This is a genomic window from Pseudomonas sp. 382, from assembly GCF_002759075.1.
Lineage (GTDB): Bacteria > Pseudomonadota > Gammaproteobacteria > Pseudomonadales > Pseudomonadaceae > Aquipseudomonas > Aquipseudomonas vlassakiae.
In genome coordinates, this window is sequence record NZ_PEMX01000026.1 from 1 (window position 1) to 53,501 (window position 53,501).

The 53,501-nt window shown below is 62.6% G+C and carries 64 protein-coding genes and 1 pseudogene (1 of these 65 running past the window's edge); 29 read left to right on the forward strand and 36 right to left on the reverse strand.

Translation table 11 applies throughout. The features are described 5' to 3' along the window. The 3 genes from CQW31_RS22775 to CQW31_RS22785 all read left to right on the forward strand — a co-directional run. Positions 1–635 (forward strand): IS3 family transposase (locus CQW31_RS22775; RefSeq protein WP_143524246.1); only part of this gene is annotated, 635 nt, incomplete at its 5' end. 126 nt (positions 636–761) lie between these two features. Beyond that, the gene (locus tag CQW31_RS22780) at positions 762–1,277 is read left to right on the forward strand and encodes a DUF6586 family protein (RefSeq protein ID WP_054883488.1); all 516 of its coding nucleotides are present in this window, start codon (positions 762–764) and stop codon (positions 1,275–1,277) included. Positions 1,278–1,327: 50 nt separating this feature from the next. Further along, the gene (locus CQW31_RS22785) at positions 1,328–1,561 is read left to right on the forward strand and encodes a hypothetical protein (RefSeq protein ID WP_054883489.1); all 234 of its coding nucleotides are present in this window, start codon (positions 1,328–1,330) and stop codon (positions 1,559–1,561) included. 39 nt (positions 1,562–1,600) lie between these two features. On the opposite strand, the gene sulA is transcribed toward CQW31_RS22785, so the two are convergent. Continuing rightward, a complete protein-coding gene (gene sulA, locus CQW31_RS22790) occupies positions 1,601–2,077 on the reverse strand; it encodes an SOS-induced cell division inhibitor SulA (protein WP_099815448.1) in 477 nt (158 codons plus the stop codon). Between the two features lie 13 nt (positions 2,078–2,090). Then, positions 2,091–2,699, reverse strand: a complete 609-nt coding sequence (lexA, locus tag CQW31_RS22795) for a transcriptional repressor LexA (protein WP_099815449.1) — start codon at positions 2,697–2,699, stop codon at positions 2,091–2,093. A 212-nt stretch (positions 2,700–2,911) separates the two neighbouring features. On the opposite strand from lexA, the gene CQW31_RS22800 reads away from it, so the two are divergent. Genes CQW31_RS22800 through nagZ form a run of 3 tightly spaced genes read left to right on the forward strand, consistent with a single transcriptional unit; the run spans position 2,912 to position 5,202 of the window. After that, positions 2,912–3,619 carry a TetR/AcrR family transcriptional regulator gene (locus CQW31_RS22800; RefSeq protein ID WP_054883492.1) on the forward strand — a complete coding sequence of 236 codons (708 nt, stop codon included), beginning with the start codon at positions 2,912–2,914 and terminating at the stop codon, positions 3,617–3,619. A gap of 40 nt (positions 3,620–3,659) precedes the next feature. Continuing rightward, positions 3,660–4,184 (forward strand): L,D-transpeptidase, encoded by a 525-nt coding sequence (locus CQW31_RS22805; RefSeq protein ID WP_054883493.1) that lies wholly within the window; start codon positions 3,660–3,662, stop codon positions 4,182–4,184. 19 nt (positions 4,185–4,203) lie between these two features. Then, positions 4,204–5,202, forward strand: coding sequence for a beta-N-acetylhexosaminidase (nagZ, locus tag CQW31_RS22810; RefSeq protein WP_178075585.1), 999 nt, complete (start codon positions 4,204–4,206; stop codon positions 5,200–5,202). A 110-nt stretch (positions 5,203–5,312) separates the two neighbouring features. Here the strand turns inward: nagZ and CQW31_RS22815 are convergent, their stop codons facing one another. From CQW31_RS22815 to mfd, 3 genes are read right to left on the reverse strand one after another with little or no spacing between them, the layout of a single operon-like run. Beyond that, complete coding sequence (locus CQW31_RS22815; RefSeq protein WP_099815451.1) at positions 5,313–8,621, reverse strand: DEAD/DEAH box helicase; 3,309 nt, start codon at positions 8,619–8,621, stop codon at positions 5,313–5,315. 4 nt (positions 8,622–8,625) lie between these two features. After that, entirely contained in the window at positions 8,626–9,198 is a 573-nt protein-coding gene (locus CQW31_RS22820) for a CsiV family protein (RefSeq protein ID WP_054883495.1), read from the reverse strand. 9 nt (positions 9,199–9,207) lie between these two features. Beyond that, entirely contained in the window at positions 9,208–12,657 is a 3,450-nt protein-coding gene (mfd, locus tag CQW31_RS22825) for a transcription-repair coupling factor (protein ID WP_099815452.1), read from the reverse strand. A gap of 168 nt (positions 12,658–12,825) precedes the next feature. Here mfd and CQW31_RS22830 point away from each other — a divergent pair, with 168 nt between their 5' ends. The 3 genes from CQW31_RS22830 to sthA all read left to right on the forward strand — a co-directional run bounded on the left by CQW31_RS22830 (position 12,826) and on the right by sthA (position 17,082). After that, entirely contained in the window at positions 12,826–14,289 is a 1,464-nt protein-coding gene (locus CQW31_RS22830) for a glyceraldehyde-3-phosphate dehydrogenase (protein ID WP_099815453.1), read from the forward strand. Between the two features lie 224 nt (positions 14,290–14,513). After that, on the forward strand, positions 14,514–15,485 hold the full coding sequence (locus CQW31_RS22835; protein WP_099815454.1) for an FAD:protein FMN transferase: 972 nt from the start codon (positions 14,514–14,516) through the stop codon (positions 15,483–15,485). Positions 15,486–15,687: 202 nt separating this feature from the next. Beyond that, positions 15,688–17,082, forward strand: a complete 1,395-nt coding sequence (sthA, locus tag CQW31_RS22840; RefSeq protein WP_054883499.1) for a Si-specific NAD(P)(+) transhydrogenase — start codon at positions 15,688–15,690, stop codon at positions 17,080–17,082. Positions 17,083–17,130: 48 nt separating this feature from the next. On the opposite strand, the gene CQW31_RS22845 is transcribed toward sthA, so the two are convergent. Together CQW31_RS22845 and CQW31_RS22850 are read right to left on the reverse strand one after the other, a co-directional pair. Further along, complete coding sequence (locus tag CQW31_RS22845) at positions 17,131–17,847, reverse strand: glycerophosphodiester phosphodiesterase (RefSeq protein WP_099815455.1); 717 nt, start codon at positions 17,845–17,847, stop codon at positions 17,131–17,133. A gap of 30 nt (positions 17,848–17,877) precedes the next feature. Next, a complete protein-coding gene (locus CQW31_RS22850; protein ID WP_099815456.1) occupies positions 17,878–18,462 on the reverse strand; it encodes a PilZ domain-containing protein in 585 nt (194 codons plus the stop codon). 93 nt (positions 18,463–18,555) lie between these two features. On the opposite strand from CQW31_RS22850, the gene CQW31_RS22855 reads away from it, so the two are divergent. Genes CQW31_RS22855 through CQW31_RS22865 form a run of 3 tightly spaced genes read left to right on the forward strand, consistent with a single transcriptional unit; the run spans position 18,556 to position 21,798 of the window. Further along, positions 18,556–19,806, forward strand: a complete 1,251-nt coding sequence (locus CQW31_RS22855; protein ID WP_054883502.1) for a lipoprotein-releasing ABC transporter permease subunit — start codon at positions 18,556–18,558, stop codon at positions 19,804–19,806. A 7-nt stretch (positions 19,807–19,813) separates the two neighbouring features. Beyond that, entirely contained in the window at positions 19,814–20,497 is a 684-nt protein-coding gene (gene lolD / locus CQW31_RS22860; RefSeq protein ID WP_176506135.1) for a lipoprotein-releasing ABC transporter ATP-binding protein LolD, read from the forward strand. A 59-nt stretch (positions 20,498–20,556) separates the two neighbouring features. Beyond that, positions 20,557–21,798 (forward strand): lipoprotein-releasing ABC transporter permease subunit, encoded by a 1,242-nt coding sequence (locus CQW31_RS22865; RefSeq protein ID WP_054883504.1) that lies wholly within the window; start codon positions 20,557–20,559, stop codon positions 21,796–21,798. 39 nt (positions 21,799–21,837) lie between these two features. Here CQW31_RS22865 and CQW31_RS22870 read toward each other — a convergent pair whose 3' ends face one another. Both CQW31_RS22870 and cinR read right to left on the reverse strand, forming a co-directional pair. Further along, entirely contained in the window at positions 21,838–23,181 is a 1,344-nt protein-coding gene (locus CQW31_RS22870; protein WP_178075583.1) for a heavy metal sensor histidine kinase, read from the reverse strand. After that, positions 23,181–23,861, reverse strand: coding sequence for a two-component system response regulator CinR (gene cinR / locus CQW31_RS22875; protein ID WP_054883505.1), 681 nt, complete (start codon positions 23,859–23,861; stop codon positions 23,181–23,183). The genes CQW31_RS22870 and cinR overlap by 1 nt, the downstream gene beginning before the upstream one ends. Before the next feature lie 247 nt (positions 23,862–24,108). Between cinR and CQW31_RS22880 the strand changes: the two genes are divergently transcribed. Next, positions 24,109–24,636: a plastocyanin/azurin family copper-binding protein gene (locus tag CQW31_RS22880; RefSeq protein WP_099815457.1), complete on the forward strand. Its 528-nt coding sequence runs from the start codon at positions 24,109–24,111 to the stop codon at positions 24,634–24,636. 68 nt (positions 24,637–24,704) lie between these two features. Beyond that, a complete protein-coding gene (gene queF, locus CQW31_RS22885) occupies positions 24,705–25,535 on the forward strand; it encodes an NADPH-dependent 7-cyano-7-deazaguanine reductase QueF (RefSeq protein ID WP_054883507.1) in 831 nt (276 codons plus the stop codon). A gap of 39 nt (positions 25,536–25,574) precedes the next feature. Here the strand turns inward: queF and CQW31_RS22890 are convergent, their stop codons facing one another. Both CQW31_RS22890 and CQW31_RS22895 read right to left on the reverse strand, forming a co-directional pair. Further along, positions 25,575–25,838, reverse strand: a complete 264-nt coding sequence (locus tag CQW31_RS22890) for a DUF4404 family protein (protein WP_054883508.1) — start codon at positions 25,836–25,838, stop codon at positions 25,575–25,577. Between the two features lie 123 nt (positions 25,839–25,961). After that, positions 25,962–26,525 carry a phosphonoacetaldehyde phosphonohydrolase-related protein gene (locus tag CQW31_RS22895; protein WP_099815458.1) on the reverse strand — a complete coding sequence of 188 codons (564 nt, stop codon included), beginning with the start codon at positions 26,523–26,525 and terminating at the stop codon, positions 25,962–25,964. Between the two features lie 189 nt (positions 26,526–26,714). Between CQW31_RS22895 and CQW31_RS22900 the strand changes: the two genes are divergently transcribed. Continuing rightward, positions 26,715–27,422 (forward strand): VacJ family lipoprotein, encoded by a 708-nt coding sequence (locus CQW31_RS22900; protein ID WP_054883510.1) that lies wholly within the window; start codon positions 26,715–26,717, stop codon positions 27,420–27,422. A 52-nt stretch (positions 27,423–27,474) separates the two neighbouring features. Here the strand turns inward: CQW31_RS22900 and CQW31_RS22905 are convergent, their stop codons facing one another. Then, positions 27,475–27,774, reverse strand: a complete 300-nt coding sequence (locus CQW31_RS22905; protein ID WP_054883511.1) for a PilZ domain-containing protein — start codon at positions 27,772–27,774, stop codon at positions 27,475–27,477. Between the two features lie 270 nt (positions 27,775–28,044). On the opposite strand from CQW31_RS22905, the gene rssB reads away from it, so the two are divergent. Both rssB and rssC read left to right on the forward strand, forming a co-directional pair. Further along, positions 28,045–29,229 carry a two-component system response regulator RssB gene (rssB, locus tag CQW31_RS22910; RefSeq protein ID WP_099815509.1) on the forward strand — a complete coding sequence of 395 codons (1,185 nt, stop codon included), beginning with the start codon at positions 28,045–28,047 and terminating at the stop codon, positions 29,227–29,229. After that, entirely contained in the window at positions 29,226–29,708 is a 483-nt protein-coding gene (rssC, locus tag CQW31_RS22915) for an anti-sigma factor antagonist RssC (protein ID WP_027919583.1), read from the forward strand. Before rssB ends, rssC begins: the two co-directional genes overlap by 4 nt. Positions 29,709–29,847: 139 nt before the next feature. Here the strand turns inward: rssC and CQW31_RS22920 are convergent, their stop codons facing one another. The 3 genes from CQW31_RS22920 to dusA form a co-directional block, all read right to left on the reverse strand. Beyond that, positions 29,848–31,689: an alkaline phosphatase D family protein gene (locus CQW31_RS22920; RefSeq protein WP_099815459.1), complete on the reverse strand. Its 1,842-nt coding sequence runs from the start codon at positions 31,687–31,689 to the stop codon at positions 29,848–29,850. A gap of 96 nt (positions 31,690–31,785) precedes the next feature. Beyond that, entirely contained in the window at positions 31,786–32,712 is a 927-nt protein-coding gene (gene tal, locus CQW31_RS22925) for a transaldolase (RefSeq protein ID WP_054883513.1), read from the reverse strand. Positions 32,713–32,881: 169 nt separating this feature from the next. Next, positions 32,882–33,892 (reverse strand): tRNA dihydrouridine(20/20a) synthase DusA, encoded by a 1,011-nt coding sequence (dusA, locus tag CQW31_RS22930; protein ID WP_099815460.1) that lies wholly within the window; start codon positions 33,890–33,892, stop codon positions 32,882–32,884. 99 nt (positions 33,893–33,991) lie between these two features. Between dusA and CQW31_RS22935 the strand changes: the two genes are divergently transcribed. Then, positions 33,992–35,134 (forward strand): site-specific integrase, encoded by a 1,143-nt coding sequence (locus CQW31_RS22935; RefSeq protein ID WP_099815461.1) that lies wholly within the window; start codon positions 33,992–33,994, stop codon positions 35,132–35,134. Here CQW31_RS22935 and CQW31_RS22940 read toward each other — a convergent pair. From CQW31_RS22940 to CQW31_RS23035, 21 genes and pseudogenes are all read right to left on the reverse strand, one after another. Then, a complete protein-coding gene (locus tag CQW31_RS22940) occupies positions 35,103–35,381 on the reverse strand; it encodes a pyocin activator PrtN family protein (RefSeq protein WP_099815462.1) in 279 nt (92 codons plus the stop codon). The two genes, CQW31_RS22935 and CQW31_RS22940, sit on opposite strands and share 32 nt — an antisense overlap. A gap of 37 nt (positions 35,382–35,418) precedes the next feature. Beyond that, complete coding sequence (locus tag CQW31_RS22945; RefSeq protein WP_099815463.1) at positions 35,419–35,895, reverse strand: hypothetical protein; 477 nt, start codon at positions 35,893–35,895, stop codon at positions 35,419–35,421. Positions 35,896–35,946: 51 nt separating this feature from the next. Further along, the gene (locus CQW31_RS22950) at positions 35,947–36,165 is read right to left on the reverse strand and encodes a hypothetical protein (protein WP_099815464.1); all 219 of its coding nucleotides are present in this window, start codon (positions 36,163–36,165) and stop codon (positions 35,947–35,949) included. Between the two features lie 43 nt (positions 36,166–36,208). Further along, positions 36,209–36,628: a DUF2591 domain-containing protein gene (locus CQW31_RS22955; RefSeq protein WP_099815465.1), complete on the reverse strand. Its 420-nt coding sequence runs from the start codon at positions 36,626–36,628 to the stop codon at positions 36,209–36,211. Continuing rightward, the gene (locus CQW31_RS22960) at positions 36,625–36,936 is read right to left on the reverse strand and encodes a DUF551 domain-containing protein (RefSeq protein WP_099815466.1); all 312 of its coding nucleotides are present in this window, start codon (positions 36,934–36,936) and stop codon (positions 36,625–36,627) included. Before CQW31_RS22960 ends, CQW31_RS22955 begins: the two co-directional genes overlap by 4 nt. Beyond that, positions 36,933–37,154 (reverse strand): hypothetical protein, encoded by a 222-nt coding sequence (locus tag CQW31_RS22965; protein ID WP_099815467.1) that lies wholly within the window; start codon positions 37,152–37,154, stop codon positions 36,933–36,935. Before CQW31_RS22965 ends, CQW31_RS22960 begins: the two co-directional genes overlap by 4 nt. Next, positions 37,151–37,780 carry a hypothetical protein gene (locus tag CQW31_RS22970; protein ID WP_096010127.1) on the reverse strand — a complete coding sequence of 210 codons (630 nt, stop codon included), beginning with the start codon at positions 37,778–37,780 and terminating at the stop codon, positions 37,151–37,153. Before CQW31_RS22970 ends, CQW31_RS22965 begins: the two co-directional genes overlap by 4 nt. Before the next feature lie 84 nt (positions 37,781–37,864). After that, positions 37,865–38,470, reverse strand: a complete 606-nt coding sequence (locus tag CQW31_RS22975) for a hypothetical protein (RefSeq protein ID WP_176506147.1) — start codon at positions 38,468–38,470, stop codon at positions 37,865–37,867. A 109-nt stretch (positions 38,471–38,579) separates the two neighbouring features. Then, the gene (locus tag CQW31_RS22980; protein WP_099815469.1) at positions 38,580–39,215 is read right to left on the reverse strand and encodes a hypothetical protein; all 636 of its coding nucleotides are present in this window, start codon (positions 39,213–39,215) and stop codon (positions 38,580–38,582) included. 40 nt (positions 39,216–39,255) lie between these two features. Beyond that, a pseudogene (locus CQW31_RS22985) lies at positions 39,256–41,049 on the reverse strand (DNA cytosine methyltransferase). A gap of 91 nt (positions 41,050–41,140) precedes the next feature. Then, positions 41,141–42,139, reverse strand: coding sequence for a DNA translocase FtsK (locus CQW31_RS31975; protein ID WP_099815470.1), 999 nt, complete (start codon positions 42,137–42,139; stop codon positions 41,141–41,143). Positions 42,140–42,148: 9 nt separating this feature from the next. Beyond that, complete coding sequence (locus tag CQW31_RS22995) at positions 42,149–42,349, reverse strand: hypothetical protein (RefSeq protein ID WP_099815471.1); 201 nt, start codon at positions 42,347–42,349, stop codon at positions 42,149–42,151. After that, positions 42,349–43,998 (reverse strand): YqaJ viral recombinase family protein, encoded by a 1,650-nt coding sequence (locus CQW31_RS23000; protein ID WP_099815472.1) that lies wholly within the window; start codon positions 43,996–43,998, stop codon positions 42,349–42,351. Before CQW31_RS23000 ends, CQW31_RS22995 begins: the two co-directional genes overlap by 1 nt. Further along, on the reverse strand, positions 43,985–44,746 hold the full coding sequence (locus tag CQW31_RS23005) for a recombinase RecT (RefSeq protein WP_099815473.1): 762 nt from the start codon (positions 44,744–44,746) through the stop codon (positions 43,985–43,987). The genes CQW31_RS23000 and CQW31_RS23005 overlap by 14 nt, the downstream gene beginning before the upstream one ends. Positions 44,747–44,868: 122 nt before the next feature. Beyond that, positions 44,869–45,219: a hypothetical protein gene (locus CQW31_RS23010; protein WP_143524248.1), complete on the reverse strand. Its 351-nt coding sequence runs from the start codon at positions 45,217–45,219 to the stop codon at positions 44,869–44,871. After that, a complete protein-coding gene (locus CQW31_RS31375; RefSeq protein WP_176506149.1) occupies positions 45,216–45,365 on the reverse strand; it encodes a hypothetical protein in 150 nt (49 codons plus the stop codon). The genes CQW31_RS23010 and CQW31_RS31375 overlap by 4 nt, the downstream gene beginning before the upstream one ends. Then, positions 45,362–45,565 carry a hypothetical protein gene (locus tag CQW31_RS23015; protein WP_099815475.1) on the reverse strand — a complete coding sequence of 68 codons (204 nt, stop codon included), beginning with the start codon at positions 45,563–45,565 and terminating at the stop codon, positions 45,362–45,364. The genes CQW31_RS31375 and CQW31_RS23015 overlap by 4 nt, the downstream gene beginning before the upstream one ends. Further along, positions 45,562–45,981 (reverse strand): hypothetical protein, encoded by a 420-nt coding sequence (locus CQW31_RS23020; RefSeq protein WP_099815476.1) that lies wholly within the window; start codon positions 45,979–45,981, stop codon positions 45,562–45,564. The genes CQW31_RS23015 and CQW31_RS23020 overlap by 4 nt, the downstream gene beginning before the upstream one ends. Before the next feature lie 189 nt (positions 45,982–46,170). Then, positions 46,171–46,503, reverse strand: coding sequence for a hypothetical protein (locus CQW31_RS23025; RefSeq protein WP_099815477.1), 333 nt, complete (start codon positions 46,501–46,503; stop codon positions 46,171–46,173). 386 nt (positions 46,504–46,889) lie between these two features. Beyond that, the gene (locus CQW31_RS23030; RefSeq protein ID WP_143524249.1) at positions 46,890–47,228 is read right to left on the reverse strand and encodes a Rap1a/Tai family immunity protein; all 339 of its coding nucleotides are present in this window, start codon (positions 47,226–47,228) and stop codon (positions 46,890–46,892) included. An 8-nt stretch (positions 47,229–47,236) separates the two neighbouring features. Then, positions 47,237–48,013 carry a LexA family transcriptional regulator gene (locus CQW31_RS23035; protein WP_236192323.1) on the reverse strand — a complete coding sequence of 259 codons (777 nt, stop codon included), beginning with the start codon at positions 48,011–48,013 and terminating at the stop codon, positions 47,237–47,239. On the opposite strand from CQW31_RS23035, the gene CQW31_RS23040 reads away from it, so the two are divergent. The 11 genes from CQW31_RS23040 to CQW31_RS23085 form a co-directional block, all read left to right on the forward strand. Further along, positions 47,992–48,231: a helix-turn-helix transcriptional regulator gene (locus CQW31_RS23040; RefSeq protein ID WP_099815480.1), complete on the forward strand. Its 240-nt coding sequence runs from the start codon at positions 47,992–47,994 to the stop codon at positions 48,229–48,231. The genes CQW31_RS23035 and CQW31_RS23040 overlap by 22 nt on opposite strands. A 2-nt stretch (positions 48,232–48,233) precedes the next feature. Then, positions 48,234–48,545, forward strand: a complete 312-nt coding sequence (locus tag CQW31_RS23045) for a CII family transcriptional regulator (RefSeq protein WP_099815481.1) — start codon at positions 48,234–48,236, stop codon at positions 48,543–48,545. Positions 48,546–48,548: 3 nt separating this feature from the next. Continuing rightward, entirely contained in the window at positions 48,549–49,532 is a 984-nt protein-coding gene (locus CQW31_RS30990; protein WP_143524250.1) for a DnaT-like ssDNA-binding domain-containing protein, read from the forward strand. Continuing rightward, positions 49,522–50,046, forward strand: coding sequence for a hypothetical protein (locus CQW31_RS23050; RefSeq protein ID WP_236192324.1), 525 nt, complete (start codon positions 49,522–49,524; stop codon positions 50,044–50,046). The genes CQW31_RS30990 and CQW31_RS23050 overlap by 11 nt, the downstream gene beginning before the upstream one ends. Continuing rightward, positions 50,039–50,416, forward strand: coding sequence for a hypothetical protein (locus tag CQW31_RS23055; RefSeq protein ID WP_099815482.1), 378 nt, complete (start codon positions 50,039–50,041; stop codon positions 50,414–50,416). Before CQW31_RS23050 ends, CQW31_RS23055 begins: the two co-directional genes overlap by 8 nt. Then, positions 50,409–50,849, forward strand: a complete 441-nt coding sequence (locus CQW31_RS23060) for a RusA family crossover junction endodeoxyribonuclease (protein ID WP_099815483.1) — start codon at positions 50,409–50,411, stop codon at positions 50,847–50,849. Before CQW31_RS23055 ends, CQW31_RS23060 begins: the two co-directional genes overlap by 8 nt. 64 nt (positions 50,850–50,913) lie before the next feature. Next, a complete protein-coding gene (locus CQW31_RS23065; RefSeq protein WP_099815484.1) occupies positions 50,914–51,522 on the forward strand; it encodes a hypothetical protein in 609 nt (202 codons plus the stop codon). Positions 51,523–51,559: 37 nt separating this feature from the next. Further along, the gene (locus tag CQW31_RS23070) at positions 51,560–52,228 is read left to right on the forward strand and encodes a HEPN domain-containing protein (protein WP_099815485.1); all 669 of its coding nucleotides are present in this window, start codon (positions 51,560–51,562) and stop codon (positions 52,226–52,228) included. Between the two features lie 146 nt (positions 52,229–52,374). After that, positions 52,375–52,773: a hypothetical protein gene (locus tag CQW31_RS23075; RefSeq protein ID WP_099815486.1), complete on the forward strand. Its 399-nt coding sequence runs from the start codon at positions 52,375–52,377 to the stop codon at positions 52,771–52,773. Between the two features lie 175 nt (positions 52,774–52,948). Next, positions 52,949–53,236 carry a holin gene (locus CQW31_RS23080; RefSeq protein WP_099815487.1) on the forward strand — a complete coding sequence of 96 codons (288 nt, stop codon included), beginning with the start codon at positions 52,949–52,951 and terminating at the stop codon, positions 53,234–53,236. Continuing rightward, on the forward strand, positions 53,223–53,501 hold the 5' portion of the coding sequence (locus CQW31_RS23085) for a glycoside hydrolase family protein (RefSeq protein WP_099815488.1). The gene runs 234 nt beyond the window's last position; only the first 279 of its 513 coding nucleotides appear in the window; the start codon lies at positions 53,223–53,225; its stop codon lies beyond the right edge, outside the window. Before CQW31_RS23080 ends, CQW31_RS23085 begins: the two co-directional genes overlap by 14 nt.

Consider the following 53,501-nt stretch of genomic DNA (forward strand, 5'->3'; position numbering starts at 1 on the left):
AGGACAAGCTGGTGAACAAGAAGGTCGTTGAACGACTGATGGCTGAGCAAGGGTTGAAGTCAGTGGTACGGCCTAAGAAATACCGTTCCTATCGTGGTGTTGTCGGCAAGGTGGCGGCGAATTTGCTGGAGCGAAATTTTGTTGCCCAACGGCCTAATCAGAAGTGGGTGACCGACGTGACTGAATTCAAGGTGGCGCAACAGAAGCTCTATCTCTCGCCGGTGATGGATTTGTACAACGGTGAAATCGTGGCGTACGAAACGGCCAAACGTCCTTGCTACAGCCTGGTTGGGAACATGCTCGACAAGGCCCTCGACTGCTTGGGAGAGAAGCCGAAGCTTGTGCTGCATTCAGATCAGGGATGGCATTACCAGCAGGCTCAGTATCGTCACAAGCTCCGTGGGCGAGGCGTGAAACAGAGCATGTCGCGCAAGGGCAATTGCCTGGACAACGCGGCCATGGAAAGCTTCTTCGGTACGCTCAAGTCTGAATTTTTCTACCTGAAGCGCTTTGAGAGTGTCGATGAGTTGAAAGCGGGCCTGGACGAGTACATCCGCTACTACAACCATGACCGCATCAAACTGAAGCTCAATGGCCTGAGCCCTGTTGAGTACAGGGCTCAGGCTGCAGCATAGAACTGTCCAACTTTTAGGGGGCAGTCCATACCTGTGGGAGCGGGCTTGCCCGCGAAGGGGCGCAAAGCGGCCTCAATCATTTATGATGCAGCTATCCGCCTCGCAGCCTTACGGAGGGCACTGAAAATGGCCCAGGAACTCTACACCCGCACCAACCAGAAACTGTTCTTCGCAGGGCTGGCCCTCGAATCCATGGCCAAGGCCGAACAAAGCCAGGCCATGAACGCCCAAGGCCTGGTCCAGGCCGAACGTGAATCAGCGCTGTTTCACCTGTACGGCGCACTGTTGGGGCTGTGCCATGAAATCGGTGGATTCTACCGTCTGCCCGTAGTGGCTTCGGTCGAGCAGGCGCTCGCCGATGATGCATTGAACACCATCGCCATCCCTGAAGTGGCCGAAATGCTCGAACTGGTTCGCCAGCGGGAAACCTGGTTGGCGCAATTGGTCAGTGCTTATGCCGATTTGTTCCGACCACCGGTCGCGAAAAAAACAGCAAAAACCGACGTCACCCAGCCGTTGATTCAGGCCGTCAACCTCGATGAGCCCGAGCACCCTGCGTTGTCTAGGGAAGAGTTGGAAAGTTGGCGGAACAATCTCAAAGGCTTGGTGAGACGTTTCCGCGACGCGTTGAGTGAGTGCTGATAGCTGCAACGGCTGGTACACTACCGGCCTTTCGTGGAGAACTGCCCTATATGTCTACGTCGTTTCTGGAAATTGTCGAGTTGCCTGATGGCCGTATCGAGCTGCGTCGCGCCGAGGATGAAGGCTCCCTGGTAACCCTGGATTTCTCGGAAGACGCCAAGGCGTTCCTGCAGGGCCAGCATGTCGAGGTCGCCAAGGCAATGCTGAGTGTTGGCGTGCAGATGGCAGGCCGCTTGGTAGAGGGTGAGCTGGAGCGCGACGAAGGGCCGCGTGTACTGCACTAAAGCGCCCGCTTGCACTGCTTCATAGGCAAAGCCTGAACATCAGCCGAGGCGGATGTTCAGGCTTTGTGCGTTTCCGACACTGGCAGCGCGTAGCAGTTGTTGGCGAGCGGTAGCGTTGACGCTGCCAAGCCAGCTGACCACGGTGTGGCTGCGGCCCAGGCGCAACGCTTCGCAGGCCAGCTGCAGTGCGCTCTGATTGCCACGGGCATGCAGCAGCAGGATCCGTTCGCGGTTAAGCCCGGCATCGCGCAGCCAGGCCTGGGTGAGGCTGGCCGGTGGGGCGATCAGCGTCAGCCAGCGCGCTTCCTCCTCCTCGCTAAGCTCGCGCAATACCGGCGCCAACAGGCTCTGGCAGTGTTCGGGGGCGCCACGCAGTGACAGTTCGCTGAACAGCTCCGGATGGCTGCTCTTGCGTGCCTGCTCGCTGGCCTTCAGGCCTGGCAGTACCGGCTGGGCGAGGAACGCTTCGAACAGCGGAAGCTGGACCTGCTGATGTGCTTGGATGGACTGCTGCATGACGCCTCCTGAATCAGCGGCGAATGACGCCGACACTCAAACCCTCGATCACCAGTTCCTGCTCTTTCAGGTCGACTTCGATAGGGGCGAACTCGGGGTTTTCGGCGATGAGCCAGACCTTGCTGCCTTCGCGCTTGAAGCGCTTGACGGTCACTTCGTCGCCGATACGGGCGACGACGATCTGGCCATTACGGGCCTCGCGGCAGGTGTGCACCGCCAGCAGATCGCCGTCGAAGATGCCGATGTCCTTCATGCTCATGCCGTGCACACGCAATAAATAGTCGGCAGGGGGGTGGAAGAAGGTCGGGTTGATGTTGCAGGATTGCTCGATGTGCTGCTCGGCGAGGATAGGAGCGCCAGCAGCGACTCGGCCAATGATCGGCAAGCCGTTTTCTTCGGCCTTGGCTTCAAAGCCCGGTATACGGATGCCACGGGAAGCGCCCGGGGTCATTTCGATTGCGCCTTTGCGGGCGAGGGCCTTGAGGTGCTCCTCGGCGGCATTCGGCGACTTGAAGCCCAGCTCCTGAGCGATTTCCGCACGCGTGGGTGGGAAGCCGTTGTCTTCGAGGCAGCGTTTGATGAAGGCCAGAATCTCGGCTTGGCGTGGCGTCAGTTTCAACATGGCGGGCGCTCTGTCTTTTTATACAGTGCCTGGGATTATATACAGTGCTGGGTTCGCTGCAAGCACAAAGCTGCAGGAAATACGCAGGATGACGCTTGCAGCCTGCAGTCTGGCGCCTTTAAATGGCGACCGCCCAGTCACCGAGCCTTGACATCGGCAGGGCTGAAACGTATGTTTCAAACACCTGTTTGTCTCTGTCTGGCGGAGTAGTGATGGCCCAATCTGAAACCGTTGAACGCATCCTCGATGCTGCCGAGCAGCTGTTCGCGGAACGAGGCTTCGCGGAAACCTCATTGCGGCTGATTACCAGCAAGGCCGGGGTCAACCTCGCAGCGGTCAATTATCATTTCGGCTCGAAGAAGGCCCTGATCCAGGCCGTCTTTTCGCGTTTCCTCGGGCCGTTCTGCGCCAGCCTCGAACGTGAGCTGGAGCGGCGACAGGCCAAGCCCGAGCAGAAGCCCAGCCTTGAAGAGCTGCTGGAAATGCTGGTAGAGCAGGCATTGGTCGTGCAGCCACGCAGCAACAACGACCTGTCGATCTTCATGCGCCTGCTGGGCCTGGCGTTCAGTCAGAGCCAGGGCCATTTGCGGCGCTATCTCGAGGACATGTACGGCAAGGTGTTCCGCCGCTACATGCTGTTGGTAAACGAAGCTGCACCGCGCATCCCACCGCTGGAATTGTTCTGGCGCGTACACTTCATGCTCGGTGCCGCGGCGTTCAGCATGTCCGGGATCAAGGCGCTGCGCGCCATTGCCGAGACCGATTTCGGTATCAACACGTCGATCGAGCAAGTCATGCGCCTGATGGTGCCATTCCTGGCCGCTGGCATGCGTGCCGACAGCGGTGTCACCGACAGCGCCATGGCCAGCGCCCAGTTGCGCCCGCGCAGCAAGTCCGGCAGCGCTACTGCCAAGGCTTGAAGGCTGGGCGGGGCAGGGCGCTTCGGCTAAGCTAGCGCCCATGCCTGACCTCGATTTCCTGCACATCGCTCTCGCCGACCAGCGCCTCTACGGCTTTGCCCAAGGCCGGTTGCGCGTGCGCATCGTGGTTTCCACCGCCCGCAATGGGGCAGGTGAGCGCAACGGCTCGGGCTGCACACCACGCGGGCTACACCAGGTGCGTGCACGTATCGGCGCAGGCTTGCCAGTCAATGCCGTGCTGCAAGGCCGGCGCTGGACGGGCGAGGTCTGGTCGCCGACGCTGCACGCGCAGCATCCCGGGCGGGACTGGGTCCTGACCCGCATCTTCTGGCTCAGTGGCTGCGAGCCGGGCGTCAACCGCCTGGGTAGTGTCGACACCTTTCGCCGCCACATCTATCTGCACGGCACGCCAGACACGGAACCCTTGGGCGTGCCGCTGTCCCATGGCTGCATACGCTTGCGCAACATCGACATGCTTGGCCTTTTCGAGCGCGTCCCGGCACATTGCCCGGTGCGCATCGACGAGGCCGCTTGCCCTGAGTGGGCTTCACTGACTCTGCAATGAAGGATTGCCTATGACCAGCCTGCAAGGCTCCCTGATGGTGGATATCGCCGGTAAATGGCTGACTGCCGAAGATCGCCAGCTTCTACGCCAGCCGGAAGTGGCCGGCCTGATCATCTTCGCCCGCAACATCGACAGCCCACGCCAGGTGCGTGAGCTGTGCGCATCGATTCGCGCCATCCGTCCCGACCTGATCCTTGCGGTCGACCAGGAAGGCGGCCGCGTGCAGCGCCTGCGCCAGGGCTTCGTACGCCTGCCGGCGATGCGCGCCATCGCCGACAATGCCAATGCCGAGTACCTGGCCGAGCAGTGCGGCTGGCTGATGGCCACCGAGGTGCTCGCGGTCGGCCTGGACCTCAGCTTCGCTCCGGTGCTCGACCTCGACCACCAGCGCAGCGCGGTGGTTGGCAGCCGTGCCTTCGAAGGCAACCCTGAGCGTGCCACACAGCTGGCTGGCGCATTCATTCGCGGCATGAATGCGGCGGGCATGGCAGCTTGCGGCAAGCATTTCCCAGGGCATGGCTGGGCCGAGGCGGATTCGCATGTAGCGATTCCTACCGACGAGCGCAGCCTCGAACAGCTGCGCCAGGCGGACCTGGTGCCGTTCTCCCGCCTTAGCGGGCAACTGGCAGCGGTGATGCCGGCGCATGTGATCTACCCGCAGGTCGACAACCAGCCTGCCGGGTTCTCGCGCCGCTGGCTGCAGGACATCTTGCGCGGCGAGCTGGGCTTCGACGGGGTGATCTTCAGTGACGATCTTTCGATGGCTGGTGCGCATGTGGTGGGTGATGCCGCCAATCGCATCGAGGCGGCGCTGAGCGCCGGTTGCGACATGGGCCTGGTGTGCAACGACCGGGCGGCGGCGGAGCTGGCGTTGACCGCAGCGCAGCGCTTGAAGGTCAAGCCGTCGGCGCGTATTGCGCAGATGCGCGGGCGTGGCTTTGCCCGTACCGATTATCGCCAGCAGCCGCGTTGGCTGGAGGCCCTGGGGGCCTTGAAAGACGCACAGCTGGTCGATTGACTGTACCGGCCTCTTCGCAGGACAAGCCCGCTCCCACAGGATTTCACCCACCTCAAGAACGGTACACTACCTAGGGGAGCGGGCGTGTCCCGCGAAGAGGCCGGTACAGGTTATCGGGTTCGCTTGCCAGGTAGCGGGGCAAACAGCGCGTCGATCTCGTCATCGCCAAGTCGCCATTGCCCTGCCTGCCCTCCATCGAGCAGGCTCGCCGCCAGCGCTGCCTTCTCCTGCTGCAGCGCCTGGATCTTTTCTTCCACCGTCCCCCGGGTAATCAGCTTGAACACGAACACCGGCTTGTCCTGGCCGATCCGGTAGGCACGGTCGGTCGCCTGGTTCTCGCTGGCCGGGTTCCACCACGGGTCGAAGTGGATTACGGTGTCCGCAGCGGTGAGGTTCAGCCCCACCCCTCCGGCCTTGAGGCTTATCAGGAACACTTCGCTGTCGCCCTGCTGGAACTGCTGCACCGGGGTGCGTCGGTCGCGGGTGTCGCCGGTGAGCAGGCTATAGCGGATCTTGCGCTTTTCCAGCTCCTGCTCGATCAGCGCCAGCATCGAGGTGAACTGCGAGAACAGCAGGACACGGCGACCCTCGCTGAGCAGCTCTTCGAGCATCTCCAGTAGCGCGCCGAGCTTGCCCTTGTCGGCCTGGTTGCCTTTGGTCTCGACCCCTTTGACCAGGCGCAGGTCGCAGCACACCTGGCGCAGCTTGAGCAGGGCGTCGAGGATCACGATCTGGCTGCGCGCCGCGCCATTGCGGGCAATTTCGTCGCGGACCTTCTTGTCCATGGCCACGCGCACCGCCTCGTAGGTGTCGCGCTGGGCGTCACTGAGTTCGACCCAGTGGACCATTTCGGTTTTCGCCGGCAGCTCGGTGGCCACCTGTTCCTTGGTGCGGCGCAGCAGGAACGGGCGCACCCGGCTGACCAGGTGGGCCAGGCGCTCGGCGTCGCCGTGGCGCTCGATAGGGGTGCGGTAATCCTGGTTGAAGCGTTTCACGTCTCCCAGCCAGCCGGGCATGAGGAAGTGGAAGATCGACCACAGCTCGCCCAGGTTGTTCTCCATTGGCGTGCCGGTCAGGCACAGGCGCTGGTTGGCCTGCAGTTCGCCGACGGCCTGGGCGGCTTTGCTGGTGCTGCTCTTGATGTTCTGTGCCTCGTCCAGCACCAGCACATGCCAGGCTTGCGCGCGCAGGTGTTCCAGGTCGCGAGGCAGCAGGGCGTAGGTGCTCAGTACCAGGTCGTATTCGTGCAGCTTGGCGAAATGCTTGCTGCGGCCGGGGCCATGCAGGGCCAGCACGCGCAGGCCGGGAGCGAAGCGTTGCGCTTCATCGAGCCAGTTGGGTACCAGGCTGGTTGGCATCACCGCCAGGGCCGGGGCGGTCAGGCGCCCGGACTGTTTTTCCAGCAGCAGATGAGCCAGGGCCTGCAGGGTCTTGCCCAGGCCCATGTCGTCGCCAAGGATGCCGCCGGTGCCCATTTCGCGCAGGGCCTGCAGCCAGTTCAGGCCTTGCTGCTGGTAAGGCCGCAGGGTGGCGTTGAGCCCGCTCGGCACTTCGACCTGCAGCTCGCGGGCGTCGCGCAGGCGCCGGCCAAGGTCGCGCACATGGGCGCCACCTTCCCAGTGCAGTGGCAGGTGTTCGATGTCATTCAGCCGCGCGGCGTCGGCACGGTCCATGCGCAGGGTAGGGCCGACCGCGTCCTCGTGCAGGTACAGTTCGCCGAGCGTGCCCATCACTGCCTTGATGCGGCCATAGGGAAGCGCAACGCGCAGCGCCGGGCTATCCAGGCGGCCGCGATTGAGGTCGATCAACAAATGCTCATCGTCGCTGCGCCGCGCCAGTTCGCTGGGGCGCAGCAGTTCGGGGTTGCTGCGCAACAGTTGCAGCACGATCGGCAGCAGGCTGTGACGCTGGCCTTCGACCACGATACCCAGCTCCAGGTCGAACCATTCATGCCCCGGCGCTTCCTCGATAGTGGCGTACCAGTCGTCCACGTCCTGCAGGTTGAAGGCGAAGTCACGGTGGATTTCGATGTCCCAGCCAGCCTCGCGCAAGCGTGGCAGGCCATCGCGGGCAAAGCGCAGCCAGGCCTCGTCGTCGGGCAGCTGGAGCATCTCGCCAGCACTGTCGGGCAGGGCCTTGCTCTGCCGGGTGGCGGGTTTGAAGCCGAAGTCGCGCAGCACCTTGCGCTGTGCCTGCTCGGCCTGGGGCTGGCGGCGGATGCGCTGACAGGTGGCGTCGACCAGGCGGGTCAACGGCTTGTCGTCATTGCCACTGGCGCGCAGGCCGTCGTAGTCGAACGCGAGTGCGGCGCGGTGCTGCATCTGCCGTTGCATACGCCCGGTCTTGGGCGTGTAGGCGCTGAATTCGAGGCTGCCGAGGGTCAGGTGGGGCCTGGGCTGCAGGTCATCGATGAGCTGTTCGTCCAGCGTGGTCGGCGTAGGAAGCTGGTGGTTCAAGGCATTGAGCTTGTGGCTGAGAGGCACGACGAGGTGTTCCGGAACGTCAGGAGCGATGGTCAGTTGCAGGGCAATGTGAGGGTCGAGGCTGTGCTCGAGCTTGCCTGCTTCACTGCTCGAAAAATCGAAGTAGTAAAGCGGCAGTAGTGCAATCACGCAGTTCAGCGGTGTTTCGCCGTGATACCAGATGCCGCGATAATGGCCGTTATCCAGTCGCACCCAGCGGAACTCGGCGGCAAGCGCCGGGCCCTCGCGCAGCAGCGGTTTGTTCTCGTCACAGAGCATGCGCCCGGTATCCAGTGCACGCTGGAACAGTTCGCCGCCTTCGCGGCCTGTGAGCTGGTAGCCGCGATCCTGGCTACCGGCCTGGTTCAGTGCCGAGAGCAGGCGCAGGATGCGGATGTCTTCCTCTTTGACGAAACGCGGTGGTTCGTAGAGGAATTCATACAGTGACTGCACGCGGCTGTAACGCAAGCCCTCCTCTTCGCGCATGCCTTTGCGTACCCGCAGGGCGCAGCCAGGTTCCTCGGTCAGCCTGAGCTGGTAGCAAACCATGCGTCCACGTTTATCTTGCGCTTCGGCGGTTTCCGGGGCGGGTTGCTCAAGGCCTTTCAGCCAGCGCTGCAGGTTGGCTGGCAGTGCGTCGCCAGCGTGTTTTGCCGCTGCCTGCGGCTCGCTCAAGGTGAGCAATACGGCGGCGCAGTGCTTGCAGTTCTGCCCCACTGGGCAACTGCACTGGCCGCGTACGTGGCAGCGGCCAGCCAGGGCGGTGAGGGTGATCTTCAGCCGATAGCGGCTGCCTTCGCTGCCACGACAGGTGGCTTCGATGATCGGGCCGCTGCAGTGTTCGACCTCTACCCGGTCTTCCCGGGCGTAACGCTCGCCGCGCTGCAGGACCGGGCCGGTGAACGACTGGGTCCAGTTCGGGTATTCGCGCAGCAGCTGGAGAGCGTCGCGGCTCATTGCATCACTGCTCCATCATCTCCGGGTCCATCACCGGCATCTTCGGCGTGCCCGGGGGCGTGACCTTCAGCAGCAGGGCCAGGTGGCCGCCATCGAGGAACGTCAGTTGGCCGCCTTTCATGTTGCTGTTGCTCTGCTTGAACTGCTCGCTTTGCAGTACGTTGCCGTTGCTGTCCAGCTGGTTGACCCAGAAGTTGGCCTCCACGCCGATGAAGCGGCCGGCGGTGATGCCCAGGTTGCCCTCGATGGGGAAGTGGCCGAACTGCTCGGCGCCGGCGCTCAGGGCGATGCGGCTGGTGTCGCTGCTGACCGGCTGTTGCCAGGCCTTGTGCAGCAACACGGTGTAGTCGGCAGTGGCTTGCAGGCGGGTGGCCTCATCCTGCAGCGCCAGTGGGCGTTCGGCGCCCTTGTCCAGGCGCGGGGCGCCGGCGCTCCAGTCTTCCGGGGCGAACGGGCTGGTGAAGGCGGGCACGCTGTTCTGCCGCACCAGAATCATTTCCACCTGATACATCCCTTCGGCAAAGGCGGCCGGCGCGAACAGCGCGAACAGCAGGGTCAGGCAACGGATGGCACGCATGGATCTTCCTTAGGCAGGCTGTGGGGTCAGGCGCTCGAACAGCGCCTCCAAGGTGTTGAAGCGTTCTTCGGGGCGTTCCATCGGTACCAGGAAACGGAACTGCGTCGCGCCTTCGAACTTGTAGCGTTTGGGCTGGCTCTGGATCAGCTTGATCAGGGTCAGCGGGTCGACCGGGGTCTCGGCCTCGAATTCGAGCTTGCCGCCATTGGGGCCGGCGTCGACTTTCTTGATGCCGAGGGTTTCCGCCTGCAGCTTGAGCTGGGTCAGGCGCATGAGGTTCTTGGTCGGCTCGGGAAGCAGGCCGAAGCGGTCGATCATCTCAACCTGCAAGTCCTTCAAGCCCTCTTCGTCGGCCGCCGAGGCGATGCGCTTGTAGAGGATCAGGCGGGCGTGCACGTCGGGCAAATAGTCCTCGGGGATCAGCGCCGGCAGGCGCAGGTTGATCTCCGGGCCGCCGCCCAGCGGCTGCTCGAGGTTTGGCTGGGTGCCTTTGCGGATGGCCTTGACCGCACGTTCGAGCATTTCCATGTACAGGGTGAAGCCCACGGCCTGGATCTGCCCGCTCTGGCCTTCGCCAAGCAACTCGCCGGCACCGCGGATTTCCAGGTCGTTGGTGGCTAGCACGAAGCCGGCACCGAGGTCCTGGGTGTTGGCGATGGCTTCCAGGCGCTTTTCGGCGTCGGCGCTGATCTTCTGGCGCTGCGGCGTCAGCAGGTAGGCGTAGGCCTGGTGGTGGCTACGACCAACCCGTCCACGCAGCTGGTGCAGCTGGGCCAGGCCGAACTTGTCGGCGCGCTCGATGACGATGGTGTTGGCACTGGGCACGTCGATACCGGTCTCGATGATGGTCGAGGCGATCAGCACGTTGAAGCGCTTGTGGTAGAAGTCGCTCATCACCTGTTCCAGTTCGCGCTCGCGCATCTGCCCGTGGCCGATGCCGATACGCGCTTCCGGGACCAGCTCGGCCAGTTCGGCGGCGCACTTTTCGATGGTTTTCACATCGTTGTGCAGGTAGTACACCTGGCCACCGCGCAGCAGTTCACGCAGCAGCGCCTCTTTGACCGTGCTCTTGTTCTGCTCCATGACGAAGGTACGCACCGACAGGCGCCGCGCCGGCGGGGTGGCGATGATCGACAGGTCGCGCATGCCCGCCACCGCCATGTTCAGCGTACGCGGGATCGGTGTGGCGGTCAGGGTGAGGATGTCCACTTCGCTGCGCAGGGCCTTGAGCTGCTCTTTCTGGCGTACGCCGAAGCGGTGTTCCTCGTCGATGATGGCCAGGCCCAGGTCCTTGAAGCGCACGTCATCCTGCAGCAGCTTGTGGGTGCCGATGAGGATGTCGATCTTGCCTTCGGCGAGGTCGGCGGCCGCTGCGGCCACTTCCTTGGCCGACTTGAAACGGCTCATCACTTCGACCTTCACCGGCCATTCGGCAAAGCGGTCGCGGAAGCTGTTGTAGTGCTGCTGGGCGAGCAGGGTGGTGGGCACCAGCACCGCCACCTGGCGGCCACTGTGCACGGCAATGAAGGCGGCGCGCATGGCCACTTCGGTCTTGCCGAAGCCGACGTCGCCACACACCAGGCGGTCCATCGGCTTGGGCGCCAGCATGTCGAGCCGCACCGCCTCGATCGCTGCTTGCTGGTCAGGGGTTTCCTCGAACGGGAAGCCTGCGCTGAAAGTGGCGTAGTCAGCGGCGGGGTCAGCGAAGGCATAGCCCTTGCGCGCCGCGCGGCGGGCATAGATGTCGAGCAGCTCGGCCGCCACGTCGCGGACCTGTTCGGCGGCCTTGCGCTTGGCTTTCTGCCAGGCCTCGGAACCCAGCCGGTGCAGCGGCGCCAGGGCGTCATCGCTGCCGGTGTAGCGGGCGATCAGGTGCAGGTTGGCCACCGGCACATACAGCTTGGCGCCCTCGGCGTATTCCAGGGTGAGGAATTCGGCGGCCTGGCCGTCGATCTCCAGGGTGGCCAGGCCCAGGTAGCGGCCCACGCCATGGTCGATATGCACCACCGGCGCGCCTTCGCGCAGTTCGGTGAGGTTCTTGATCACCGCGTCGTTGGCAGCCTCGCCGCGTTTTTCACGGCGCCGACGCTGCATCACGCGCTGGCCGAACAGCGGGCTCTCGGCAACCAGGGCGACGGCCGGGTCGTCCAGCAGCAAGCCGTCGTCGAGCGGGGCGATGGTGATCGCCAGGCGTTCGCCGCCGGTAATGAAGTCGGCCCAGCTGTCGACCGTCTGTGGGCGCAGCTTGAGGCGTTCGAGCAGTTCCAGCAGTACCTCGCGGCGGCCCGCCGATTCGGCGGTGAACAGCACGCGGCCGCTGAACTGATCGAGGAACTCGGCCAGCGCCGCCAGCGGCTGGTTGGCCTTGGCTTCGATGGCAAGGTTGGGCAGGCTGCGCGCAGGGAAGCGCTCGCGGCCGACACCGGTTTCGATGTCGTCGGGGCTGACCACCACCCGTGGCCACTGCTTGAGTTGGGCGAAGCAGTCTTCCACCGGCAGGAACAGCTCGGCTGGCGGCAGCAGCGGGCGGGTCAGGTCGCCGCGGCGTTCTTCATAGCGCCCGCGCACGTCGCTCCAGAAGTGCTCGGCAGCCTGCTCGACGCCTGGCAGCGAGAACACCTGGGTGTCGGCGGGGAGGTAGTCGAACAGGGTCGAGGTTTCTTCGAAGAACAGCGGCAGGTAGTACTCGATGCCGGCGGGGATGATGCCGCTGGCCAGGTCCTGGAAGATCGCGCTGCGGCGGAAGTCGACATCGAAACGCTCACGGAAACGCGCCTTGAAGCGGGTCACCTCTTCCTTCTGCATGGGGAACTCGCGCGCCGGCAGCAGGCGGATCGAGTCGACCTTGTCGATCGAGCGCTGGGTTTCCGGGTCGAAGGTGCGCAGGGTCTCGATCTCGTCATCGAACAGGTCGATGCGATAAGGCAGCTTGCTACCCATCGGGAACAAGTCGATCAGCGCGCCACGCACGGCGAACTCACCATGCTCGTAGACCGTGTCTACGCAGCGGTAGCCGGTGGCCTCAAGGCGCGTGCGCATCTGCTCGACGTCAACGGTCTGGCCCACGTCGAGCACCAGGCTGCTGCCCAGCAGGAAGCGCGTGGGGGCCAGGCGGTGCAGGGCGGTGGTGATCGGCACCACCAGAATGCCGTGGCTCAGTTCGGGCAACCGGTAGAGGCTGGCGATACGCTGGGAAATGATGTCCTGGTGCGGCGAGAACAGGTCGTAGGGCAGGGTTTCCCAATCGGGGAACGGCAGCACCGGCAGGTCCGGGGCAAAGAAGCGAAGTTCCTGTTCCAGACGATCGGCTGCCTGGCTGTCGGCGGTCAGCAGCAGGGTGAAGCGACCCGCGCTGCTGGCGGCCTCGGCGATGGCCAGGCTGAGGGCGGCCCCGGGCAGGTTGCCCCAGGTTTGTTTGCCGGCCGTGGCCGACATTTGCGGAAGGCGCAGAACTGACACGGGAGATTGCACTCCAAGCGTTGCGGCAAAGAGATCGATTGTACCGGTGACGGTGCCTGCTGTCAGGCTTCACAGGCCATGAACAGCAGGCTTTGCCATCGGCGACAGGCGCTCATTGCCGGTTACGCGCTGGGGCGTCATAATGTAGCCCCTTTTTTCTGTCCCTACATGTGGAAGGTTCCCGTGACTCAGAAGCCCGACCAGTGTCTTGGTGAGTGGATCGATCGTGAAGCGCTGGCTGAAGCGATGATCCCGCTTATCGGTCAGCTCTACCGCAACAACAATGTGGTGAGCTCGATTTATGGCCGCAGCCTGATCAACCGTTCGGTTATCTCGATCCTCAAAGCCCACCGCTTTGCGCGTCACCGTCAGACCGACGAGACCGAACTGTCCGTACACGAGACATTCCCCCTGCTCAAGGCCATGAGCGAGCTGAAACTGGGCGCCGCTTCGGTCGACCTGGGCAAGCTGGCCAACAAGTTCAAGCAGGAGGGCAACGGCCGCACTGCCGAGCAGTTCGTCCGTGAAGAGCTGGCCGACGTGGTTGGCCAACAGAACGCTTCGGCCCGCAAGGGTACCGACGTCGTCCTGTACGGCTTCGGTCGCATCGGCCGCCTGCTGGCGCGCATCCTGATCGAGAAGACCGGTGGCGGCGACGGCCTGCGTCTGCGTGCCATTGTCGTGCGCAAAGGCGCCGAGAACGACCTGGTCAAGCGTGCCAGCCTGCTGCGCCGTGACTCGGTGCATGGCCCGTTCGATGGCACCATCACCATCGATGAAGCCAACAACACCATCACTGCCAACGGCAACCTGATCCAGATCATCTACGCCAAGAGCCCGAGCGAAGTCGACTACACCCAGTACGGCATCAACAATGCGCTGATCGTCGACAACACCGGTGTATGGCGTGACGCCGATGGCCTGGGCCAGCACCTGGCCTGCCCGGGCGCTGCCCGCGTGATCCTCACTGCGCCGGGCAAGGGCGCGCTGAAGAACATCGTGCATGGCATCAACCACGGCGACATCACTGCCGATGACAAGATCATCTCGGCAGCTTCGTGCACCACCAACGCCATCGTGCCGGTGCTCAAGGCCATCAATGACCAGTACGGCATCGTCAACGGCCACGTCGAAACCGTTCACTCGTTCACCAACGACCAGAACCTGATCGACAACTTCCACAAGGGCAGCCGCCGTGGCCGTGCCGCGCCGCTGAACATGGTCATCACCGAAACCGGCGCCGCCACCGCTGCCGCCAAGGCGCTGCCAGTGCTGAAGGGCAAGCTGACCGGCAACGCCATCCGCGTTCCGACGCCGAACGTTTCGATGGCCATTCTCAACCTGAACCTTGAGAAGCCGACCACCCGCGACGAAATCAACGAGTACCTGCGCCAGACCGCCATGCACTCGGAACTGCACAAGCAGATCGACTACGTCAGCTCGCAAGAAGTGGTTTCGACCGACTTCGTCGGATCGCGCCACGCCGGTGTGGTGGATGCCGAGGCGACCATCGCCAACGACAACCGCGTTGTCCTGTACGTCTGGTACGACAACGAATTCGGTTACAGCTGCCAGGTCGTTCGCGTGATGGAAGAGATGTCGGGTGTGAACCCGCCAGCGTTTCCACGCTGATTCGCTTGTAAGCGCATGAAAAAACGGGAACCTTCGGGTTCCCGTTTTTTTTGCCTGGCATTTGTTGTTGCCTGTGCCGGCCTCTTCGCGGGCTTGCCCGCTCCCACAGGGATATCACTGCTTTCAAGGCTTGTGATATCCCTGTGGGAGCGGGCAAGCCCGCGAAGAGGTAGGTACAGACAATCGAGATCTCGATATTGCGTGCACTTCTCTCAATCCTGTTGATGCTCCTCACCGCCTGCAACCAAGGCCCGACCCTGGAACGCCTGGGCGGCCCGACCATGGGCAGCAGCTACAGCATCCAGTACGTCCGCGAACCCGGCGGCCCGGCACCGGCCCAGGTCCAGGCGGCGGTCGAGACCATCCTCAACGACATCGACCAGCATTACTCGACCTACCGCGGCGACTCCACCGTCAGCCAGTTCAACCTGCTGCCCGCCAACCAGTGCATGGCTTTGCCGCCCGACATGCTTGAGCTGGCCGCATTCGGCCAGCACCTGGCCGAACAGAGTGATGGCGCTTTCGACCTCACCGTCGAGCCATTGCTCGACCTCTGGGGGTTCGGCCCGCAAGCCCGCCAGGAGCAGGTGCCCGATCCGCTGGCCCTGGCCCAGGCCCGCCAGCGCGTCGGTTACCACCACCTGCGCATCGACGGCCAGGCACTGTGCAAGGACGCTGCGGTGCAACTGGATTTCAACAGCATCGCTGCTGGCCACGCCGTCGACCTGATCGCCGAGCGCCTGCGCGCCATGGGCGTGGCCAGTTTCATCGCCGAAGCCACCGGTGAGCTCAAGGCCGTGGGCCGCAAGCCCGACGGCAGCCCCTGGCGCATCGCCCTTGAATTGCCGCGCGAAGACCGGCAGATCGCCCGCCAGATCATCCCGGTCAATGGCCTGGGGGTGTCGACCTCGGGTGACTATCGCCACTATTTCGAGGAGAATGGCCGGCGCTATTCACACACGTTCGACGCACGCCTGGGGCGCCCGGTCGACCACGACCTGGCCGCGGTCACCGTGCTCGATGCCTCGGCGCTGCAGGCCGATGGCTATTCGACCCTGTTGCTGATCCTGGGGCCAGAGCGCGGCTGGGATTTTGCCCTGGCCCATGATCTGGCTGCGGTTTTGGTGACTCGGGCAGACGGTGGCTTCGTCTCCCGAGCGACCCCTGCATTCGAGCAGGCGGTGAAAGGCGATTGAAAGCGTTGCCAGGGATGATCGCCGCCAGGGATCGGTGAATGACATGTAGTGCAGGCAAAATTGGCCTACGACGCGACCAAGGGTTAATGTGCGCGGCGTTCACGCTTGATTAGACTGCACCCGAATTTTCTCATGACGCCCCGGCGGCATGATCGAGCCCCGCGGGTAACCGTAACCCCGGGCCAGTTCTGAAGGAGTACGCATGGCTGTCTACAACTACGACGTAGTGGTGCTGGGTTCCGGCCCGGCCGGTGAAGGCGCGGCAATGAACGCCGCCAAAGCGGGGCGCAAGGTGGCAATGGTCGACAGCCGCCGTCAGGTCGGCGGCAACTGCACCCACCTGGGCACCATCCCGTCCAAGGCGCTGCGTCACTCGGTGCGGCAGATCATGCAGTTCAACACCAACCCGATGTTCCGTGCCATCGGTGAGCCGCGCTGGTTCTCGTTCCCGGACGTACTCAAGAGCGCCGAGAAGGTCATTGCCAAGCAGGTTGCGTCGCGTACCGGCTACTATGCCCGTAATCGCGTTGATCTGTTCTTCGGTACTGGCAGCTTCGCCGACGAGCAGACCGTCGAAGTGGTGTGCCCGAATGGCGTGGTCGAGAAGCTCAACGCCAAGCACATCATCATTGCCACCGGCTCGCGCCCGTACCGCCCGGCCGACATCGACTTCCACCACCCGCGTGTCTATGACAGCGACACCATCCTCAGCCTGAGCCACACCCCGCGCAAGCTGATCGTCTACGGCGCCGGCGTGATCGGTTGCGAGTACGCCTCGATCTTCAGCGGCCTGGGCGTGCTGGTCGAGCTGGTCGACAACCGCGGTCAGCTGCTGAGCTTCCTCGATTCGGAAATTTCCCAGGCGCTGAGCTACCACTTCAGCAACAACAACATCACCGTGCGCCACAACGAGGAGTACGAGCGGGTCGAGGGCCTGGACAACGGCGTCATCCTGCACCTGAAGTCGGGCAAGAAGATCAAGGCCGACGCCTTGCTGTGGTGCAACGGCCGTACCGGCAACACCGACAAGCTGGGCCTGGAAAACATCGGCATCAAGGTCAACAGCCGTGGCCAGATCGAGGTCGACGAGGCCTACCGCACCAGCGTGCCGAACGTCTATGGCGCCGGTGATGTGATCGGCTGGCCAAGCCTGGCCAGTGCTGCCCATGACCAGGGCCGTTCGGCTTCTGGCAGCATCGTCGATAACGGCAGCTGGCGCTTCGTCAATGACGTGCCGACCGGCATCTATACCATCCCGGAGATCAGCTCGATCGGCAAGAACGAGCAGGAGCTGACCCAGGCCAAGGTGCCATACGAAGTGGGCAAGGCGTTCTTCAAGAGCATGGCGCGCGCGCAGATCGCCGGCGAGCCGCAAGGCATGCTGAAGATCCTGTTCCACCGCGAAACCCTGGAAATCCTCGGCGTGCACTGCTTCGGCTACCAGGCTTCGGAAATCGTTCACATCGGCCAGGCGATCATGAACCAGCCAGGCGAGCAGAACAATCTGAAGTACTTCGTCAACACCACGTTCAACTACCCGACCATGGCCGAAGCCTATCGGGTAGCTGCCTACGACGGCCTGAACCGGCTTTTTTAAGCGGCTCCGGCCGGTGGCCTGAGCCGGTCGGGGAGACCGATTTCAGCCCTACCCGAGGGTGGTCTTGGCCAAACCGGGAAAGTCTGTAATCAGGCTGTCCACGCCAAAATCAGCGAGCCGGCGCATCAGTGCCGGTTCGTTGACCGTCCACACCGACACATGCAAGCCCTGACCCTGTGCCTTGAGCAGGCGCTCTGGGGTGCACAGCGTCCAGTTCAACGCCAGCAGCTCGCAGCCATAATTCTGCGCGACCTTCAACGGGTCGAGCCAGGCGTACTCGGCTACCAGCCCGCGTTTCACATCCGGTACCAGCTCCTGGGCCGCGCCCAGTACTTCCCGTGAGCTCGAGGTGATGGTCACCTTGTCCAGCAGGCCGTATTGCTGCGCCAGTTCGCGGATCGCCAGCACGGTTGTGGCGGCGCGGGTGCGCGAGGCGCTCTTGACCTCCAGCTGCCAGTGCTCGAACGGACACTTCTCGAACAGTTCCTCAAGTTTCGGGATGGGGCAGGGCTGCACGTGGCCCGGGCCGCCCTTGCGCGCATCGATCCTGACCAGCTCGGCAGCCGGGTGCTCGACCACCTTGCCGCGCCGGCCGGTGGTGCGCTTGAGGGTAGGGTCGTGGATGACCATCAGTTCGTTGTCGGCCGACAGGTGCAGGTCCAGTTCGCAGCGGGTCACGCCGTGTGACAGGCACTGCTGAAAACTCTTCAGGGTATTTTCGGGGGCTTCGCCCTTGGCGCCGCGGTGGCCATAGATCAGGGTCACGTTCGTTCCTTCAAATCAGGGGGATAGGGCTCAGGAGGCGGGGCCGTCTTGTTCCAGTTGCTGGCGCCGTTGCTGCTGTTGGCGTTGCAGGATGTAGCGGGCCAGCAGTTGCCGTTGGGCATCGGTCATGTCGGTGAATTCCGTGCCCACCTCGAAATCGCCGTCCGGGCGCCGGTCGCAGTGGGTGACCTTGCCGCGCAGCAGCAGGCCGTGGGCGCGTGGCATCAGCACCATCTTCACTTTCACCCGGGTGCCGGGGGCGATCTGCCGCGGTTGCGCGAACTCGATGCCCCCTTCGGAGATGATCACCCGTTGTGGTTGGCCGATTTCGCCGAGCAGGGTTTGCGCGACAACGGCGCTGAGCAGGTCGAGGCGTTTGTTCTGCGCCCGCAGGAATGCTGCGAGGGTGCGGTCCTTCTCGCTCAGCTGGCGCAGCAGGTGCTGCGACTCGAAGTCGGACAGGTGTAATTCGCTGAGCAGGTTGAACAGCGGCGAATCATCCTGCAACAGTTCTGCTTCAAGGGCTTCGGCCGCGCTGAGGGGGCTGATTTCCAGTGCGATCCGATCTTCGATGCGGTAGTATTCGCGGCGATCTTCTTCGTCTAATGTCGTCATGGCGAACCCATGGTTGCGGCGGTGGTCCGAGTGTAAAGCCGCCGTAGGCGCCTCGCCACAAGGACGTTCCCTTTCATCCGAACAAGCCCCGACATGTTCAGACCTCTTTTCGCATTCATCGGTACGCGTTACACCCGTGCCAAGCGCCGTAATCACTTCGTCTCGTTCATTTCCCTGACCTCGATGATCGGCCTCGCCCTGGGCGTGGTGGTGATGATCGTGGTGCTCTCGGTCATGAACGGTTTCGACCACGAGATGCGTACCCGCGTGTTGGGGATGATCCCCCACGCCACGCTGGAGAGTGGCCAGCCGATCAACGACTGGTCTGCCCTTGCCCAACAAGTAAAGCAGAATCCGCACGTGCTGGCGGTTGCTCCGTACACGCAGATGCAGGGCCTGCTGACCCATGATGGCAAGGTGCAGAAGGTGTTGCTCAATGGCATCGACCCGGCGCGCGAGCGCGAGGTGTCGATCATCGACAACTTCATCCAGCAAGGCAGCCTCGACAAGCTGGCGGCCGGGGAGTGGGGCATCATGATCGGCGACAAGGCCGCAGCCAAGCTGGGCGTCGCCATCGGCGACAAGCTGACCTTCGTCGCTCCCGAGGTCAGCGTGACCCCGGCCGGGATGTTCCCGCGCATGAAGCGCTTCACCGTGGTCGGCACCTTCCACGTTGGCGCTGGCGAGATCGACGGCTACCTGGGCCTGACCCACATCACCGACCTGTCCCGCCTGCACCGCTGGAAGCCGGACCAGGTGCAGGGCCTGCGCCTGAAGTTCGACGACCTGTTCCAGGCGCCGCGAGAGGCATGGAGCATCGCCCAGCAGCTCGGTGACCAGGAATACTACAGCCGCGACTGGACCCGCACCCACGGCAACCTGTACCAGGCGATCCGCATGGAAAAGGCCATGATCGGCCTGCTGTTGCTGCTGATCGTCGCAGTGGCGGCGTTCAACATCATTTCCACCCTGGTGATGGTGGTCAACGACAAGCGCGGCGATATTGCCATCTTGCGTACCCTGGGTGCCACGCCCGGGCAAATCATGCTGATCTTCATGGTTCAGGGTACGGTGATCGGGGTGATCGGCACCCTGATCGGCGCCGTGGTCGGGATCGTCGCTGCGCTGAATGTCAGCGCGGTGATCGCCGGCATCGAGAAACTGATCGGGCACAAGTTCCTCAACGCCGACGTCTACTTCATCGATTACCTGCCGTCGCAGATCCAGGCCCAGGACGTTTACATGGTCTGTGGTGCGGCGCTGGTCCTGAGTTTCTTCGCCACCCTGTACCCGGCCTGGCGTGCGGCCCGCACCCAGCCTGCAGAGGCGCTACGTTATGAGTGAGTCGCGCATGAGTGATAAAGCCGTTCTGAGTTGCCGCAACCTGGGCAAGTCCTACGACGAGGGCCCGGAGTCGGTGCAGGTGCTGTCCGGGCTCAACCTGGAGCTGCACGCTGGTGAGCGTGTGGCCATCGTCGGCAGCTCGGGCTCGGGCAAGAGCACCTTGCTCAACCTGCTAGGTGGCCTCGACCGGCCGACCCAGGGCAGCGTATGGCTGGCCGGCGAAGAGCTGTCGGCCCTTGGCGAGCGCGCCCGCGGCCTGCTGCGCAACCGCGAGCTGGGTTTCGTCTACCAGTTCCACCACCTGTTGCCAGAGTTCACCGCCATGGAGAACGTGTGCATGCCGCTGCTGATCGGCCGCACTGCCATCCCGGAAGCCCGTGAGCGTGCCGAGGCGTTGCTCAAGCGGGTCGGCCTGGGCCATCGCCTGCACCACAAGCCGGCCGAGCTGTCCGGTGGCGAGCGCCAGCGCGTGGCGATCGCCCGCGCCCTGGTCAACCGCCCGGGCCTGGTGATGCTCGACGAGCCGACCGGCAACCTCGACCATCACACCGCCCAAGGCATCCAGGAACTGATGCAGGAGCTGTCCAGTGCGTCGCGTACCGCCTTCCTGGTGGTGACTCACGACCTCAACCTGGCGCGCCAGATGGACCGCGTGCTGAAGCTCGACGACGGCCACCTGGTGGCGATCTGACCGAGTGCACGGGGTGGCAGCGCTGCCCCGTTTTCCCGTTTTAATTGGGTGTTTCCTACATGTTCAGACCCTTGCCCATCTTCATCGGCGCACGCTATACCCGGGCCAAGCGCCGCAACCACTTCATCTCGTTCATCTCGATGACCTCGATGATCGGCCTGTCGCTGGGCGTGCTGGCGATGATCGTGGTGCTGTCGGTGATGAACGGCTTCCAGCGTGAAATGAGCTCGCGCATTCTCGGCCTGGTGCCGCATGCCTCGATCCTTGGTGTGCAACCGTTGGACGACTGGCACAAGGCGGCCGACGCTGCGCTGCAGAACCCGGCGGTGATGGCCGCAGCGCCGATCACCGAGATGGAAGGCATGCTCTCCTACAAGGGCGCGATGCAGCCGATCCAGGTCAGCGGCATCGACCCGGCCGAGGAAGGCAAGGTTTCGATCGTCGGCCAGCACATCGTCCAGGGTCGCCTGCAGGACCTGCAGCCGGGTGAGTACGGTGTGGTCATCGGTGAACTGACCGCACGGCGCTTCCGCCTCAACACGGGCGACAAGCTGACCCTGATCGTGCCGGAAATCAGCAAGGAGCCAGGGGGCATCACCCCGCGCATGCAGCGCCTGACCGTGGTCGGCATCTTCAAGGTCGGTGCCGAACTGGACGGCTCGCAGGCCTACATGCACGTGGCCGATGCCGGTGAAATGCAGCGCTGGGCGCCGGGCCAGGTCCAAGGTGTGCGCTTGAAGCTGCATGACCTGTATGCCGCGCCACAGGTGTCCAAGGCGATCGCTGCCAGCTTGGGCGATCGCTACCGTGCCGACGACTGGTCGCACACCCAGGGCAGCCTGTTCAGCGCGATGAAGATGGAAAAGACCATGATCGGCCTGTTGCTGCTGATGATCATCGCGGTGGCCGCATTCAACATCATCGCCACCCTGGTGATGGTGGTGAACGACAAGGGGCCGGACATCGCCATTCTGCGCACCCTGGGTGCCACGCCGGCACAGATCATGGGCACGTTCATGGTCCAGGGCAGCTTGATCGGCATTGTCGGCACCCTGATCGGCGGTGTGTTCGGGGTACTTGCAGCGCTCAATGTCAGCCAGATCGTCGGCTGGCTGGAGCGGGTGAGCGGGCAGCACATCTTCACCTCGGATGTTTACTTCGTCAGCAGCTTGCCGTCCGAGCTGCAGGGCGGGGATGTGCTGATGATCTGTGCTGCCGGGTTGGTAATGAGCTTCCTGGCGACCATCTATCCTGCTTACCGGGCGTCGCAGGTACAGCCGGCGATAGGCCTGGCAGTTTGATGTCTGCCTGAGCCGCGGGGCTGCAAAGCAGCCCCGCTTTCACCTGGTTTCAGGTAATTCGATCACAAAGCGTGTCCAGCCCCCCTGGCTCTGCACCGAAATGCTGCCGCCATGGGCCTGCACGATCGAACGGGTGATCGCCAACCCCAACCCCGCATGTTCGCTGCTGCCTTCCCGCCGCGCCGGGTCCACCCGGTAAAACCGATCAAACAGGCGCGGCAACGCCGCCGCTTCGATTGCTACCCCGGTATTGGCCACGCAGATTCGCAAACCCGGCCCCAAGGTTACCCGTACCTGCCCGCCCCTGGGTGTGAAGCGCAAGGCATTGTCGAGGAGGTTCGACAGCGCCCGGCGCAGCATGGGCCGGTCCCCCTGCAGTAACGCCTCGCCTTCGCGCAGCAGCTGCACGTCATTGTCCTCGGCCAGCGGTGCGTAGTACTCCAGCAATGCGTCCACGTCATCGTGCAGGGCCAGGGCTGTTTGCCCAGGCACCAACAAGCCGTGGTCGGCCTTGGCGAGGAACAGCATGTCGTTGATCATCTGCGCCATCCACTGCAGTTCCTCGAGGTTGCCATGCAGTGCCTCGCGGTACTCCTCCAGGCTGCGCGGGCGGGTGAGGGTGACCTGGGTGTGGGTCAGCAGGTTGGACAGCGGCGTGCGCAACTCGTGGGCGATGTCGGCGGAGAACGCCGACAGGCGCTGGAAGGCGTCGTCCAGGCGCTGGAGCATGGCGTTGACGGTCGTGGCCAGTTCCGCGAGCTCCTCGGGCATCTGCGCCACCGGCAGGCGCGTGGTCAATGAGCGCGCCGACACGCTGGCGGCTACCCGGCCCATCTGGCGCAAGGGGCGCAAGCCACTGCGTGCGGCCCAGGCACCGAGCAGGGCGGTGGCCAGCGCCGACAGCCCGACGGTGAGCCAGATCAGGCGCTGCATGCCCTGCAAGAAGTGCTGGTGATGGGTGATGTCGAGAAACAGCGTCAGTTGCGCAGGCGTCTGAGCGTCCGGCGGCACAGACAGGCTTCGATAATCGATGCCGTCGGCGTGAAGGGTCGTAAGCCCCGGCGTTGACGGCGTGCTGGGCAGGCTGTCACGGCTGGCGAACCAGGTCGCACCGTCGCGGCCAGCGATGCGCAGCGCCAGGTCTGCCTGATGGCTCAGCTCGTTGCGCAGGGCAGGCAGGCGGCCTTGCAATTCACCAGGCCCCTGCAGGCCAGCGAGCTGGCTGCGAAACAGAGAAAGGCGCGACTCCAGCAGTTGCTGGTCCAGTTCGATGAAATGCTGCTCGCTGGCGCGGTTGAACAGCAGCCCAGCGCCCAGCGACACGGCGGCGGTACAGGCGGCAAACAGCAGCGCCAGGCGCGTGCCGAGGGAAAGCCTGCGCATCAGTCGTGACGCTCTTCGAGCACGTAGCCCATGCCGCGCACGGTATGGATCAGCTTGTTCGGGTGCGGGTCGTCGATCTTCAGGCGCAGGCGGCGGACCGCCACTTCGATCACGTTGGTGTCGCTGTCGAAATTCATGTCCCACACTTGCGAGGCAATCAGCGATTTGGGCAGCACCTCACCCTGGCGGCGCAGCAGCAGTTCGAGCAAGGCGAACTCCTTGGCGGTCAGGTCGATGCGTGTGCCCGCCCGTTCGGCGCGGCGGCGGATCAGGTCCAGGCGCAGGTCGGCCAGGCCCAGGGTAGTGTCCTGGCTGGGGCTGGCGCCCCGGCGCAGCAGGCTGCGTACCCGGGCCAGCAGCTCAGAGAAGGCGAAGGGCTTGACCAGATAGTCATCGGCGCCCAATTCAAGGCCGTGCACGCGATCTTCGACGGCGTCGCGGGCGGTAAGGAACAGCACCGGAGTGTCCAGCCCGGCAGAGCGCACCGCTTGCAGAATCTGCCAGCCGTCACGCCCGGGCAGCATCACGTCGAGAATCAGCAGGTCGTGGTCGCCTGTCAGGGCCAGGTACTGGCCGGTTTCGCCGTCGGTGGCCAGTTCGGTGGCAAACCCGGCTTCGCTCAAGCCCTGGCTCAGGTACTGGCCGGTGCGGGCCTGGTCTTCGACGATCAGCAGTTTCATGCTCAATCCACAATCAGAGGGTTGACGCGGTTCCTTGTGGGAGCGGGTTTACCCGCGAATGCGTCGGTGCGTTCACTACAGCATTCGCGGGTAAACCCGCTCCCACAGGGGGGATGTAATGGCAGAAATGATACGTGACTAACTTGTGCCTCGGCCAAGCTGACAAAGTTGTAATCTCCCCGTCAGCTAACCGCCAGCCGTGCCCTTCTAGAGTGGTCTCATCCCGCCGTGATCTTTCGGAGTCATCATGAAGCACCTGTTCGTCGCCGCTGCGTTGGCCCTGGCCAGCCTGCCCACCCTGGCTGGCGAGGCGAAAGCCTTCGCTTTCGGCGAGCCCGCTCCGGCGGCCAAGGCCACCCGCACCGTCGAAGTGGTGCTCAAGGACATCGCCTTCGAGCCCAAGAACCTGCACGTCAAAGCCGGTGAGACCGTGCGCTTCGTGCTGATCAACGAAGGCAAGCTGCCCCATGAGTTCAACCTCGGTGACAAGGCCATGCATGCCGAACACCAGAAGGAAATGATCGCCATGCAGGGCAAGATGTACAACGCTGCCATGCAGCATGAGGGCATGGACCATTCGCAGATGGGCCACGCACCCGCCAAGCCGATGGACCACGGTGCCCACGGCCACGACGGCGGCAATACCGTGCTGCTGCAGCCTGGCCAGCGCGCCGAGCTGACCTGGACGTTCCGCAAGTCGGCGCCGATCGAATTCGCCTGCAACGTGCCGGGGCATTACCAGGCCGGTATGGTCGGTAAGCTGACCATCGAGTGACTGGCACTCCAAGGCGGGGTGCAAAACCGGTAGACTAGGGGCAATTTCGAACCTCCAGGTCAGTTTCCATGCATCCCGCCGCCGAACACTCTCCGCTGGGCAAGTCCAGCGAATACATCGCCACCTACACGCCCTCGCTGCTGTTCCCGATCCCGCGCACGGCCAAGTGGGCTGAGCTGGGTGTGACTGCCCAGACTTTGCCGTGGCAGGGCGTGGACTACTGGAACTGCTTCGAGCTGTCGTGGCTGCTGCCCTCGGGCAAACCGGTGGTGGCCATCGGCGAGTTCGCCATTCCGGCCGATTCGCCGAACATCATCGAGTCGAAGTCGTTCAAGCTCTACCTCAACTCGTTGAATCAGACCGTGTTTGCCTCGATCGGCGAGCTCCAGGCGTGCCTGGTCAAAGACCTGTCGGCGGCCGCTGGCAAACCCGTCGATGTGCAAGTGCGGACCTTGGCAGAAGTGGAGGCCCAAGGCGTGGTCGCGTTGCCCGGGCAGTGCATCGATGCGCTGGATGTGGCGATCGACAACTACGAGCAGCCGCAACCGGAGCTGTTGAGCTGCCACCCGGAGCGCATCGTCGAAGAGACCGTGCACAGCCACCTGCTCAAATCCAATTGCCCGGTGACCGGCCAGCCGGACTGGGGTAGCGTGGTGGTCGAGTACAAGGGCAGGGCGCTTGACCATGCCAGCCTGCTGACCTACCTGATCAGCTTTCGCCAGCATGCCGACTTCCATGAGCAGTGCGTGGAGCGGATTTACCTGGACTTGAAGAACCTGCTGCAGCCTGAGCACCTGACGGTGTATGCGCGGTACGTACGCCGCGGCGGGCTGGATATCAACCCGTACCGCAGCACCGGAGCGATCAGCCCGGCGAACCGGCGGCTGGTCCGGCAGTAATTTGCATGTAATCGGGGCCGCAAAGCGGCCCCAGATGTTTCAGATCCCCATACTGTGCAGCGAGTTGGCGATGCTGCGCAGTGTCGCGGTCAAGTCCGGGTGATCGGCCTCGAAACGTTCGATCGCCAGGTTCACCCCGTCAACCACGTTGTTGTCCGGCGTGGCTTCCTCGAGCTTCAACTGCGCTTCGATCTGCCTGGCCTCTTCGTGCAAGGCGGCCAGTTCTTCATCCGTAAGCGGTATGTTGCGGTCCAGTTGCTCGCGCAGGCTGTTCAAGCGCTCTTGCAATTCGCGGGCAGGCATTGGCTGTTCTCCATCAATGGCTTGGCAAGGCATGGACCTCAGCGAAGCGGCAAAGGTTCTCGCCTGTCTCCTAGCGTAATCCACTCGCTGGCGCTTTGCATGATCGACATCAATGGCGCTGTGTCAGGGTTTTTCGCCCTTGCTGCAACGCAGGGCGATGTCGGCAAGGCAGGCGTCCAGTTCATCGAGGTGGTCGATCACCGAATGTACCCCCAGGCTGAACAACCCCAGGGTGGCCTTGCCACGCGCCAGGTCCTGCTCTTGCTGGGTCATGGCCTGCCATTGCCTGGTGGAGGCGTCGCACGAGGGGCTGCAGGCCGCCAGGCCCACCGTCCACAAGCCGGCGTTGAGCCCAGATTGCAGCAGCTTTGGCTCACCGCTGACCAGCACGCAACCTTCAAGGCGTTCGCTGCCCAGGCTCATCAAGGCCTGCCAGCAGGCGTTTGGCGCCGGCCAGTGCACACCATTGACCGAGTGGCCCGGCAGCCAGGCGGGGAGAACGCTGGCAAGGCGCCTGCTTTGCAGGCTGCCGAGATCGTCCAGCCAGATGCACGGCACCTGGGCGTGGCGCAGGCCGGCCAGGGCTTCGAGGGCGCCAGGGGCGGGCAGGGGGTTGCCGTCGGTGGCCTGGACCAGGCAACCGCGCAGGCCGAACAGCACAGCGGTAATGGCGGGTGCAGCGAGCATGGTAACGTCCCTGAAATAGTCCGCAGGCTATTGGACGATTGTTACCGTGCCGTGACGGGCAACAGTTGTTCACAAATTATTGAGCAAAAATGTGTAAGGCTGTTTATCAGCGTACAAGGCTCTATACTGCCGCCGTACAGCAGCGCTCACGTGGCGTTTGCGACCGAGAATTTCGATGGAGAAACATCTATGCGTAGGATCGGTGCCGGTGTGATCGAACGAGTCACCCAGGCCTGTGTCTGCGCCAGCTTGTTGCTGGCGCCCGTGGCAGCCACCCATGCCGCCACCGAGGAAGATCCCTGGGAAGCGGTCAACCGCCCGATCTTCCGTTTCAACGATGCGATCGATACCTATGGCCTCAAGCCGTTGGCCAAGGGCTACCAGTGGGTCACCCCGCAGTTCTTGCAGGATGGCATCCACAACATGTTCAACAACGTTGGTGATGTCACCAACCTGGCCAACGACGTGCTGCAATTCAAGCCCCATGCGGCAGGCGTCGACACGGCGCGGCTGATCGTCAATACGGTGTTCGGCATCGGTGGCTTCTTCGATGTCGGCAGCAAGATGGGCTTGCAGCGCAACGACGAAGACTTCGGCCAGACCCTCGGTCACTGGGGCGTGCCCAGCGGTCCATACGTCGTGATCCCGCTACTCGGCCCGAGCACCGTGCGTGACGGCCTGGCCAAGTACCCGGACTCCTATACCGAACCCTACCGATACATCAACGATGTGCCGGTGCGTAATTCGATCTTCGCCCTCAACGTAGTCGACACGCGCGCCAGCCTGCTGTCGGCCGAGAAGCTGATCCAGGGCGACAAGTACATCTTCATCCGCAATGCCTACCTGCAGAACCGCGAGTTCAAGGTCAAGGATGGCGAAGTCGAAGACGACTTCTGATCCTGGCAGGCATGAAAACGGCGACTTTCGGGTCGCCGTTTTCATTTTCAGCTCAATGCATGGCCAGGATGCGCAGGCCAAATTTCTGCTGCCCGCCGGGTTGATTGGCGATCCACACCACTTCGGTGCTGGCATGCAACCCCTTGAGTGCGGGGTGATCGGATTCGATGCGCACCTCCAGGGGGTCACCCACCTTGAATTGCTGCGGCGCCTGCACCTGCATGCCGCCGCTGGAAAGGTCCAGGCAGATCGCCGCGATGACCTGCCCCTCATGCAGCAGGCTGACCTCGGTGTCGATGCGCATGCGGATGAAATCGCGTTTTTCGCTGTGGCTGGTGGGCGTGTGAGGCATGCTGCATCCTTCCCAATAGGTAGTACTGGTTGGCGTTTTTATAACTCTCGGTGATTTACCCTGTAAAGAGCAGCGAACTCGACCGACGTATGCTTGAAACGCCTGGCGGATGGGAGTACCGTCTGCGCCTTACGAGGTAGCTCGACTGGTTGCCTGGGCCGCGTTCTTGGCCTACAACTCAAGTAGAGTGATACTACAGAGTATTCCAGCAGTTGGATGTCAGCCTTGCAGACGCCCCTGCACCACCCCAAATCGGCGCCGTTCGCCCACATGCAGAAAATCAGTGCAACGCTGCTGATCATCGATGATGACGACGTGGTCCGTGCGAGCCTCGCCGCCTATCTGGAAGACAGTGGCTTCAGCGTCCTCCAGGCCGGAAATGGCCAGCAGGGGCTTCAGGTCTTTGAAGAACACCAGCCCGACCTCGTGATCTGCGATCTGCGCATGCCGCAGATGGGCGGCCTCGAACTGATCCGCCAGATCAGCGAGCGTGCGCCGCAGTTGCCGGTGATCGTGGTCTCGGGTGCCGGCGTGATGAGCGACGCGGTCGAGGCCTTGCGCCTGGGGGCCGCCGACTACCTGATCAAGCCGCTGGAAGACTTGGCCGTGCTCGAGCACTCGGTACGCCGGGCGCTTGACCGTTCGCGCCTGGTGCTGGAAAACCAGCGCTACCGCGACAAGCTGGAAGCGGCCAACCGCGAACTGGAGGCCAGCCTGCACCTGTTGCAGGAGGACCAGACCGCTGGTCGCCAAGTGCAGATGAACATGCTGCCAGAAAGCCCCTGGAAGCTCGGCGAGTTCTCTTTCGAGCACCAGATCATTCCATCGCTGTACCTGTCGGGCGATTTCGTCGACTACTTCCGCGTGGATGAGCGGCGCATTGCCTTCTACCTGGCCGATGTCTCCGGGCACGGCGCGTCGTCGGCGTTCGTCACGGTGCTGCTGAAGTTCATGACCACACGGCTGTTGTTCGAATTCAAGCGCAACAGCAAGCTACGCGAGTTCAAGCCTTCGGAAGTGCTCAGCCACATCAACCGTGGTTTGATCAACTGCAAGCTGGGCAAGCACGTGACCATGGTCGGTGGCGTGATCGACGAAGAAACCGGCCTGCTGACCTATGCCGTGGGCGGCCACCTGCCGCTGCCGGTGCTGTTTACCCCCGGCGGAGCCCGCTACCTGGAAGGCCGAGGCCTGCCGGTAGGGTTGTTCGACGAAGCGAGCTACCAGGACTTGGTGATCGAGCTGCCGCCGCAGTTCAGCCTGAGCCTGATGTCCGACGGCATTCTGGACCTTTTGCCGGGGCATACGCTCAAAGATAAAGAAGCTGCCTTGCCGGATATCGTCAAGGCGGCGGGGGGTAGCCTGGATGGGCTGCGCCAACGATTCGGATTGGCTACGCTTGGGGAGATGCCGGATGATATCGCCCTATTGGTGTTGAGCAGGAACCTTCAATGAGTACCGGTAGAATCCAGTTCGCCGAGCAGAGCGGTACCTTTGTGCTGAAATTCGTCGGTGAAGTGCGCCTGACCCTGTGTTCGGCGCTGGATGCGACGATCGAGAAGATTTTCACCGCACTGAACTTCTCGACCATCGTCATCGACCTGACCGAAACCGAAAGCATCGACAGCACCACCCTGGGCCTGCTGGCCAAGCTGTCGATCCTGTCGCGGCAGAAGGTGGGCCTGTTGCCGACCGTGGTTACTACCAACCCGGATATTTCGCGGCTGCTGCAATCGATGGGCTTCGACCAGGTGTTCAACATCGTCGACCGCCCGGTGCCGCGCCCTGAGTGCCTGACCGACCTGCCGTCGCAGGATCAGAACGAAGATGTAGTACGCTCCAAGGTGCTGGAGGCGCACAAGATTCTCATGGGGCTCAATGACTCCAACCGCGAAGCGTTCCATGACCTGGTGAATGCGCTGGAGCGCACCTGATCTGCAGCCTGCGCTGGCCCCTTCGCGGCTAAAGCCGCTTCCACAGTTACTCCACAGACCTCAAGGCAGGTGAGATCCCTGTACGAGCGGCTTTAGCCGCGAAGAGGCCAGCAAGGCCACCACAACCTCACCAGGCAAGTCACTCTCGCTGCGCGAACTCGGTCGCCTCACTGCCATCCGCGCTCAGTTGCAGCACCCGCGCCGGTCGCCCCTGCTCATCGAAGAACACCTGCCCCAACCCCGCTCCATTCCACAACCGCTCCCCGGCCTTGCTGCGGCTGGGTGGGCGTGGCGCAACCTCCATCTGCCGGCGCTTGGTAAACCAGTTCAATGGTGAACGTGGCGAGTACAACCAGCGGTTGAGCCTGTCGAGCACGTTCAGCAAGCGCCGCGGGAACTCGTTCTTGATCCCGCTGCTGGTCACCTGCCAGAGATGCGGGCTGCGTTGGCGATGGCGGATCAGCACCTCATAGACGAATGAATAATGCACATCGCCCGAGAGGATCACGTAGTGCCCCGGCGTGCGCGAATGGCGGAAGATGTTGAGGATCACCTGCGCTGCGCCGCGGTGGGCCATCCAGTTCTCGGCATCCACCAGCAACGGGTAGCCCAGCCAGCTGAACACCTTCTGCACGGTCTCGATCAGCTTGACGCCAAAGACCGGAGCCGGTGACACGATGATTGCCGAAGGATGGTCCAGCAGCGCCTGCTGCAGCTCGCACAGCGCTTCCCAGTCGAGCAGGCCGGACGGCTTGCCCAGGTCGCTCTCGCTGCGCCAACGGCGGGTGCGGGTGTCCAGCACCAGCAGCGGCGGCTCGCTGGGCAGGCTGTATTGCCAGCCCTGGAAGCGCAGGAGCTCACTGATCAGCTCGTCCTGCTGCTGGCTCAGCGCCTGGCACCGCCCGATCAGCGTGTTGCAGCCATCCGGGTCGTTACCCCAGGCCTGGCACAGCAGATAGCCCAATAACGCGTTGCCGATGATTCGTCGCGAGAAGGGGTGGCCATAGGCGGTTTCTTCCCATTGCGCGGAGAGGTTCCAGTCGTCGGTGATGTCGTGATCATCGAAGATCATCAGGCAGGGCAGGTGCGCCATCACCCGTGCCACGTCACCCAGATTGGCGGCGAAAGCTTCGATCAGCGGCAGTTCCGTATGGTAGCGCGCCTGGTCTTGCTGGCTCAGGCCGGCAGGCATGCCCAGGTCCACCAGGTGCCAGGGCGCGGGCGCCCATACCAGCAAGTACATGGCCATGACCTCGGCTAAGGTCACCAGGTGGTTGTCGGCATTGCTGGAAGAGAATATCGGTTTGCGCTTGCCGCCGAAGAAGCGTTCGCGCAGGGTTTCGTTGCGGGCCTGGGCCGGCAGCAGGTCGGCACGATGGTAGTAACTGGCAGCATGCCGGTAGAGCGCCTGGCTGTCGGTCACGACTGCGCCATCCAGCGCTTCGTCGAACAACCCCAGGCGTTCGATCAGCGAGTGAATGGCCCGCAGCATCGGGCCGGCGACGTCGTCGGCATACACCTGATCACCGCTCATCAAGAGCACGGCGGGGCGGTCCTCGGGGCGTTGGCAGGCCTGCAGCAGGCGGTCGGCGCAGAGCAGGCCGTCGGCGGCAGGGTAATGCGGTTTGCGACAGGACCCGTGCAGCAGCTGATCGAGGCGGTCACGCAGCACCAGGCTGGGGCGTTGGCTGCCGGGGTAGAGCAGGTGCGGGGCCCAGCCGGCAACGCCCTGGCCGTCGATCAGCAGGTCATAGGCGATGGCGACGTTGCGCGGCAGGGGCTCGGCGAAGTGGACGTCCAACAGGTGAACGAAGGCGTGCTGGCCGACGGCAATGACCTGGCAATCGACCTGGGCGGTGCCGTCGAAGATGAATTCAGGTTGCAGGGGTTGGCTGCCGACCAGCCAGATGGCCAGCCTTTGCGGTTCAAGGCGGCGCAGTACCGGGCCGGAGAGTACGAGGGGCAAGGGGGATGAGGTCATTTTGCCTTTGGGTTCGGAACGCGTTCACAGCCCGCTGAAACGAAACGGGCGGAAAATGCTGAACATTTCCCGCCCGCCTGGCAAACCTTAGATGTATCAGGCTTTTTCAGCCATCAACTTCTCGAGTTTTTCCTGATCCCGGGCGAACTGGCGAATACCTTCAGCCAGCTTCTCGGTGCCCATGGCATCTTCGTTCATCGCCCAGCGGAACTGGCTTTCGTTCAGCACCTGTCTGGCTTCACCGGCATTGCCCGGCTTGAGAACCCGCGGCAGTTCGCCTTGGTCGCTGCTCAGCTTGTCCAGCAGGTCCGGGCTGATGGTCAGGCGATCACACCCGGCCAGCTGTTCGATCTGGCCGAGGTTGCGGAAGCTGGCGCCCATGACCACGGTGTCGTAGCCATTGGCCTTGTAGTAGTTGTAGATGCGCGTGACCGACTGCACGCCCGGGTCTTCGGCGCCGACGTATTCCTGGCCGGTATTCTTCTTGTACCAGTCGTAGATGCGGCCCACGAATGGCGAAATCAGAAACACCCCGGCGTCGGCGCAGGCCTGGGCCTGGGCGAAGGAGAACAGCAGGGTCAGGTTGGTCTGGATGCCTTCCTTTTCCAGCTTCTCGGCAGCGCGGATGCCTTCCCAGGTGGAGGCCAGCTTGATCAGCACGCGGTTTTTCGACACCCCTGCGGTTTCGTACAGGCCGATCAGCTGGCGTGCCTTGTTCAGCAGCGCCGGCTCATCGAACGACAGGCGCGCATCCACCTCGGTGGAGATGCGCCCTGGAATGACTTTGAGAATGCCCGCGCCCACGGCCACGGCGAACTTGTCGCAGGCCAGGTCGACATCGCCCTTGGCATCGGCCTTCACTTGCTTGAGCAGCTCGGCGTAGCCCGGGATGGCCGCGGCCTTGAGCAGCAGGGAAGGGTTGGTGGTGGCATCGACCGGCTTGAGGCGGGTGATGGCATCCAGGTCCCCGGTGTCGGCAACCACGGTGGTGAACTGCTTGAGTTGTTCCAGCTTGGAGGTCATGGGCGTGCTCTGTCCTGTGCATTTACTCGACATTACCCGAGGCCCGACGGGCGCTCAAGAGGCCAGTGGGGCGGGGCAGAAGTGCCGACGGTGATGATTCGAGTCAGGAGGTGGCGTGAGGTTCCCTGGGTGTTCGCCTTGAGTGTTGCAGCGCCTGTCAGCCCCAGCCTCACCGCCCCTGCATCAACTCCGCCGCCTGATCAAACACCTTCAGCGGCTCCGCCGCCTTGTGAATATCCGCCGACAACAGCTGCCGGAACCGCCGCGCACCCGGGAACCCCTGGCCAAGCCCCAGGATATGCCGGGTGATGTGATGCATAGCGCCGCCACTCTCCATATGCGCCACGATATAAGGCCGCAGTTGCGCCAGTGCCTCGCTGCGGCTCACCACCGGCGCTTCGCTGGCAAACAGCTGCTGATCCACCTCGGCCAGCAGGTAAGGGTTGTGGTACGCCTCGCGTCCCAGCATCACGCCATCGAAGGTCTGAAGATGCGCCTGGCATTGCGCCAGGGTCTTGATCCCGCCATTGAGCACGATCTCCAGGTCCGGGAAGTCAGCCTTGAGCTGCGCGGCCACGTCGTAGCACAGCGGCGGGATCTCGCGGTTTTCCTTCGGCGACAGCCCTTCGAGAATCGCGATCCGCGCATGCACGGTAAAACTGCGGCAACCGGCCTCTCGCACCTGGCCAACGAAATCGCGCAGCTCGGCATAGCTGTCGCGGCCATTGATGCCAATGCGGTGCTTCACCGTCACGGGCGTGGATACCGCGTCCTGCATGGCCTTCACGCAATCGGCGACCAGCGCCGGGTGGGCCATCAGGCAGGCGCCGATCATGTTGTTCTGCACCCGGTCGCTCGGGCAGCCGACGTTGAGGTTGACCTCGTCGTAACCAGCTTCCTCGGCCAACTTGGCACAAGCGGCCAGCTCGGCCGGCACGCTGCCGCCCAACTGCAGGGCCAGCGGGTGCTCGGAGGCGTCGTGGCGCAGGAAACGGTGGGAGTCGTTGTGCAGGAGGGCACCGGTGGTGACCATTTCGGTGTAGAGCAGAGTGTGCTTGGAGAGCAGGCGCAGGAAGAACCGGCAGTGGCGGTCAGTCCAGTCCATCATCGGCGCAACAGAAAACCTCCTAACTACTGTATCGCTTGAGGTTCCGGGGTTTCCTGCTTGTATCTGCTGCATTTCTCTATCTCTGTTTGTTGCCGCTTTATTCTGGTTCTTGCTGGTTTTGCTACTGCGCTTGCTACAATGTAGCAACCGCAAACAGCCGTGTAGCAAATAATGGGAACCATCACGCAGCGCAAGCGCAAGGACGGGTCTTCGGGCTTTACGGCCCAGATCCGAATCATGAAGGAAGGGAAGGCAGTTTATCAGGAAAGCCAGACGTTCGACCGGAAGGCGACGGCGCAGGCCTGGATCAGGAAGCGCGAGGCCGAACTGTACGAGCCTGGGGCCATTGAGAAGGCGAACCGCAAGGGCGTGACCGTCAAGCAGATGATCGACCAGTACCTGGTCGAGTACGAGAAGCTGCGGCCGCTGGGCAAGACCAAGCGCGCAACCCTCAAGGCGATTGGCGAAACTTGGCTTGGTGAAGTGGCAGACAAGGACCTGACCAGCCAGAAGCTGGTGGACTACGCCATGGACCGGATCGAGAAGGACGGTATCCAGCCGCAGACGGTCGGCAACGACCTGGCGCACCTTGGCGCTGTCCTGTCGGTGGCCAGGCCGGCTTGGGGCTATGAGGTCGATCCGCTGGCCATGCCAGATGCCCGGCGCGTATTAAAGAAGATGGGCGCCGTGACCAAGAGCGTCGAGCGCAACCGCCGGCCGACGCGGGACGAGCTGGAGCGCATCATCAAGTACTTCCAGAAGGTGCGCGATGCCAGGCGGCAAGAGATCGACATGGTGCGCGTGGTGGTGTTCGCACTGTTCTCGACCCGGCGCCAGGAGGAAATCACGCGGATACGCTGGGATGCGCTCAATGACCAGGAGCAGTCGGCGCTGATCACAGACATGAAAAACCCGGGTCAGAAGTACGGCAACGACGTGTGGTGCCACATGCCAGACGAAGCCTGGCGCATTCTGCAGTCCATGCCCAAGGTGGCTGACGAGGTGTTCCCGTACAACCACCGGTCGATATCGGCATCGTTTACTAGGGCCTGTCATTTCCTGCAGATCAAAGACTTGCACTTCCATGACCTGCGCCACGATGGCGTAAGCCGCTTGTTCGAAAAGGGGTGGGATATTCCGCGCGTGGCCAGCGTGTCGGGCCACCGGGATTGGAACTCGATGCGGCGCTATACGCACCTGCGGGGGAAGGGAGACCCCTATGAAGGGTGGGAGATGCTGGAAGAGGTGGTAACGGGCCCCGTTATCGAGGCCCCAAGGAAGGTCAAGAGGCTCGCCGCTGGCCTCGCCCCATGAGTTTGTCCTGCTCGGCCTTGGCCTTGGCGTGCTGGTCATCGATGTAAGCGGCCAGGTCGTTCAGGTGCACACCGCGTGCGCCTTTCTGGCTCGACTCCATCCAGACCAGCGGGAGATTGATTTCGCCGCGGGCCACCTTGGCCTTGAGCTTGGTTGGGGTGATATCGAAGAAGTCCTTGCAGACCAGGTCGATGGGGATGATGGCCCGGCCGTTGTACTGGGCCATCAGCAGGAATGCGGTATTCATAAGTGTCTCCGCGCCGCCGGCGGCGGCAAGTTGATGGTCAGGATCGGTGCATGCGGATCAGCGTGCGTGCATTTTCGAGGGAGGCCAGGTGCTCTTCCTTGGCGCCGATCTGGTCATTGGCGTCAGGGGTTGTCACGGCGACCAGATGTTCAAGGGCTGCCAACAGTTTTTCCTGGGCCTCGCCTTCGGCCCGGCCGATTTCCCAGAAGCGTTGCCCCCAGTGGCCGGCTGGCGGAGGGTTGTTGTTCTGCTTTCCGGCCGCCATGGAGCCCACGGCCACATCGCAAATCCCGCGCTTATAGGCGTTATCGCCGTCGAGGCTGAGGCCGCTGCGCCGGCGCAAGGTGTTCACGACCTCGTCAGGGTTCGAGCCAGGACCCATCAAGACGATGTCTTGTTCTGGCTTTCCTGGTATGTAGATCGCCAGGGTCAGCTTGGCTTCTGGCACCAGGTTGTCGCTGATCATCACCAGCGCATCGTTGGCAACTTCGTGGAATCGGTTGATTGCGGACATAGGTAATCCTCGCCCGCGCATGTCGGCGGGCTTGAGTTGTAGGGGGAGGGGTTAGGCGCGATTGCCGCGCTTGCAGAACCAGTCGAGCGCGTCGCAGATCAGCGGGTTGTCATACCAGTCCTCGATCTCGCGCTGCTCATGGCGATCGCGGAAGAACGTCGGTCCGAGGTAGTTATGCCAGCTCATGAACACCCGGGTTCCGTCGGCCAGTGGCAGGCGGTAGAACGGTGACCGGCAGACAAAGCCGTGCTCGATACGGATGCAGGTCATCGTGGCCACCTGCAAAGGTGGAAGGCGACGAAGGCGATGGCGATCATGTCAGCAGCTCCTTCGGCACCTGGACGGTATCGCCGAACTCGGTGGCAACAACTGCTTGGCACGTGGCAATGAGGGCGGCGTCGCAATATTCCGTGCCGTAGTGCTCGCCGGCCCTGTAATAAACGCTGGCCCGCCAGCGCTGCGACATCTCGGTTCCCTCGGGTCCTTCATGCGCCTCCGGGATTATCGACACCTGATACTTCACAGCCAGCGGCCCGCCCAGCGCCCAGTCTTCCCAAGGGTTGTAGCGCTTGGTGTGCTCGGTGGCGCTGGCCTGGTACCGGGCGAACACCCGCCAGGGGTTGCCGTACTGCGGAGGGGCCAGGAACACGTCCAGGCCCTCCGCCTTGCCGACCGCCCACCCAAGCGCCTCGCCGGCCAGGTCTGCCGTCTTCACTTCCATCAGGTCGTTCATGGTTGGGTGCTCGGCGGGGCAGGCATGGGTTGCCAGTGGGTCACCTCATCCCCTGATCCAGCATCAATAAGCGGCATCCAGTATTCGTCGAAGTCGTCGTGCGGCTCGAGCGAATACCAACCAGTAAAGGGCGTGCCTTCTTCAGGCTGCTCGTCATCATCGGTATTGAGTAGCTTCTCGTTCAGCCATTCCGCTGCGAACACGTAGGTCTTGTCCGTTCGACTGCGGTAGACAGCGACGATGAAGGTGGTGTCGGAGTTGACTGCGGTTTCCGGCAGCTTGTCGCTGCATTTGATCCATTCGCTCACAGCTGATACCTCTCATCAATCCAGCGCCCAGGCGCCAGTGCGGGTGTAGGTTCGGGTTGTGTTTCGTGCGGGGAGAGCTGGCGCCGTGTTTCAGCGCTGAACTCGCAGGTGCTGGCGCGGGCCTGGCTGCAGTTCTTGCCGGAGGCATCGATGCAGACTTCGAAGTCGCAGCCGGCCAGGGTGGCCATCAGCAGGAGGCAGAGGGCGAGGCGGGTCATGGCTGGACCCTCTTGAACTCGACAACCCAGACCCATGGGTTGGCGTCCCAGCTTTCCTGGCCGTTGATGTCCTTCCACAAGCCGCCAAACACGGATGCGGCTATCTGCTGACGTTTCTCGGCGTCTGCACCGAATAGCCAGAACTCGCGGACCTCGCAGCCTTCCTCGCGGACCTGCTGCACGCTGATGTCCTGCAGGCGCTCGACGCTCACGTCGGTGATCTCCAGCAGGATGCGGCTGGCCCAGCGGGGCATGTGGATCGATGGGCGCCCTCGGCCCTGCGAGACCATTGCACATCCTGTCTGACGGACGCTTCCATCTGCTGGGTACAGGATTGGCTCGCCCTGGCTCAGGTCACGCGGCGCGATCGAGTCGAGTTGGGCATCTGCCACCCAGCTCTCGCGCACCCACAGGCGGTGACCTGGCCGACCGTACGGACATTCAGGGTTGCGCTTAGTCGGGTCTGGGTGGCGTATGAATGGCTGGCCAAGGCCGTATCTGCCGATATCGCCCTTCGACCGGGGCTGAATCTTTACCGCTCGGCGGGTGACCGTCTTCCGGCCTTCCAGAATGGCGCGGACCATCGGCCCGCTGAACAAGATCGGGCGTTCCTTTGCTTGAGACATAGCTTCGCCTTGGCCGCCATATCGCGGCAGTGAATAGAGGGGAGAGGGGTTACAGCTGGGTGGAGTACATTTGTACTCCTGCGGTCATTCGCTCTGATTTAGCGCGTTCCAGGCTCTGGTCAGGCCGGAGTGATCAACCGCTCGGGCTTCTTTGTGGCAGTTGTCACAGCGGATGCTGTAGGGCAACTGCTGGCTGCTGTCGTGCCCGGTGTTGAAGCCTTGGCAGTTGTCGCAGCTGGTGCAACGGCTGGGCTTCTCTGGCTCACTCTGAGGTGTTACCGGCTCTGCGCTGGCGGATAGAGCGGCGTCGATACGTGGCTTGAAGTCTCTGATGTAGTGATACGGACTGTCATGCATATCGCGCAACAGGGACACCTGCTCGGCCAGCTGGGAGCGCAGCGCAATGTTCTTCAGCTGCTCTTTCCGAAGCCATTCATGCAATCGAGCGCGTGACGCCTCATAGGCTCCGACATGTTCGCGTAGCCGCTCAAGCTCGCCCTGTTTCTGCTCGGCTGGCTGGGTCAACGCCTCGGCGCATTTCTCCAGCAGTTCGCGTGCCAAGTCGCCTATGCCGTGTGGAACCAGCGCACCGCGCGCATCAAGCGATAGCAGCGCATCAATGCTCTTGATAAGTCCGTCAGTTTTCACGATTGCTTCTCCTGAGCCCGCCTCTGGCGTTCGGCGCTGCATTTGGTGTGGTTGCCGTGGGCTCGGCCCTTGCCGCAGATGTCGCAGCGGGCCGGCAGGTCTAGCGGCTGCATGGGGCAGCCGCGGATAACGGTCTTGCGGCGGAGGGCGGTCATTGCTGATACCCGTCCCGCTGCATCATGTGAGCCAGCTGCTCGTTGGTGATGGCGCGCTGGGGCCTGCGGTCTTTCACCGACCGGTGCTCGCCGCAGAACATCGTCCCGTCGGTGCGGGGCTGCTGGCATTCCCTGGCAGCACAGGACCGCTCTGGCTCAGCAGGCTCTGCCTGAATGGCAATCTTGCCTAGGGCCCGGACCAAGCGCTTGGCGTGTCCCAACTCCTGGCGCACCAGCTTCCGGCGCTCGATCAGCATCCAGGCGGCAAGGCAGTGCTCGCACTTGTACGGATCTCCATCTTCGAAGCTGAGGCCGCGCAACTCGTCTTTGATCTCGTAGTCATGCAAGCCGCGCTCCCTGTCCCAGTCGCCGCCGTCAGTGGTTTTCATCTTCAGAACCTGGTGCAGGTGATGGCGAACACGAGACCCATCCCACAGCCGGTCGTGGTCCTCTTGGCTTTGATGCCGGTACTCGCCATGGATGCTGCTTCCTTGATAGGCCTCAATGGTGATCGGGCACTTCTCCAGGTGAGCGACGATCCCTTTCTTGATAGCGCCCAGTTCGCCGGCTGCGCGCTCGTAGCGGGCAAGCGCGGCAACTGCGCGCTCGGCCAATGGTGGTTTGGTCTTCATGGTTGGCTCCGGAAAGCGCCGGCTGCCCGGCGCGGCATCGTCAGGCGTTGCTGACCTGGGAAACGCTCAACCCCACCGCAACCGGGCGAACCCAGATCGGCATGCTGCTGAGCATGAAGGTTTCGCCCTGGGCGGCCAGGAGCAAGGTGGTGCCCATCACGTGGGCGATGGCTTCCGCGGCTGCCGGCGGCACCGCGTTGCCGATGCGTTCGCGCCAGGCCTGATCGCTCAGGCCGTCGAGCTCCAGCTGTTCCTCGGGCTCGACCAGGCTTTGCAGGGCGGCCAGCTCCAGGGTGGTGAAGGGGCGGTGCCAGGTGCCGTCGAGCGATTCGATTACGCAGGTAAGCCGGTCATTGGCCTCGGGCAGGCGAGGGTCGGCGATGCTCCAACGCCCGTTGTCGTGCATGGCGCTGGCGGAAACGGCGCCGGCCTGGCCATTCCATGGCACCACGCCTTAATGTCCGCCGGTAAGGTAGGCATCGCCCTTGCTGCGTCGCATGCCTGGGCGCGGGTCCTGAACAGCGAAGGCGCCTTGGCCAGTAGTGCTGCCTGCAATGACGGTGCCGGCCGAGCTGGTGTAGGGGGTGACTAGGTATTTGCCGAAGCCCTGGCCCGCCCGGCGCGGGTCTGCAATACACTGGCCGCCGGCGCTCGGGGACTGCCCGCCCGTTACCACGCCCGCGTGGGTGTCCATCTTCACGATGCGGTACACGTTGTTGTGCCGAACGCCGCTCGGACGCGGGTCCGCAACGCTGAATGTGCCTTGTCCTGGGCTCTTGACGCCGATCACCGCGCCGCTGGTGTCCTGCCAACGCCGAACACCGTATTGCTGGTACTGCAGGGCACCAGCCTTGGCGCGGGGATCAGCCACCGAGAACTTGCCGTTGGTTGGTCCGCTGCGTGCCGCCACGGTGCCGGCTGCCTCTTGCCAGTCATGCACACCAAGGAAGCCATCGCGGAACTGCGGGACAATGATCAGATCGCGCAGGTATCCGTCCTCGATCGCCAGGTCGTTCAAGCTGCGCCAGTCCTTGCCGGCCTCGACCAGGGCCAGGCGAACCCAGGTCTTCCACTGCAGGGCTGGCACCCTGTGCATTGGGCCGGCCAGTTCGATATCGCCGGCCAGTGGCATGCGGCCGAGGATGTCGCCAACAGCACGCAGGCTCTTCTTCTCAGGCTCGTACAGGAACGGCGGCACCTTCTCGACGTGGCGGGCAACCAGGAGGAAGCGCTTGCGGCTCTGGGCCAGGCCGCCAATGACGCCGCAGTCGTGGGTGGTTTCGGCGACCGCGTAGCCGAAGTGGCTGAGCAGTGCGCCGATCTGGTCCAGCAAGTGCCGGCCGCGGCTGGCCAGGCGGGGGACGTTCTCGAACACCAGCAGCGGTACCGGATCATCCTTCCAGGCCTCGCCGAACAGCCAGATGCAGCGCAGCGTCAACTCGTTCAAGGCCTGGTACTTCGGAGTCATGCTCATGCTTTCGGACAGCAGCCCGCTGGCACCCTTGCATGGGGAGCTGATGAACACTGCATGAGGACGGCGGCCGCCGGCGGCGCGCCGGATATCCTCCGGAGTTGCTTCACGCCAGCCTGGTGGCGGCTCTTTGCCGTGGAAGCGGATGTATTGGTCGCGGGTGAACAGATCGATCAGCGTGCCTTTGACGCCGCTCAACCGCTCGAAGTCGGCCAGGCCAGCCGGGTCAACGTCCACGCCGCCAATGCATTCCCACTCGGCCTGCATGTTGCCGACGATTGGCTTGGCCTTGTTGAAACCCTTAGCGCCGCCGCCCAGGCCGCAGCAGAAGTGGAAGTGTGTCAGTTTTTTCTTGATCAGCATGCTGCCGTCCTTGAAGAGGTGGCGCCAGCTGGGCCGGCGCAGGCATGAAAAAGGGCGCCCGAAGGCGCCCTGTGGCTGTTGCTGTGGTGGGTTAGACGACTACTTCTTCCAGGGTGGCGGTGACCTTGTAGCTATGGTCGAGGGCCGATTCGCCTTCGGTTTCCACGGCAATGACCTGGTCATCGAGCAGGCGCAGCAGCAGGGTGGTTGCCTGATCGCTGCTCACCGCCAGGCGGCTCTGCACCCAGTGGGCCTTGAACGCCTTGCCGTTGGCCTTGAGCACGATCAGCTGCTTGGCGTCGTCGTAGTCGAAGTCGCCGAACTCCTTGCCCAGAGCGGTGCTACCGGCGCTGCCCTCGTCGAGGATCTTGTCGACCGGGTGCTGCTCGGCCTTGGTGATCACCTCGCGGCCACCGTTGGAATCAATGGGGGTAACCACGCCTTCGGCCTCCATCTTTTCGATCATCCGGGTCGCCCGGTTGTAACCGATCTTCAAGTGGCGCTGGATCGCCGAGGTCGTAGCGCGACGGGTTTCTCGCACGAAGATGATTGCTTCCTGATAGAGCGGGTCAGGTCCGTCTGGCTGCTCTTCTTCCTCTTGCTGCCTGTCCAGACCAGCACCGGCGATAATCTCCGATGCGCTTAGCGGCAGCTCATGCTGGTCGCGCTCCGGCTTCACGAAGTCAGTGCCCTCGTGGTAGTCATCCGGCGCCATCACCAGCAGGCAGAGATGGCCGGCGCTGTCGATCAGCTCTTTCCGGTTTGGCGCCTTGGCGTCGATGATCCCGGTAGCAGTCAGCTTCTTGGCATCAAACTTGACCTCTTTCATGGTCAGTTCGATGGTAGTGGCGCCTCGAGCGGCAATGATGCTCACGGCTGAGCGCACAACGTCGCTGGCCTTCTCGGTGATGCGGTCGATCACTTCCTGCTGGTCGTCTTCACCCAGGCGGGTGAACGGCATCTTGATATTGCGCAGTTCGAACAGCGCCGCTTCGACCAGGTCGTGCACCATCAGCTCGTGCGCCAGGACCATCGGCGAAACGCCGTGCAGGTAGGCGCGGTCGATGAACTCTTTGTGTTCAGCTTTCATTGGTGTTCCTCAGTACTTGGCGATCTCTTCCAGCTTCTTCTGCTGGGAAAAGGTCAGGTGAGTGCGGGGGCCATAGCGCTTGAAGCTGGCCCGCAGGTTTTCGACGAACTCTTGTTCCCAGGCGCCCGACGCGTGGAGATCCGCGGCGGCGAGCAGCGAGGTGAATTCCTCGACCCGGTCGTACAGTTCCTCCACGGTCTGGGCGGCCATTACGCAGCTGCCTTCGAGAGGCGAACGCCCTGGATGTGGTGGATAAGTGCGGTGCAAATGGATTCGAAGTCGCTGGCGCGGTACAGCTTGGCCGAGCGTTCCTGCGCAACCGCCTCGAAGCCCAGCGAAGCCAGGAAGTCGGCGGTGAGGGTGAAGCCCAGGCGGGCGCTGATGTCGCCCAGCTTGATGCGCTGGCCAGCGTCGGCTGCCGGCTGGGCCGCTGCCGGTGCGGTAGTGATCGGCGTGACTGCTGGTGCTGGGTCAGCTTGGGCGACCTGCTGCAAAGGCTTCTCATCGTCCCGCGGCAGCGCCTGCTGAACCTGTTCCTGCTGTTGAGCTTGCTGGCACGCCTGCTCGGCATCGCGCTTCTGCTGCTCGGCCTGCTCGTGGTCGTTGATGCGGACCTTGACCAGTGCCACCAGCGCATCGTTGTCCTTCTGCACCAGGTCCTGCGCGTCGTGGAACAGGAACTTGTGGTTGGCCGCCAGTTCGTTGAGGCTCGCCAGGTTGAGGCGGATCAGGTCGCCGATGCGGCTGGCTTCGATCTTCGCCCGGGCCAGCTCGGCGTCGGCCGACTCGTTCAGGCTGTCGATGGTGCGCTTGCCCTTGATGGCCTCGGCGAAGTTCGCGTGCACCTTCGGCATGCGGATCTTGCCGCCCAAGGTGGCGTCGATCTGGTCGATGTGCGCCTGCAGGGCCTTGGCCGCGTCCATGACGATCTCGGTGCGGATGCTGTCCTTGCGGGACTTGACCAGCTTGTCGAGTTCCAGGCGCTTGCGGCGGGCCTCGGCGGCGATGTCGTCGATGGCCTTGAACAGGGCGTCGATGCTCTCGGTCTGGCTGAGAGCGTGCTCTTTGGCTGCCTTGAGGCGGTCTTCGACATCGCCGCACCACTTCACGGTTTTCTCGGCGTCCGCGAAGTCCTGGTCGGTCTTGAGCTCGGTGTTGATGTTGCTGAACACCTCCAGCGCATGCGCCTTGAAGGCGTCCAGATTGCTGGCGGTGACCATGCCGGTCACCTCGATGCGCAGGGCTGGCAGTTGGTCAGGCGCAGCGCCGATTACCTCGACCTTGGATTCCTTGACCTCGAAGGCGCCCAGGTCTTCCTCGAACTGGGCCCAGCCAGCAACCAGTTGCTCGCGGCGCCCGGCCACCGGACGGTATTCCATGTGCACGAAGTTGTCGCGGGTGCCGTCCGAGCAGACAAAGATGACGCGCTCAGCGCCACTGACCAGCAACTGCTGTTCCAGCTGCCAGTAGTAATGCGGCTCCAGCTCGCCAGCGATCACTGCGGCAGCAAGGGTGGCGTTCCACAGCTTGTGCTCGAAGAGGGTGTCGCCGAGCATCGTTGCCCCGTCCATCGAGGCCAGCAGGTTCCCGCTGGTGCCGACGATGGGGTACAGCTCTTCGCCCAGCATTTCCTCGACCAGGGGGCGGGCAAGCTCTTCGGTGACGTGGCCACGGTCGAAGATGGCCTGCTGCTGGGGAGTCACCTCCGGCACGATGCCGGTCTTCTTCAACGCCAGCAGGTCGTTGCGGGTCTGATACTTCGAGGCGCCCATCATTGCGGGCGCCTCCGAAGCGGTGAAGTAGCTGGAGCGAAGGGCGTGCCACTCTGGCGTGCCTTGTTGGACGTTATGCACTTGCATCGGTGGCTTCTCCCTCAATGGCAGCCAAGGCGTGAATACGCTCGATCTGCGCTTCGGTGATGACGTATTTGCTGCTGATGGTCTTGATCAGGTGATCAGGGCTTGTGCGGCCGGCAGCGATCAAACCGCGCCACTGCTCACTGCTTTCGTCGAGCTTGCTGTCCGGGTAGGCCGGCAGCTGCTTCGGCTCGTCGGCCTTGCGCACGTGCGCCTGGTTCAGCTCGCGCTCAGTCGGCATGTCCTGCAGTTCTTCGGCCATCGGCATGCCGCGCAGCACGTCGGGAAACACGTCGCGCAGCGCGAAGGCCCGGGCGCGCAGCTGGCGCATGCGCTTGGGATACTGCGTCCAGGGGCCTTGCTTGCTGGCCAGGCCGGCCGCCTTGGCTTCGGTCTGGCTGAAGGTGCGGAACTGCTCTTCTTCGCCGCGACGCTTGACGCGGCAGGTGGCCGTTTCGCCATCGTCCGTCTCGTAGATGTACTCACAGAGCGGCGAGGACCGGACCAGGGCGATTACCGCGTCACCCCAGAGCGCTGGGCGCCCATTGATAACCGCGATGTTCTGCATGGCTTGCATGGGCTGCAGGCCCAGCTCCATGCCCCACTGAATGGCAACCAGGATGTTGCCGGGGTTGTTGGCGAAGTCCTTCGGCACGATGGTCGACTTGGACAGGTAGTCGGAGAATTTCAGCGCCTCTTCGATGTTTTGCGGCGCAAGGCTGAACGTTGGCTTGATGGCGAGATCGCTCATGGCGGGTTCCTATCGGGTGATGGCATCAGCCAGCCCGATCAGCACAAGCCAACCGGTCCAGCCAAGGAGTGAATTGAGGGCGCCGCGCCAGATCAGGTGGCGCCGCCGGCGTTGGGCTTGGGTCATGGCATTGGCAACTTGCCGTAGCCGGCTTTCTGCAAGCGATCAACCACATACCGGGCTTGGGTTGGGGTAATCATCGGGGTGACAAGCACTACGTCGATCATGGCCTGCATCTCGGCTTCAAGGCGTTCAGCCTCGGCCTGCTCTGGCGTGCGGACCATGGCAGCCTGAAAACAACAGCAAATGCCATAGGCCTGGTGTTCAACGGCGACCATACGTGTGTCACCGGTCATGAAGACCGCGCAGAGCGTGCAGTCGGCGCCGATGAACTGCTCGGCATCGGGCCATATCGGTAAGCCAATCTTCACGATGCGGACAGTGGATCCTACGGCAGGAAGTGAATTGCTCATGGAAACCTCACAACCACCATCTCGCCGCGGAAGCGGATCGTGGTGCCCAGTGGCAAGTCGCGGAACAGAAAAAAGCCCTGACGGTGCAGGGCTTCGACGATGAGCGGGAAGGTGGGGGCGATGACGCCCCGGCATTTGCTGGTCATGCGGCCTCCTTGCGGCGTTCGGCAATGCGCCGGATGCGTTCGCAGTAGTGTTTGAATTCGTCGGAATCGATGGCCTGCAGCGAGAAGTAGGCCACCACCAGGGTTTCAGCCTTGGCGTCTTCGACCGGGCCAGCGCTGGGGAGCAGCATCGTTTCGATGGCTCCCTCAATTGCGCTGACTGCGATGGTGTGCGGGGTCATGGCTCGCGGGCCTCTTCGGCTGCAGCCTGAGTGCCTGGCAGAGCGAACGGCGCCAGCAGGTCGCGGGCCAGCTGCACCAGAAGCTGCTGGGGATCAGGCACCGCCATGATCTCGACGGCCGCCGCCTTGGCATCACTGGGCAGCTTGCTCAGGGCTGCCAGCATCAGCCGGCCCAGCACCGTCTGGCTGCAGTCATCGCGCCCCAGTTCGCCCATGGCATGCTCGTCGACGGCCTGGGCAAAGCGTTCAAAGGTGATGCCGAAGGCCATGTCGCCGATTTTGAACGTCGCGTCGGCGCCGGCCAGCAGCTGCTCCGTCATATTCTCGATCCAGACGCGTTCTGCCTCGGCCTGGCCGTCATCCGGCGCAGGCTCAGCGTTGTCGTACAGGTACTGTGCTTTGCGAAGTGCGCCCATGTCGGTCTCCTTATTGGGTGTGTTGGTTCTGCATCGGTCTGGGGTCGTGAAGGCTGGGCAATCGACCGGTAATCCGCGTCGAGGTGGCCACCCCGCTGTTTGCTTGCAGCTCATCCGAACCCAGTCCGATGCAGCCTGGCGATGGGGGAACCAGGTGCACCGGGCCGTTTGTTCCGGCTGTCAGGGAAATCAGAACCAGACGCGGCGATCGAAGATGACCGCGGTGCCAGCGATGAATCCAAGCTGCTCGGGCTCAACGCCCGGGTTCTGCTTGAGGTAGTGGGCGCGGTAGATGTCCGTGGCCTTGTCATTGCGCGGTAAGCGCTTCAGCAGGCCTTCCTCATCGACGAACATGTCGGTGCCCTTGCCGTTGTGCAGCACGCCGACCTGCTCGAGGTCGCCGCCGTCGAGGTGAGGCACGATCAGGCTGCGCAGCGTTTGCAGCGTGGGCGCTGCCGGCAGGTCCATGTGCAAGTTCAGTTCGGTGCCATCCGGGCGGATGACGGTGTAGTTGGTGTTCATGTGGATGATCCTCGGTCGATTTCCCGCTGCACCCGTCACCAGGTGCAGAAGTGAAATGTTCCGTGGAGCTGGGCCGCTGTTACACGCCACCTGCGGACTGGGCGATGACTTGGTTCGGGGGCCCTTTGGGCCCAACAGCCGACCACGCTGCGTGCTGTCGGCTCTCATTTATGCGGTGCTCGACGCTGCGCACCCGGGGTGAGGCTTCCCCTGTACCGGATAGGCTCCGGCTCGCTGCCATGACCTGCGCAAATTTTGCGTAGTGCGCAAGTCATGGTTTGCATTATGCGCAAATTTCTATTTGCGTCAAGCGCAAAACAGAGTGAATGGGCAAAAAAAATCCCGCTCGATAGCGGGATTGTTCGGAAGAGGGCGTAATAGGCGCGTCAGGCGTCTTTACATTTTGGGTAGGCCTTTTGGAGTGCAGTGATTACCAGATTGGAGGCAGGCTCGGCCCAGCGCTCTGGATTCTGTCGTAGCCACTTGGCAACGATCGCTGCGTTCTGTCCGTTGGTGACCTCGGGCGGCGGACAGAACAATACTCCTACAGTTGCTTCAGCAACCCCTGCGGTGTAGCCCAAAAACATACCGCTGTTAAAGGTGGACTTCGTCGCACGCTCGTAATCAGGAATCCAGCCGATTAGATCGTTACCGGTAATCGACCATGCCGGCTGCGATAGTGCCGCGATTGATAGGCCCGCACAGGCTGCGATTTTCTTGATCATGTCCATCCCTAGAGCCCCGTCATCTTGGCATCGATCACACGCCCAATGAATCGGCAGTTGCCGTCGATCTCGATAGTACGATAGCCCGGATTGAGCGGGCGTAGGTACTTGATGCCGGCGTCTTCGACGTACTGCTTGAAGGTTTTCTCGCCGCTGTCGAGCATTTCCACAACGTAGTACTTGCCATTGATCACGTCAGCCTCGGGCCTGACCAGGATCAGCGAGCCGGCGGGGAAACTGGGGTTGCCCAGGCAAGTCATCGAGTCACCCTGGACCTTGAGCCAAAAGCCGATATCGGTAGCGTTTTCGGGGGAGGGGAACCACTCGTAGTCTGTCCCCAGGTTGCTTGGCGACTCTGTGAGGTCGCCGGCCTGCACCCAGCTGATCAACGGATACTCCTTGTGTTTCCGTGTGGGTTGCAGGGTGGAGGCGATGTTCGTCCCTTCGTCCAGCTGGCCCGATGGGCTCAAGCTGATCTCCAGCTCTTTCAGTACCTTGGCCAGCAGTTCCTTGCTTGCACCCTGCAGGCCGCGCTCCAGGCGCGACACGTTACCGGCATCAGTCCCGATCCGGTTGGCGAGTTCTTCAAGCGTCCAGCCCTTGGCCTTCCGCGTCTTTCTGATGATCTGTCCGATTTCCATGGCGGTGAATTCTTCTGTCCTGATGCGTAACGCGCAAAGCGCAATGCGCAAATTGTTCTTGCGCTTTATTTGCGTGATGCGCAAACTGATGCCGGAACCAATCCCTACAGAAGGCAGATGCCATGTCCCCGTTGAAACGAGCACGACTCTCCCGCAGCTGGACGCTGGCCGATGTAACGGCCCGCCTGGCTGCCCTGGGCGACCGCGTTGACTCGGGAAACCTCTCCCGTATCGAGCGCGGCGCGCAGAAGGCCTCCACCGCCCTGGCTGAAAAGCTGGTTCAGGTGTTTGAAGGCGACTTGACCGAGATCCACATCTTGTACCCGGAGCGTTTCGCCGGGACTGATGAAGTGGCGGCTTGATCATGTCGACGACCCAATTGAGCCAGGATCAGCTCGTAAGGGCACGCAAGAACATGGCCGTCCTCATGCAGCGACTTGCGTCCGTAGGAAACGGGCCGGTTGCAGTTGCAGTCGGTTGCGATGAGGCGACGATCAGCCGCATGAAGCCGGAGAAGTTCCAGCAGTTCAGCGAAATCCTCGCCGTGCTTGACCTGAAAATCGTCCCGACCGAGATGCGCTGCTTCAACCAGAGCGACATCGAAGCCATCCTCCACCAGGCCAAACGCTGGATGGAGCATGTGCAGCACGTCGATCAGCTGTACGACGAGGAATAGGGCATGCCCGCCTTCCAGATCAATGACGCAGAGTGGAGCGCGCTGGCCGATGAGCCAGCTGACGTGTTCAAGCTGTACTGCGCCATCCGCCGGTTTATGGACTACCGGACCGGTGTATCTGGTGTCGTTCGCCGATTGAGCGAGCAAATGTTCCGTGAAGAGCTGTATATTGCTCCCACGCGCGGGCGGCACGAGTCTGGATCCCCTACCAGGCAAAAGGTGCGCTCGCTGGTTGATCGCTTGATCAACATCGGTGCTGTAACCCCCATTGGACCCTTGGTTTTCCAGCTGCCACACGCGGACTGGGATGGTGCGTCCAAACGATCAGCAACCGATGAACAACCAGATCAGCAACCATATCAACAACCAATAGATGGAACGCCAGAACCCACGGAATACGCGGCCTCTAGCGATGACAACAACGGATCAGCAACCACATCAGAATCAGCCGAATCGCTGATCAGCAACCTACCTCCGATATCCGTTAATCCTATTCACTGTTTCTCGCGCGCGGGCTACTTCGCCATGCCGCTCGATGACTGGGGCCCCAACCCCAAAACCTTCAAGGCCATCGCCTTCAAGAACGCCGTGCCGGTGGCAGAGCTCACCGCGGAGCGCCTGGCCGCCTTCTGCTCGTACTGGTCCGTCAGGCCAGAGAAAGAGCAATCCCAAGCCCAGTGGGAATACCAACTGGTCGACTACCTGAAAAAACAACTCCAGTACGCCGCCAACAGCGAGGGCAAGGCCAATGGACACCCGCGAACTCCCCAAGCAGAAGCCAATCAACACCGCACCGGGCGTAAAGGCGCTGGTGCTCAAGGCAGTGGATACCGAAGCCAAAGTAATTCCGCTGTCGACCAGGTCCGCAACGCAATCGCCGATCGACGACAGGCCGAAGCTGCCGCAGCAACTGCTGGACAGCCTGTGGCTGAAGATGACCGAGATGTACGGCCACCGCTGGACGGCGAATTTTGGCGTGTCAGCTGATCAAGAACACAGCTGGGCGAAGATCCTGGGCGGCCTCACTGGCCGTCAGCTCGCAAGCGGCCTGCAGCAGCTGCTGGACCGTGCAACCGAATTCGACTGGCCACCGCCGGCGAACGTTTTCCGTGCGATGTGCCTGCATGTGCAAGGCCTTCCAACCATCGATCAAGCGTGGACCGAGGCCCTGATGGGCAAGTACAGCCACGAAGCGGTGAAGGTCGCAGCAGAAGCCACCGGCACGTTCGACCTGAGATCGGCCAAGCACAGCGACAAGAGCCTGCGCCAGCGGTTTGAGCGCAACTACGCCATCGTCCAGCGCCGCGCCCAGAACGCACAGCCCCTCGACGGCCGAATCGCCCAGGGCATCGAGCACGACAGCGGCATGAAGGCCCAGCTGGCTCGCTCCCATCAGGAAGCCCGCGACCTGGTCACCGCACAGAACATCCCCACAGATGGCAAGGCAGCACGTGCGCTGCTGCTGGCCAAGCTCGGCATTCGGAGAGAGCGCCATGCATGACGACAATCAACATCCGGTACGCGGAGATTTCGAGGCAAAACTGCTCAACCTGTACGAGCAAGCCGGCGCCAACGAGCCAAACCTGCGTTTCGAGGACGGCGCTTACGTCGACGCGATGATCCAGTCCGCCTGGTGGGGCTTCAAGACCGCCCACGACGAGAAGCATGGGCAATGCCTAGCCCTAGCCCGTGACGTATCGATCGCTCGCCGCCAGAAGTCGCAGTACTTCCGGGCGGTGAAGTGGTTCTTGGCCAATACCAAGATCGATCCGAAGGACGTGCCGGGGCCTGTGCGTCATACGCTGGTGTTCGTCGTGGGCCGGCTGATCGAGAAGGCCAAGCGTGCTGCTGGGGAGGTGGCCAATGGATGAGCTGAAGCCAGTTCAGTTCCTGGTACCAGGCGAACCCGTGGGGAAGGGCAGGCCACGTATTGGTCGCGTCGGCGGCCATGCCCGCATGTTCACGCCGCAGAAGACCGCCAGCTATGAGGGGCTTATTGCCCTGGCCGGTACCGAAGCCATGGCAGGCCGCATGCTGCTGGAGGGCGCCGTGATGGTCGAGATGCGCATTGTCCTGGCCATCCCTCAATCCATGTCGAAAAAGCGGAAGGCCATGGCCGTTGCCGGCGAGCTGTTCCCGACCAAGAAGCCCGACATGGACAACGTCATCAAGGCGATTTACGACGGCCTCAACGGCGTGGTCTGGAAAGACGACGTGCAAGTGGTCGACGCATTCGTGCGCAAACGCTACGGCGAAGTGCCTGGCGTGCACGTGCGCATCGTGCCTCTGGAGAGTGCAGCTTGACCCGTAACACAACGATCTACGCGGAACTACGCAAGGGGGCAGTATGAGACTTGGAAGCGCTCGTTTGGCGTGGCACGACGCCTACTACACGCCCTGGGACAGCGTCATGCACCACGGCCTGGAGGGGGCGAAGCTGGCCAAGCGCGGCTACGTGGCAAACGAAACCCGGCCCGAGCGCTGGGAGAACACGGCCAAGTGTGCCCACATGGCGCTGGCGGGGCGCATACAGCATGCCATCGCCAGCCTGCATCCAAGGTTCCAGGTGTTCGGTCACCACCTGTACGCCCCGGTGATCAGCACCGAGGTGTCGAACAACTGGGAAGAGTCAGCGGTCGAGCTGCTGGCCAGCTACGTGCACATGGCCTTGAAGGAGCGCGGTGAGAAGCGCACCTGCCTCCTGTACAGCCGCGAATACTGGGTCGTCCGCGGCGTCCTGGTCCGCTATCGGCACATGGTGCAGGGCGGCATGGGCGCCAACCCTGACCCTATGGCTGACCCATGGGTCTTCCGGCGCTGGCTGGCCGATAACCATGGCGTTGAGCTAGACAGCCGCAACTGGGCCAGGCAATGGGGATGGTTGGTGCAGATGATGTTCGATCAGGCCGGGATCATCGATGGCATGTGTCTGCGGCCAGTTGGTCGTGTGCTGAGTGAAGAGAGAGAAGCGGCTTGATGTATGATGTCAAAAACACATCAAGCAAGGACCGAAGATGTCAAACGCCCTGATTAGCTTTCAAACCAACCAAGACGATATCGAGCAACTCTGGCAGATACATGAGGATTATGCCGGTCAGGGTCCGGGAAGAAAGTACGGTGTCGAGGTGCTTAACAGATCTGTTGTCGTCTTCGTGACAGCCTGTTGGGAGTCATACGTTGAGGACCTAGCGCGGGAGGCTTTCGATTTTCTGCTAGCGAACGCAGCCGATTCGACCGCCATCCCATCGAAGGTCAAAAATTTTGCGGTATCTGAGATTCACAAGCAAAAAGACCCGAGCAAACTTTGGGATATCGCTGATCAAGGCTGGAGAGAAGTTCTGGCGCTGCACCGGGATGCGGTGATGACAAGGTGGTTAGGCGGATTTAACACTCCGAAGACTGGCCAGGTAAATGACCTTTTCTCAGAGCTTCTTGGTATCCCCAAGATAAGCAACAGCTGGAAGTGGAAGAAAATGTCGCCTGCAAGAGCTGAAGAAAAACTGGATGACTTCATTACGGTCCGGGGCAACATCGCTCACCGCATTCGCGATGAAGGGAATGTGGCCAAATCACTCGGCTTCCAATACCTGAGCCATGTGATTTCGATTGTTTATCGGACCGAGGCCAAGGTCGCTGAACATTTACATCAGGCAACTGGGGTTGCGCCTTGGGTACAGGCTTGACAGAGATGTGCAGTCATCGACGGCTTGTTCTTGATCCCAGTTGAGCGCGTTCTGAGCGAGGAGCACGAGACGGCGTAGGAACTTTGTTCTCGCGGCTACGGGCTGTAATATCGCATCGCCATGACGGCATAACGAAGGAGTGTGATGTGAGCGAAGATAATGCCCAAAGCCAAGAGAAAGCCCCAGTGGGCGATTGGCTGCTCAGGACTTGGATTGCCACTGCTGGAAAAGGAAACGGAGGCCTGGGGGTAACCATAACCACGGCAGCAGGATTGATCAGCGGTGTGTTGATCTCAGAAATGGAGTTCCTTGACGGGATCTCAGAAGGTTTGGCTGATGGGTTCAACGGACAAGGCGAAGCGTTCCGGGGTATGTTCGACCAGCTCCGTGAGCTAGATGGCAAGATGCCAATCACCCATATCCACCTGAAGCAGGCCAAGTTGCTCACTTCCAATGGCATGGCGGAGGTTGGGTTGAAGGGGTTGTGGCGTGGCGAGTTGACCGCCGTAATTGGTCACTCAGTTGGGCAATTCAGTCTCGCTTGACAGAACTGTGCGGGTTTCGGCATGATTTCCCCACTGTGACAAGCAGCACCCAAACCAAAGAAGCCCGCCACTGAGCGGGTTTTTTGTTGCCTGCTAAACCATCCTCAGACCCCGCCACCGAGCGGGGTTTCGCGTTTCTGGAGGCCCCATGAATGCCCCAGGTAGGAGAAACCCCATGTCGAAACCGGAAGGCATCATCGAAGCTGTAGGCGCCTCCGTGGCGAATAAGGGCATGCTCGTCGGCGCCACCACTGGCGTTGCCGGCTGGCTCACCCAGGTGAACTGGATTGGTGTCTCTGGCGTGTTGATCGCTGCCCTTGGCTTCCTGGTGAACACCTGGTTCCGTTGGCGCCAGGAGCAGCGCGACATCGCTGACCGCCAATCCCGCGAGCTGCGAGAGGCTGCCGAGAGCGCCGCCCGCATCGCCTTCTACCGTGAGCGCGTCGAAGTTGAGCGGCCGTAAGCGCATAGCCGTCTACCTGCTGAGCATTAGCGCCGCAGGCTTCGCCGCATGGCAGGCCAACGAAGGCTTCACCGACGTGGCCGTGATCCCCACGAAGGGCGACGTTCCAACCATTGGGCATGGATCCACCAGGTGGGAAGACGGCAGGCCAGTCAAGATAGGCGACACCATCACCCGCCAGCGCGCCGAGGTGCTGGCTCGCAACCTGAACAGCCAGGCCGAGAAGCAGTTTGCCGCCAGCCTGCCTGGCGTGAAGCTGCATCAG

Coding starts and splice junctions, on each gene's coding strand:
- CQW31_RS23030 (WP_143524249.1), bottom strand. CDS start 47,228: ATGATCAAGAAAATCGCAGCCTGTGCGGGCCTATCAATCGCGGCACTA.
- CQW31_RS22785 (WP_054883489.1), top strand. CDS start 1,328: ATGTCTACGTCGTTTCTGGAAATTGTCGAGTTGCCTGATGGCCGTATC.
- CQW31_RS22815 (WP_099815451.1), bottom strand. CDS start 8,621: ATGAGCCGCGACGCTCTCCAGCTGCTGCGCGAATACCCGAACTGGACC.
- CQW31_RS23080 (WP_099815487.1), top strand. CDS start 52,949: ATGTCGAAACCGGAAGGCATCATCGAAGCTGTAGGCGCCTCCGTGGCG.
- sulA (WP_099815448.1), bottom strand. CDS start 2,077: ATGCAGCAGTCCATCCAAGCACATCAGCAGGTCCAGCTTCCGCTGTTC.
- CQW31_RS23005 (WP_099815473.1), bottom strand. CDS start 44,746: ATGAGCGATCTCGCCATCAAGCCAACGTTCAGCCTTGCGCCGCAAAAC.
- CQW31_RS22850 (WP_099815456.1), bottom strand. CDS start 18,462: ATGACGACATTAGACGAAGAAGATCGCCGCGAATACTACCGCATCGAA.
- CQW31_RS22880 (WP_099815457.1), top strand. CDS start 24,109: ATGAAGCACCTGTTCGTCGCCGCTGCGTTGGCCCTGGCCAGCCTGCCC.
- CQW31_RS22890 (WP_054883508.1), bottom strand. CDS start 25,838: ATGCCTGCCCGCGAATTGCAAGAGCGCTTGAACAGCCTGCGCGAGCAA.
- rssB (WP_099815509.1), top strand. CDS start 28,045: ATGCAGAAAATCAGTGCAACGCTGCTGATCATCGATGATGACGACGTG.
- CQW31_RS23040 (WP_099815480.1), top strand. CDS start 47,992: ATGTCCCCGTTGAAACGAGCACGACTCTCCCGCAGCTGGACGCTGGCC.
- CQW31_RS22905 (WP_054883511.1), bottom strand. CDS start 27,774: ATGCCTCACACGCCCACCAGCCACAGCGAAAAACGCGATTTCATCCGC.
- lexA (WP_099815449.1), bottom strand. CDS start 2,699: ATGTTGAAACTGACGCCACGCCAAGCCGAGATTCTGGCCTTCATCAAA.
- CQW31_RS23015 (WP_099815475.1), bottom strand. CDS start 45,565: ATGACCCCGCACACCATCGCAGTCAGCGCAATTGAGGGAGCCATCGAA.
- CQW31_RS22805 (WP_054883493.1), top strand. CDS start 3,660: ATGCCTGACCTCGATTTCCTGCACATCGCTCTCGCCGACCAGCGCCTC.
- tal (WP_054883513.1), bottom strand. CDS start 32,712: ATGACCTCCAAGCTGGAACAACTCAAGCAGTTCACCACCGTGGTTGCC.
- cinR (WP_054883505.1), bottom strand. CDS start 23,861: ATGAAACTGCTGATCGTCGAAGACCAGGCCCGCACCGGCCAGTACCTG.
- CQW31_RS23070 (WP_099815485.1), top strand. CDS start 51,560: ATGTCAAACGCCCTGATTAGCTTTCAAACCAACCAAGACGATATCGAG.
- CQW31_RS22820 (WP_054883495.1), bottom strand. CDS start 9,198: ATGCGTGCCATCCGTTGCCTGACCCTGCTGTTCGCGCTGTTCGCGCCG.
- CQW31_RS22855 (WP_054883502.1), top strand. CDS start 18,556: ATGTTCAGACCTCTTTTCGCATTCATCGGTACGCGTTACACCCGTGCC.
- queF (WP_054883507.1), top strand. CDS start 24,705: ATGCATCCCGCCGCCGAACACTCTCCGCTGGGCAAGTCCAGCGAATAC.
- CQW31_RS22920 (WP_099815459.1), bottom strand. CDS start 31,689: ATGACCTCATCCCCCTTGCCCCTCGTACTCTCCGGCCCGGTACTGCGC.
- rssC (WP_027919583.1), top strand. CDS start 29,226: ATGAGTACCGGTAGAATCCAGTTCGCCGAGCAGAGCGGTACCTTTGTG.
- CQW31_RS23020 (WP_099815476.1), bottom strand. CDS start 45,981: ATGGGCGCACTTCGCAAAGCACAGTACCTGTACGACAACGCTGAGCCT.
- CQW31_RS22950 (WP_099815464.1), bottom strand. CDS start 36,165: ATGACCTGCATCCGTATCGAGCACGGCTTTGTCTGCCGGTCACCGTTC.
- CQW31_RS23055 (WP_099815482.1), top strand. CDS start 50,039: ATGCATGACGACAATCAACATCCGGTACGCGGAGATTTCGAGGCAAAA.
- CQW31_RS22865 (WP_054883504.1), top strand. CDS start 20,557: ATGTTCAGACCCTTGCCCATCTTCATCGGCGCACGCTATACCCGGGCC.
- CQW31_RS22970 (WP_096010127.1), bottom strand. CDS start 37,780: ATGTCTCAAGCAAAGGAACGCCCGATCTTGTTCAGCGGGCCGATGGTC.
- CQW31_RS22835 (WP_099815454.1), top strand. CDS start 14,514: ATGCTCCTCACCGCCTGCAACCAAGGCCCGACCCTGGAACGCCTGGGC.
- CQW31_RS23010 (WP_143524248.1), bottom strand. CDS start 45,219: ATGAGCAATTCACTTCCTGCCGTAGGATCCACTGTCCGCATCGTGAAG.
- CQW31_RS22895 (WP_099815458.1), bottom strand. CDS start 26,525: ATGCTCGCTGCACCCGCCATTACCGCTGTGCTGTTCGGCCTGCGCGGT.
- CQW31_RS23060 (WP_099815483.1), top strand. CDS start 50,409: ATGGATGAGCTGAAGCCAGTTCAGTTCCTGGTACCAGGCGAACCCGTG.
- CQW31_RS22935 (WP_099815461.1), top strand. CDS start 33,992: ATGGGAACCATCACGCAGCGCAAGCGCAAGGACGGGTCTTCGGGCTTT.
- sthA (WP_054883499.1), top strand. CDS start 15,688: ATGGCTGTCTACAACTACGACGTAGTGGTGCTGGGTTCCGGCCCGGCC.
- CQW31_RS22940 (WP_099815462.1), bottom strand. CDS start 35,381: ATGAATACCGCATTCCTGCTGATGGCCCAGTACAACGGCCGGGCCATC.
- CQW31_RS22870 (WP_178075583.1), bottom strand. CDS start 23,181: ATGCGCAGGCTTTCCCTCGGCACGCGCCTGGCGCTGCTGTTTGCCGCC.
- CQW31_RS22900 (WP_054883510.1), top strand. CDS start 26,715: ATGCGTAGGATCGGTGCCGGTGTGATCGAACGAGTCACCCAGGCCTGT.
- CQW31_RS22945 (WP_099815463.1), bottom strand. CDS start 35,895: ATGTCCGCAATCAACCGATTCCACGAAGTTGCCAACGATGCGCTGGTG.
- CQW31_RS22800 (WP_054883492.1), top strand. CDS start 2,912: ATGGCCCAATCTGAAACCGTTGAACGCATCCTCGATGCTGCCGAGCAG.
- CQW31_RS22955 (WP_099815465.1), bottom strand. CDS start 36,628: ATGAACGACCTGATGGAAGTGAAGACGGCAGACCTGGCCGGCGAGGCG.
- CQW31_RS23025 (WP_099815477.1), bottom strand. CDS start 46,503: ATGAACACCAACTACACCGTCATCCGCCCGGATGGCACCGAACTGAAC.
- CQW31_RS22830 (WP_099815453.1), top strand. CDS start 12,826: ATGTGGAAGGTTCCCGTGACTCAGAAGCCCGACCAGTGTCTTGGTGAG.
- lolD (WP_176506135.1), top strand. CDS start 19,814: ATGAGTGATAAAGCCGTTCTGAGTTGCCGCAACCTGGGCAAGTCCTAC.
- dusA (WP_099815460.1), bottom strand. CDS start 33,892: ATGCAGCAGATACAAGCAGGAAACCCCGGAACCTCAAGCGATACAGTA.
- CQW31_RS23045 (WP_099815481.1), top strand. CDS start 48,234: ATGTCGACGACCCAATTGAGCCAGGATCAGCTCGTAAGGGCACGCAAG.
- CQW31_RS22780 (WP_054883488.1), top strand. CDS start 762: ATGGCCCAGGAACTCTACACCCGCACCAACCAGAAACTGTTCTTCGCA.
- CQW31_RS22975 (WP_176506147.1), bottom strand. CDS start 38,470: ATGCAGCGCCGAACGCCAGAGGCGGGCTCAGGAGAAGCAATCGTGAAA.
- CQW31_RS23000 (WP_099815472.1), bottom strand. CDS start 43,998: ATGCAAGTGCATAACGTCCAACAAGGCACGCCAGAGTGGCACGCCCTT.
- CQW31_RS22980 (WP_099815469.1), bottom strand. CDS start 39,215: ATGAAGACCAAACCACCATTGGCCGAGCGCGCAGTTGCCGCGCTTGCC.
- CQW31_RS31975 (WP_099815470.1), bottom strand. CDS start 42,139: ATGAAAGCTGAACACAAAGAGTTCATCGACCGCGCCTACCTGCACGGC.
- CQW31_RS31375 (WP_176506149.1), bottom strand. CDS start 45,365: ATGACCAGCAAATGCCGGGGCGTCATCGCCCCCACCTTCCCGCTCATC.
- CQW31_RS22995 (WP_099815471.1), bottom strand. CDS start 42,349: ATGGCCGCCCAGACCGTGGAGGAACTGTACGACCGGGTCGAGGAATTC.
- CQW31_RS30990 (WP_143524250.1), top strand. CDS start 48,549: ATGCCCGCCTTCCAGATCAATGACGCAGAGTGGAGCGCGCTGGCCGAT.
- CQW31_RS22965 (WP_099815467.1), bottom strand. CDS start 37,154: ATGACCCGCCTCGCCCTCTGCCTCCTGCTGATGGCCACCCTGGCCGGC.